Annotated in this window: 45 protein-coding genes and 3 pseudogenes; 21 read left to right on the top strand and 27 right to left on the bottom strand. The window is 66.8% G+C overall.

From position 1 onward, the window contains the following. Nucleotides 1-317 precede the first annotated feature (317 nt). Both DID99_RS32135 and DID99_RS38065 read left to right on the top strand, forming a co-directional pair. Entirely contained in the window at nt 318-1,385 is a 1,068-nt protein-coding gene (locus DID99_RS32135) for a porin (protein ID WP_124572018.1), read from the top strand. Nucleotides 1,386-1,525: 140 nt separating this feature from the next. Then, nucleotides 1,526-1,654 carry a hypothetical protein gene (locus DID99_RS38065; RefSeq protein WP_260427357.1) on the top strand — a complete coding sequence of 43 codons (129 nt, stop codon included), beginning with the start codon at nt 1,526-1,528 and terminating at the stop codon, nt 1,652-1,654. A gap of 98 nt (nt 1,655-1,752) precedes the next feature. Here DID99_RS38065 and DID99_RS32130 read toward each other — a convergent pair whose 3' ends face one another. The 4 genes from DID99_RS32130 to DID99_RS32115 form a co-directional block, all read right to left on the bottom strand. Further along, complete coding sequence (locus DID99_RS32130) at nt 1,753-2,577, bottom strand: alpha/beta fold hydrolase (protein WP_124489385.1); 825 nt, start codon at nt 2,575-2,577, stop codon at nt 1,753-1,755. Between the two features lie 320 nt (nt 2,578-2,897). After that, nucleotides 2,898-4,250: a TRAP transporter large permease gene (locus tag DID99_RS32125; protein WP_124523853.1), complete on the bottom strand. Its 1,353-nt coding sequence runs from the start codon at nt 4,248-4,250 to the stop codon at nt 2,898-2,900. A 4-nt stretch (nt 4,251-4,254) separates the two neighbouring features. Further along, nucleotides 4,255-4,833 (bottom strand): TRAP transporter small permease, encoded by a 579-nt coding sequence (locus DID99_RS32120; protein WP_124524223.1) that lies wholly within the window; start codon nt 4,831-4,833, stop codon nt 4,255-4,257. Next, a complete protein-coding gene (locus DID99_RS32115; RefSeq protein WP_124523850.1) occupies nt 4,830-5,816 on the bottom strand; it encodes a TRAP transporter substrate-binding protein in 987 nt (328 codons plus the stop codon). The genes DID99_RS32120 and DID99_RS32115 overlap by 4 nt, the downstream gene beginning before the upstream one ends. A gap of 557 nt (nt 5,817-6,373) precedes the next feature. Between DID99_RS32115 and DID99_RS32110 the strand changes: the two genes are divergently transcribed. Further along, on the top strand, nt 6,374-6,568 hold the full coding sequence (locus DID99_RS32110) for a hypothetical protein (RefSeq protein WP_124646701.1): 195 nt from the start codon (nt 6,374-6,376) through the stop codon (nt 6,566-6,568). Nucleotides 6,569-6,710: 142 nt separating this feature from the next. Here the strand turns inward: DID99_RS32110 and DID99_RS32105 are convergent, their stop codons facing one another. The 3 genes from DID99_RS32105 to DID99_RS32095 all read right to left on the bottom strand — a co-directional run bounded on the left by DID99_RS32105 (nt 6,711) and on the right by DID99_RS32095 (nt 9,189). Continuing rightward, complete coding sequence (locus DID99_RS32105; RefSeq protein WP_044847167.1) at nt 6,711-7,391, bottom strand: GntR family transcriptional regulator; 681 nt, start codon at nt 7,389-7,391, stop codon at nt 6,711-6,713. Nucleotides 7,392-7,633: 242 nt separating this feature from the next. Beyond that, nucleotides 7,634-8,341 (bottom strand): pirin family protein, encoded by a 708-nt coding sequence (locus tag DID99_RS32100; protein WP_124523847.1) that lies wholly within the window; start codon nt 8,339-8,341, stop codon nt 7,634-7,636. An 83-nt stretch (nt 8,342-8,424) separates the two neighbouring features. After that, complete coding sequence (locus tag DID99_RS32095; protein WP_124668334.1) at nt 8,425-9,189, bottom strand: SDR family NAD(P)-dependent oxidoreductase; 765 nt, start codon at nt 9,187-9,189, stop codon at nt 8,425-8,427. Nucleotides 9,190-9,327: 138 nt separating this feature from the next. On the opposite strand from DID99_RS32095, the gene DID99_RS32090 reads away from it, so the two are divergent. The 3 genes from DID99_RS32090 (at nt 9,328) to DID99_RS32080 (ending at nt 11,910) form a co-directional block, all read left to right on the top strand. Beyond that, nucleotides 9,328-10,245 carry a LysR family transcriptional regulator gene (locus tag DID99_RS32090; RefSeq protein ID WP_124523845.1) on the top strand — a complete coding sequence of 306 codons (918 nt, stop codon included), beginning with the start codon at nt 9,328-9,330 and terminating at the stop codon, nt 10,243-10,245. A 214-nt stretch (nt 10,246-10,459) separates the two neighbouring features. Further along, complete coding sequence (locus DID99_RS32085) at nt 10,460-10,864, top strand: nuclear transport factor 2 family protein (RefSeq protein WP_124489392.1); 405 nt, start codon at nt 10,460-10,462, stop codon at nt 10,862-10,864. 122 nt (nt 10,865-10,986) lie between these two features. Further along, nucleotides 10,987-11,910 (top strand): recombination-associated protein RdgC, encoded by a 924-nt coding sequence (locus DID99_RS32080; protein ID WP_124523859.1) that lies wholly within the window; start codon nt 10,987-10,989, stop codon nt 11,908-11,910. Between the two features lie 191 nt (nt 11,911-12,101). Here DID99_RS32080 and DID99_RS32075 read toward each other — a convergent pair whose 3' ends face one another. Further along, nucleotides 12,102-12,503: a hypothetical protein gene (locus DID99_RS32075; RefSeq protein WP_124489393.1), complete on the bottom strand. Its 402-nt coding sequence runs from the start codon at nt 12,501-12,503 to the stop codon at nt 12,102-12,104. Between the two features lie 460 nt (nt 12,504-12,963). On the opposite strand from DID99_RS32075, the gene DID99_RS32065 reads away from it, so the two are divergent. Then, a complete protein-coding gene (locus tag DID99_RS32065) occupies nt 12,964-14,334 on the top strand; it encodes an MFS transporter (RefSeq protein WP_124489394.1) in 1,371 nt (456 codons plus the stop codon). Nucleotides 14,335-14,490: 156 nt separating this feature from the next. Here DID99_RS32065 and DID99_RS32060 read toward each other — a convergent pair whose 3' ends face one another. Then, entirely contained in the window at nt 14,491-17,250 is a 2,760-nt protein-coding gene (locus DID99_RS32060; protein WP_124668331.1) for a UPF0182 family protein, read from the bottom strand. 367 nt (nt 17,251-17,617) lie between these two features. Next, the gene (gene abaF, locus DID99_RS32055; RefSeq protein ID WP_124668330.1) at nt 17,618-18,997 is read right to left on the bottom strand and encodes a fosfomycin efflux MFS transporter AbaF; all 1,380 of its coding nucleotides are present in this window, start codon (nt 18,995-18,997) and stop codon (nt 17,618-17,620) included. A 589-nt stretch (nt 18,998-19,586) separates the two neighbouring features. Between abaF and DID99_RS32050 the strand changes: the two genes are divergently transcribed. Then, nucleotides 19,587-20,528 carry a dihydrodipicolinate synthase family protein gene (locus tag DID99_RS32050; protein ID WP_124523839.1) on the top strand — a complete coding sequence of 314 codons (942 nt, stop codon included), beginning with the start codon at nt 19,587-19,589 and terminating at the stop codon, nt 20,526-20,528. A 125-nt stretch (nt 20,529-20,653) separates the two neighbouring features. Here DID99_RS32050 and DID99_RS32045 read toward each other — a convergent pair whose 3' ends face one another. From DID99_RS32045 to DID99_RS32030, 4 genes are all read right to left on the bottom strand, one after another. Next, a complete protein-coding gene (locus tag DID99_RS32045) occupies nt 20,654-22,027 on the bottom strand; it encodes an MFS transporter (protein WP_124668329.1) in 1,374 nt (457 codons plus the stop codon). Nucleotides 22,028-22,267: 240 nt separating this feature from the next. Continuing rightward, nucleotides 22,268-22,609, bottom strand: coding sequence for an NIPSNAP family protein (locus tag DID99_RS32040; RefSeq protein WP_044847155.1), 342 nt, complete (start codon nt 22,607-22,609; stop codon nt 22,268-22,270). A 14-nt stretch (nt 22,610-22,623) separates the two neighbouring features. Next, the gene (locus tag DID99_RS32035) at nt 22,624-24,438 is read right to left on the bottom strand and encodes an FAD-dependent oxidoreductase (RefSeq protein ID WP_409362716.1); all 1,815 of its coding nucleotides are present in this window, start codon (nt 24,436-24,438) and stop codon (nt 22,624-22,626) included. A gap of 80 nt (nt 24,439-24,518) precedes the next feature. Next, complete coding sequence (locus DID99_RS32030; protein WP_185641049.1) at nt 24,519-25,355, bottom strand: SDR family oxidoreductase; 837 nt, start codon at nt 25,353-25,355, stop codon at nt 24,519-24,521. Nucleotides 25,356-25,538: 183 nt separating this feature from the next. Between DID99_RS32030 and DID99_RS32025 the strand changes: the two genes are divergently transcribed. After that, the gene (locus DID99_RS32025) at nt 25,539-26,438 is read left to right on the top strand and encodes a helix-turn-helix domain-containing protein (protein ID WP_124668327.1); all 900 of its coding nucleotides are present in this window, start codon (nt 25,539-25,541) and stop codon (nt 26,436-26,438) included. 78 nt (nt 26,439-26,516) lie between these two features. On the opposite strand, the gene DID99_RS32020 is transcribed toward DID99_RS32025, so the two are convergent. The 3 genes from DID99_RS32020 to DID99_RS32005 form a co-directional block, all read right to left on the bottom strand. Continuing rightward, nucleotides 26,517-27,689, bottom strand: coding sequence for a 4-hydroxybenzoate 3-monooxygenase (locus tag DID99_RS32020; protein WP_124668326.1), 1,173 nt, complete (start codon nt 27,687-27,689; stop codon nt 26,517-26,519). A gap of 145 nt (nt 27,690-27,834) precedes the next feature. Then, nucleotides 27,835-28,089, bottom strand: a complete 255-nt coding sequence (locus tag DID99_RS32015; protein ID WP_124489403.1) for a hypothetical protein — start codon at nt 28,087-28,089, stop codon at nt 27,835-27,837. 711 nt (nt 28,090-28,800) lie between these two features. Beyond that, the gene (locus DID99_RS32005; protein ID WP_124668325.1) at nt 28,801-29,535 is read right to left on the bottom strand and encodes a TetR/AcrR family transcriptional regulator; all 735 of its coding nucleotides are present in this window, start codon (nt 29,533-29,535) and stop codon (nt 28,801-28,803) included. Between the two features lie 52 nt (nt 29,536-29,587). On the opposite strand from DID99_RS32005, the gene shc reads away from it, so the two are divergent. Beyond that, nucleotides 29,588-31,648 carry a squalene--hopene cyclase gene (gene shc / locus DID99_RS32000; protein ID WP_124668324.1) on the top strand — a complete coding sequence of 687 codons (2,061 nt, stop codon included), beginning with the start codon at nt 29,588-29,590 and terminating at the stop codon, nt 31,646-31,648. Between the two features lie 263 nt (nt 31,649-31,911). On the opposite strand, the gene DID99_RS31995 is transcribed toward shc, so the two are convergent. Both DID99_RS31995 and DID99_RS37465 read right to left on the bottom strand, forming a co-directional pair. After that, nucleotides 31,912-32,307 carry a hypothetical protein gene (locus DID99_RS31995; RefSeq protein ID WP_124668323.1) on the bottom strand — a complete coding sequence of 132 codons (396 nt, stop codon included), beginning with the start codon at nt 32,305-32,307 and terminating at the stop codon, nt 31,912-31,914. A 15-nt stretch (nt 32,308-32,322) separates the two neighbouring features. Further along, nucleotides 32,323-32,493 carry a hypothetical protein gene (locus DID99_RS37465; RefSeq protein ID WP_185643569.1) on the bottom strand — a complete coding sequence of 57 codons (171 nt, stop codon included), beginning with the start codon at nt 32,491-32,493 and terminating at the stop codon, nt 32,323-32,325. Between the two features lie 224 nt (nt 32,494-32,717). Between DID99_RS37465 and DID99_RS31990 the strand changes: the two genes are divergently transcribed. Next, nucleotides 32,718-33,017, top strand: coding sequence for an H-NS family nucleoid-associated regulatory protein (locus tag DID99_RS31990; protein WP_124668333.1), 300 nt, complete (start codon nt 32,718-32,720; stop codon nt 33,015-33,017). A 292-nt stretch (nt 33,018-33,309) separates the two neighbouring features. Here the strand turns inward: DID99_RS31990 and DID99_RS31985 are convergent, their stop codons facing one another. Beyond that, nucleotides 33,310-34,224: a LysR substrate-binding domain-containing protein gene (locus tag DID99_RS31985; protein ID WP_124668322.1), complete on the bottom strand. Its 915-nt coding sequence runs from the start codon at nt 34,222-34,224 to the stop codon at nt 33,310-33,312. A gap of 149 nt (nt 34,225-34,373) precedes the next feature. Here DID99_RS31985 and DID99_RS31980 point away from each other — a divergent pair, with 149 nt between their 5' ends. The 7 genes and pseudogenes from DID99_RS31980 to DID99_RS38055 form a co-directional block, all read left to right on the top strand. Beyond that, complete coding sequence (locus DID99_RS31980) at nt 34,374-35,498, top strand: FAD-binding oxidoreductase (protein ID WP_124668321.1); 1,125 nt, start codon at nt 34,374-34,376, stop codon at nt 35,496-35,498. Further along, nucleotides 35,491-35,790: a (2Fe-2S)-binding protein gene (locus tag DID99_RS31975; RefSeq protein ID WP_124668320.1), complete on the top strand. Its 300-nt coding sequence runs from the start codon at nt 35,491-35,493 to the stop codon at nt 35,788-35,790. The genes DID99_RS31980 and DID99_RS31975 overlap by 8 nt, the downstream gene beginning before the upstream one ends. Next, the gene (locus DID99_RS31970; protein ID WP_124668319.1) at nt 35,787-37,223 is read left to right on the top strand and encodes an NAD(P)/FAD-dependent oxidoreductase; all 1,437 of its coding nucleotides are present in this window, start codon (nt 35,787-35,789) and stop codon (nt 37,221-37,223) included. Before DID99_RS31975 ends, DID99_RS31970 begins: the two co-directional genes overlap by 4 nt. 49 nt (nt 37,224-37,272) lie before the next feature. Continuing rightward, a complete protein-coding gene (locus tag DID99_RS31965; RefSeq protein WP_044847144.1) occupies nt 37,273-38,061 on the top strand; it encodes an ABC transporter substrate-binding protein in 789 nt (262 codons plus the stop codon). Nucleotides 38,062-38,196: 135 nt separating this feature from the next. Beyond that, nucleotides 38,197-39,138, top strand: coding sequence for a LysR family transcriptional regulator (locus tag DID99_RS31960; protein ID WP_124668318.1), 942 nt, complete (start codon nt 38,197-38,199; stop codon nt 39,136-39,138). 112 nt (nt 39,139-39,250) lie between these two features. Beyond that, a pseudogene (locus DID99_RS38060) lies at nt 39,251-39,355 on the top strand (IS5/IS1182 family transposase); the annotation flags it as partial. Continuing rightward, nucleotides 39,349-39,471 (top strand): annotated as a pseudogene (locus tag DID99_RS38055) (IS5/IS1182 family transposase); the annotation flags it as partial. The pseudogenes DID99_RS38060 and DID99_RS38055, both read left to right, overlap by 7 nt. On the opposite strand, the gene DID99_RS31950 reads toward DID99_RS38055, so the two are convergent. Further along, a complete protein-coding gene (locus DID99_RS31950) occupies nt 39,463-40,362 on the bottom strand; it encodes a LysR family transcriptional regulator (RefSeq protein WP_124668332.1) in 900 nt (299 codons plus the stop codon). The pseudogene DID99_RS38055 and the gene DID99_RS31950 overlap by 9 nt on opposite strands. A 91-nt stretch (nt 40,363-40,453) precedes the next feature. Between DID99_RS31950 and DID99_RS31945 the strand changes: the two genes are divergently transcribed. Next, nucleotides 40,454-41,395, top strand: a complete 942-nt coding sequence (locus tag DID99_RS31945; protein WP_124668317.1) for a DMT family transporter — start codon at nt 40,454-40,456, stop codon at nt 41,393-41,395. A 306-nt stretch (nt 41,396-41,701) separates the two neighbouring features. Next, nucleotides 41,702-42,148 (top strand): DUF6196 family protein, encoded by a 447-nt coding sequence (locus tag DID99_RS31940; RefSeq protein WP_124489411.1) that lies wholly within the window; start codon nt 41,702-41,704, stop codon nt 42,146-42,148. Nucleotides 42,149-42,199: 51 nt separating this feature from the next. Here DID99_RS31940 and DID99_RS31935 read toward each other — a convergent pair. Both DID99_RS31935 and DID99_RS31930 read right to left on the bottom strand, forming a co-directional pair. After that, nucleotides 42,200-42,301: pseudogene (locus DID99_RS31935) on the bottom strand (IS5/IS1182 family transposase); the annotation flags it as partial. A gap of 271 nt (nt 42,302-42,572) precedes the next feature. Continuing rightward, a complete protein-coding gene (locus DID99_RS31930) occupies nt 42,573-43,592 on the bottom strand; it encodes an aldo/keto reductase (protein WP_124668316.1) in 1,020 nt (339 codons plus the stop codon). Between the two features lie 101 nt (nt 43,593-43,693). On the opposite strand from DID99_RS31930, the gene DID99_RS31925 reads away from it, so the two are divergent. Further along, nucleotides 43,694-44,602, top strand: a complete 909-nt coding sequence (locus DID99_RS31925; protein WP_124646688.1) for a LysR family transcriptional regulator — start codon at nt 43,694-43,696, stop codon at nt 44,600-44,602. Nucleotides 44,603-44,759: 157 nt separating this feature from the next. Here the strand turns inward: DID99_RS31925 and DID99_RS31920 are convergent, their stop codons facing one another. From DID99_RS31920 to DID99_RS31905, 4 genes are all read right to left on the bottom strand, one after another. Next, complete coding sequence (locus DID99_RS31920) at nt 44,760-46,343, bottom strand: aldehyde dehydrogenase (NADP(+)) (RefSeq protein WP_124668315.1); 1,584 nt, start codon at nt 46,341-46,343, stop codon at nt 44,760-44,762. Between the two features lie 579 nt (nt 46,344-46,922). Continuing rightward, the gene (locus tag DID99_RS31915; RefSeq protein ID WP_124668314.1) at nt 46,923-47,336 is read right to left on the bottom strand and encodes an SRPBCC family protein; all 414 of its coding nucleotides are present in this window, start codon (nt 47,334-47,336) and stop codon (nt 46,923-46,925) included. A gap of 17 nt (nt 47,337-47,353) precedes the next feature. Next, nucleotides 47,354-48,373: an aldo/keto reductase gene (locus DID99_RS31910; protein WP_124668313.1), complete on the bottom strand. Its 1,020-nt coding sequence runs from the start codon at nt 48,371-48,373 to the stop codon at nt 47,354-47,356. A gap of 383 nt (nt 48,374-48,756) precedes the next feature. Beyond that, a complete protein-coding gene (locus DID99_RS31905) occupies nt 48,757-49,203 on the bottom strand; it encodes a DoxX family protein (protein WP_124489415.1) in 447 nt (148 codons plus the stop codon). Nucleotides 49,204-49,347: the final 144 nt, after the last annotated feature.

Below are 49,347 nucleotides of genomic sequence, written 5' to 3'. Positions count from 1 at the left end.
TGCGCTCGCTCGCGAAGGGCGAGGCGATCACGCAGGACACGTCCACGCTCGAGAACCCGGCGATCCTCGAGCAGCTCAACCGGTCTCTCTGAATGACGCGGCCGGCACCGGCCGCACCCGACACTGTCGACACACGCGCGTTCGGGCGCCCATCCCCGCCCTGAACGCGTCGCACGCGGCCGCCACCCGGCCGCGCACGTGCGTCCCGCCGCGCCCCACCCTGCGTGCGCGGCTCATGCGACGGACACCGCCACGCGGGCATCCGCCGCATCCCCTTGTTCGATGCATCGACGTACAACAACACTGGAGACACCTCAATGAAAAGCAGAATCGTGATCGGTTGCGCGGCGCTGGCAGGCACGCTGGCCAGCAGCAGCGGCTTCGCGCAGAGCAGCGTGACGCTGTACGGCAACCTCGACGCCGCGTTGCTGTACACCAGCAAGACACGCGACGCCGCCACCGGCGCGAACGCCGGCCATCAGTTCGCGATGACCGACACCGGCATGACGCCGACGACGTTCGGGATGACCGGCACCGAGGATCTCGGCGGCGGCCTCAAGGCGAAATTCCAGCTCGAGAGCGGCTTCGCCGTCACCAACGGCGCGTTCGCGCATTCGAACGGCAACTTCTTCGGCCGCCAGGCGTGGGTCGGGCTCGACGGCGGGTTCGGCACGGTCAAGGCCGGCGTGCAGTATTCGCCGTTCCTGCTCGCGATCTTCGATTCGGATCCGCGCAGCTTCTCGCACTTCGGCAGCGGGCTGATCAACTACGTCGACAACGTGCTGGTGACGGGCCTGTTCAACCCGAACGCCGTGTCGTACACGAGCCCGACGATCGCCGGCCTCACCGGCAGCGCGATGTTCGCGTTCGGCGGCAAGGCCGGCGACTTCCAGGCCGGCCGCCAGTATTCGGCGAGCCTCAAGTACGAGCACGACGGCTTCATGATCGACGCCGCGTTCTACGACGGCAACGACGGTACCAACCCGACGCCGACGCCGAGCACCGTCGCGTTCGTCGGGCGCACGATCGGCGCCGCCTACCGCTTCGGCCCGGTCACCGCGAAGGCGTCGTTCACGAGCTACAAGGTCGGCGGCTCGTTCAGCAACAACGTGTACGGCGGCGGCCTCGACTATCAGGCGACGCCGGCCGTCGACCTGAACGGCGGCGTCTGGTTCACCAGCGATCGCAACGACACGGCCAATCACTCGCTGCTCGCGGCGATCGGCACGACCTACAGCCTGTCGAAGGCGACCGCGCTGTACGCGCAGGTCGCGATGGTCAACAACCACGGTGCGATGAACACCGGGCTGGGGATCACCAACGCGCTTTACGCGGTCACCGGCACGACCGTCGGCGCGAACCTCGGGATCCGCCACATGTTCTGATGCACGGGCGGTGGAGACTGCATCGAACCACCGCCCCGATGCATTCGCACTCCGAATCGTTTTTCGCCGAAGCCGGCCTGCAGCGATGCATCCGGTTTCGGCGCGACTTCCGTTGCGGGCGGATGCACATGCGGATGCACATGCGAAGCTCCACCCGCCCGTCACCGTGCGTCGCGAGCCGTGCGGAGGCGCAGGACCTGATCCGCCGCGGTGCCGACGCGGGCCGCGTGCGCGACCGCCAGTTCACGCCGGTCGGCGAACGCGCATGACGCGGTAACGTCGCATTGCCGCGGCCACGTCGCAACGCAAGTCGTTGCGTCGTCACGCGATGCCGCGCGGCGCCCGCCGCCGGCATCGCGTGCGGCGTTCAGCCCGCCGCGAGCTGCTGCTCGTCGAACCAGTCGAGCAGCATCCGCGTGACGAACGCGGGGTTCTCCAGGTTCGAGATATGGCCGGCGTCCGGCACCAGCGCATGGCGGCAGCCGATCACGCTCGCCATCTTCACCGTCTCCGACGGCGGGCGCGCCATGTCGCCCGCGCCGCACATCAGCAGCGTGCGTTCGGCATCCAGCCCGGCGAGTGCGGCGAGCGTATCCGGCCGCCCGAAGATCAGCCGGCCGAGCGGGACGATCGATTCCCGCAGCCGGTCGGCCGGCAGGTTCGCGAGCGCCGCGCGAAAGGCGCGCGGCACCGGGTCGGCCAGGTTCACGTCCGGCCGGAAGAACAGCGGCACGATCGCATCGAGCAGCGGCGGCGCGATGCAGCCGGCGGCGGCGATCGCATCGAGCATCCCGAAGTAGCGCAGCCGCGTCGCGTCGGGTTCGGCCTCGAGCGACGCGTCCATCAGCACGAGCGAGCGCACGCGCTGCGGTTCGCGCAACGCGAGCCGCGCGCCCCACATCCCGCCGACGCTCAGCCCCACGACCGCGCACTGCCCGATCTCCAGCGCATCGAGCAACGCGCTCGCGTGCGCGGCGAGATCGTCGAGCGTCTGCGTGCCGGCAGGCAGCGGGCCCGACGCGCCATGTCCCCACAGGTCCGGCACGATCACGCGATACCGGCTCGACAATGCGTCGATCTGCGGCGCCCACATCGCGGCATCCCACAGATAGCTGTGCCCGAACAGCACCGGAAATCCGGTGCCGTGATCCTGGTAATGCAGGGTGCTGCCATGAACGATGTGTGCGGGCATGTCGTCTCCGGATGTCAATGCGGTGGGCGGTGAGCGGCGGCCCGGCAACGGGCGTCGCGATCCGCGGCGTTCTGCGACGAACGCGAAGCGGCGAATCATCGCACAGGTTGCCGCCGTTGCGGGTGACTGCCGCGCGTGCCGCGACGCAGCGCATCGCGCACTTGCGCCGTGCGGCCGGCACGACGCCGATCGCGCGACGCGACCGGCGCCGGTGCGGCCGCCGCGATGGCGCGCCACGCCGCGCGTGAAGCAACCGCCGACGTGACTGCGGCGCCGGACGACCTCGGATCGTCCGGCGCCGCGACGGGCGAAACGCGCGCTCAGAACACCGCGTGCCCGCTGATGAGGCTCGGCAGCCAGGTGGAGAAGAACGGCATGTACGTGACGATGTTGATCGCACTGAAGATCGCGAGGTAATACGGCCACGCCATCTTCGTCGTCTCGCCGATCGACACGTTGCCGATCGCGCAGCCGACGAACTGCACCGAGCCGATCGGCGGGTGCACGAGGCCGAGCGAGCAGTTCAGCAGCAGCATGATCCCGAACTGCACCGGCCCGACGCCGCATGCCATCGCGATCGGCAGGAACAGCGGCGTCGTGATCAGGATGTGCGCGGCCATGTCGACGAACGTGCCGAGGAACACCTGGATGATGTTGATGTACAGCAGCATCAGCCACGGCGCGGCGGTCGACTGCTTGAGCAGCCCTTCGATCGCATCCGGAATCTCCAGGTACGACATCTGGAAGCGCAGCATGTTGGACACGGCGATCAGCAGCAGCACGACGCCCGTCGTGCGCGCCGCATGCGACAGCGCGCGCCGCAGCTTCCCGGCCGTCAGCGTCCGGTAGACGAGCGCGGTCAGCACGAGCGAGTACACGACGGCGATCGCGGCGGCTTCGGTCGCGGTCGCGATCCCCTTCGCGACACACACGAGGATGATCGCGATCACCATCAGGCCCGGCACCGCGCCGACGAAGCTGCGCAGCACCGCATACCAGCCCGGGAACGACGGCAGCGCCGACGAACCGTCCTCGCGGCGCGGATAGCCGTGGCGCACGGCCTGCCAGTATGCGGCCGCGAGCACGAAGCCCATCACCCACAGCACCGGCAGGAGGCCGGAGAACAGCAGGTCGCCGATCGACACGCCGCTCACCGGCTGGCCGTGCAGCATGCCCGTGATCCCCTGCGCGGCGAACGCGTAGATGATCATGTTGGTCGACGTCGGCATCAGCGCGCCGGCGAGCGACGCGTGGGTCGTCACGTTGACCGCGTAAGCCGCGCTGTAGCCTTCGCGCTTCATCAGCGGAATCACCACGCCGCCCATCGCGGAGGTATCGGCCGTCGGCGAACCCGACACGCCGCCGAACAGCGTGCACGCGACGACGTTGGCCATCCCGAGGCCGCCGCGGAAATGGCCGACGGTGGCCTGCGCGAAGCGCAGGATCCGGTCCGCGATGCCGCCGTGCAGCATCAGCTCGCCGGAGAAGATGAAGAACGGCACCGCGAGGAACGAGAACGCGTTCATCCCCGAGATCATCGCCTGCATCGCGGTCGCGATCGGCAGCCCTTCGACCAGGTAGGTCAGCACGCAGGAAATGCCGAGCGCGAACGAGACCGGTACGCCGAGCACGAGGAAAACCAGAAAACTGACGGACAGGATCGCGAGTTCCATGGCGTTATTGTCCCGACGAAGAACGACGAAGCGCGAGCAGGTGCTCGAGCGAGAAGAGGATGATGGCGATCGCCGCGGGAATCGTGATCAGGTAGCGCACGCCTTCGGGCAACCCGATGATCGGAATGCGGTCGCCCATCGTCTCCGCGGCCATGCTGCCGCAGCCGACCATGATCGCGATCGCGAACGCGATCAGGCTCAGGTGCTGGATCGCGATCACCGCGGTGCGCGGGCCCGGCGACAGGCGCCGCACGAGGGAGTCGAGGCCGATGTGGCCGCCGTCGCGCACCTTCATCGCCGCGCCGAACATCGCGATCACGATCACCAGCAGCAGCGCGATCGGCTCGACGAAGTCGGGCGCGTTCTCGAACGCGTAGCGCATCACGACCGCGTAGAACACCAGCACCGTGAGCGCGGCGAGACACAGCGACGCGACCACGGCCAGCGCGCGGAACAACAGGTCGTTCATGCAGCGCAGGCGCGGCGCCGCCGCATGCGGCCGGCACGGCGCCGCACCGTCCGCGGCCGCCGCGTCCGATGCGCCCACGGCCGCCGCGCCGTTCAGGGAAGTGCGACGGGTCACTTGGTGGCCTCGATCTCGTCGACGATCTGCTTCATCTGCGGCGTCTTCTCGTACTTCGCCCACAGCGGCTGCATCGCCTTCACGAATGCCGCGCGGTCGACCTGCGCGGCCGGCAGGATCTTCGCGCCGCCCTTCGTCACCGTCTGCTGCGCCGATGCCTCGCGCGCGGTCCACAGCTTCTGGTAGTACGGCACCGAATCGGATGCTGCCTTCCTGATCGCGGCCTGTTCCTGCGGCGACAGCGTGTCCCAGATCTTCTTCGAGAACACCAGCACTTCCGGCGTCATCGCGTGCTGCGTCTCCGAGTAGTCGGGCGCCACCTCGAAGTGCTTGGTTTCCTCGTACGACGGCAGGTTGTTTTCCGCCGCATCGACGAGGCCCGTCTTCAGGCCCGTGTAGACCTCGGCGAACGGCATCGGCGTCGGCGTGCCGCCCATCGCCTTGATCTCGTCGACCATCAGGTCCGATGGTTGCACGCGCACCTTCAGCCCCTTCATGTCGGCCGGCGTGCGCACCGGGCGCTTCGCGTAGATCGAGCGCGCGCCGCTCTCGTAGAACGTCAGCGCGATCATCCCCTTCGCCGCGAACGCGTCGAGGATCTTCTGGCCGGCCGGGCCGTACATCGCCTTGCGGAAATGGTCGACGTCGCGGAACAGGAACGGGAACGACGGGATCAGCGACTCCGGCACGATCTCGTTGAACGACGCGCCGTTCACGCGCGCCATGTCGATCGCGCCGATCCGCACCTGGTCGACCGTGTCCTTCTCGGAGCCGAGCGCGCTGTTGCCGAACACCTTGATCGAGTCCTTGCCGCCCGTCAGCTTCGACAGCTCGTCGCCCATGTACTTGACCGCCATGTTGGTCGGGAAGCTGTCGCCGTGCACGTCCGCCGAGCGGAACACGCGGGCCTGCGCGGACACCGCGAAGCCGGCCATGAGCGCGACGGCCAGGGCGGTACGGGAGCGGGTGAATCGGTGCTTCATCGTCAGTCTCCTTGATGGTTGTTCGTCGTCTGGCGGCGATCCGGGCGGCTTGCGCATCAGTCGGGGCACGGCCTTCACTGAATCGCAGTCATACGTTGTATGACGTGTGGGAGCGAATGTACGTCGGTTAATCGTTTAACTCACTTGGTGCATACCCTATAGGCGCTTCTGTAGCGGGTTTTCGGCGAGGCGAAGGGAAAAGCCTTCTCAGTTCAGCACGTAGCCGGCGAAACGTTTTCCGGAAATGGGGCTGCATTTGAGCCGGCGCGGTGCCGTGTCGTTTTCCGGAGCCGGATACTCTCTTTCGTTTCTATTTCTACAGTCGTAGGATGACTGACTGCCGTCGGCGATGGCCGGTTCGACGTGGCCGCCGTCGTTGTAATGAGGACGTGACGACGACGATGCCCCGCAGTCATGCGGTGCGTCGCGTCATCGTTGCCGGCGTGCCTGCTCACGCGTGCTGGCGGCACCGCGCGTCGGCCACGGCGCATGCCGTCGCGGCAGGCACGCGCGATGCGCGCTTGCCGCGACATCGGAAACACGCAAGGAGGTGTGCGATGCAGACGACCAGAACGCCGGCGGGACAGCGTCAGGACACGCCGTTGAATCCGGGCGACGAAGGGCCGCCCGATGCGCCGGGCGTCGGCGAGGATCTATGCGGCGTGTGTCGCGGCACCGGGATGGTCGAAGGACAGCCATGCGTGGTGTGCGGCGGGACGGGCAAGGTACTGCAGGGGATCGGCGGCGGCTAGACGGTCAAACGGAAGCGATGCGTGCAGGCCGCCTTCGGCGCCGTGCGGCGCCCGGACGGGCCACGGATCGCATGCGACCGCGCTGCAACGCCGCGATCGACCGGAATCGGGTATCCGCGCGGCGCGCGGCGCGTGAAAGACCTCAACGCCCGAGCCGCCGGTCCCGCAGAAACGCATTCAACTCGCCACCCGCATGCTCGATGTGGCGCTTGAGCAGCGACGCCGCCGCGCGCGCATCGCCCTTGCGGCACAGCGCGACGAGCTCCGCGTGCTCGGATTCGGCCACGTCGCGCGCGGCCTCGGACAGCGACAGCTGCACGCGCGTGTAGCGGTCGGTCTGCTGCAGCAGCGACGCGACGATCGCCGCCGTCTTCGGCTGGTCGGCGCGCGACAGCAGCAGATGATGAAGCTCGGTGTTCAGTTCGCCCCAGCGGCCGGACTGGCTCGCGTGCAGCACCGCGCTGTATTCGTCGAGGATCGCATCGAGCCGCGCGAAATCCTCGGCGGTCAGCTTCGGAATCGACTTTTTCAGCAGCACGGGCTCCAGCAGCGCGCGCAATTCGAACAGTTCGGTGATGTCCTCCGGCGACAGCTCCGACACGATCGCGCCCTTGTGCGGCAGGATCTTCACGAGCCCTTCACTCTCGAGCTGCACGAGCGCTTCGCGCAGCGGGATCCGGCTGATGCCGAGTTCGGTCGCCAGCGCATCCTGGCGAAGCTGGTAGCCGTCGACGTATTCCCCCGTCAGGATGCGGCGGCGCAGTTCATTCGCTGCGGCTTCGGCGCGCGTGGCGTAGACAAGAGCGGGGCGTTTCTCGTTCATGTTGCGGTTCGGACTGGGGATGGCGGTCAGGCAAGCGCCGACGCGGCGCTGGATATTGCATACTTTCTACGATATTAGCAGAGCGGCCTTGCGGGCGAGCGTCGGCGGTCGCCGCCACAGGCGACGTCGGCATCGACGTCCGGTGTTCCCGCAATACGGCACCGGACGCTCACCGGCGCGCTTTCTCGAAGTCGGCACGGCAATGAACCAGGCTGCGGCCGCGCGCTGATCGAGCATGCGCCCTAGCATAAGCGCTCGACGATCATGACGTCCGTGTCGTCCCGCGCCCGCAACATGAGCCACGTTTCATCGCGAACGGCAACGCCATCGCGTCGTGCCAGCCTGATCGGCCCTACGTCCAGCCGGCCATGATCGACAACCAGATAAGCGGAACCGGGCATCGGCAACGCGTGCCGCAACGCAGTGCCTTCACGCAGTGTCGCGATACGCACGCGTGCATCGGCATGAACGGGCAACGCGCCGGCGCGGACATCCTCCGGATCGCCGCTCGCCAGCGTCACGAATCGGCCCTCGCGACATCCGGGCGAACAGACTCGCGTCGCACAGCGCGGTGTACCGGCAGGTGTGCGCGGCCGCAGCCGGATCTGGAAGTGCCGCGCGGGCATATTCTCGTCGTTGCGCTCGGCGTGATGGATCGCCGTGCCGGCACTCGTCACGTGGACGGAATCGGCGACCAGACGCACGCGATTGCCTGCGTCGTCTTCATGCGTGATGGCGCCCGACCGCACCCACGTGACGATCTCGACGTCGCGGTGGGCATGCGGGCCGAGGCCCGAGCGCGGCGCGAATTCGACGTCGCTCCACATGTAGAGCGGACCGAGCGGCGCATCGTCGGCGCGCCCGGATTCGCCGATGCGGAAATGCTGGCGAATGTCGACACGGCCGCGCCGGATTGCGCCAAGCGCAAGAAATGGCCGATGTTCAATCATGACGGAGCCCGGTTCGAGTACGCCGGGCGCGGATCGCGATCGTCGCAGACGGCGTCTTCCGCACCCGCGCGCCGTGGCTGCGCTCAGATCTGCTGCTGGCCGCCATCGACGAACAATTCGATGCCGTTCACGAAGCTCGCGTCGTCCGAGGCCAGGAACAGCGCCGCGCTCGCGATCTCGCCAGGCTCGCCGAGGCGCCCCATCGGGATCTGGGCAGCCAGATAATCGGCGAGACCCTGGCGCTGCGCGGCATCGTCGCCGGCGAGATCGAGCAGGCCAGGCGTGCGGGTCGCGCCCGGGCTGATCGTGTTCACGCGGATGCCGCGTTCCTTGAGATCGAGAATCCAGCTGCGTGCAAAGGCCCGCACCGCTGCCTTCGAAGCCGAATACACGCTGAACGCCGCGGTGCCCGCGCTGCCCGCCGTCGAGCCGGTGAGAATCACCGAGGCACGCTCGGCAAGCAGCGGCAGCGCTTTTTGTACCGTGAACAGCACGCCCTTCACGTTGCGCTCGAAGGTGTCGTCGTAGTGTGCTTCGGTGATGCTGCCAAGCGGCAGCATCGAGCCGCCGCCGGCGTTCACGAACAGCACGTCGAGGCGGCCCTGTTCTTCCTTGATCTGCGCATACAGCGCGTCGAGCTCATCGAGCTTGGTGGAATCCGAACGTACGCCGGTCGCCTTGCCGCCGGCTTCGCGAATGCCCTTCACGGCGGCATCGAGTTCGGCCTGTCGGCGGCCCGTGAGATAGACGTGCGCACCTTCGGCCGCGAAGCGCTGGGCGGTGGCGCGACCGATGCCGCTGGTTGCGCCGGTGACGAGTGCGATCTTGTTGTCGAGTTTGCGTGCCATGGTATTGCTCCTTTCGTTGGGTCGGTGGGGGTTTCGTTGCATCGCGTACTGCGATGTGAGGAGAATATCGACGGCCTCATCTTTTCGAAATAGAATTGATTGCAAACAAACGTTGCAGAAATGAAAAGATGAGGGAAGATGGCTCAACTACCCGATTTCGAGGGGCTCGCGATGTTCGCGAAGGTGGCCGAGCACGGTTCGTTTGCCGCCGCGGCGCGCGCGACCGGCGTGTCGGTCGCGACCGTCTCGCGCGGCGTGGCCCGCCTGGAGGACCGGCTGGGCGCGCGGCTGTTCAATCGCACGTCGCGTCAGCTCTCGCTCACCGAGTTCGGCCGCACGATCAGCGAGAAAGCCGGCGAGATCTATCGCCAGGCCGAGGAGGCGGAAAGCTCGGCACGCGAAATGTCGGTGCGGCCACGCGGGCTGGTACGTCTGGCCGTGCCGATGTCGTACGGCCTGCGCTGGGTCGCGCCGCTGCTGCCGGGCTTCTTTCGCGCGTATCCGGAAGTGTCGATCGACCTGCATCTGTCGGATGCGTCGGTCGATCTGGTCGCCGACGGGTTCGACGCCGCGCTGCGGATCGCCGCGCTTCCGGACTCGTCGCTGGTCGCGCGGCGGCTGTGCGCGGTGACGCAATTCGTGGTGGCGTCGCCGGAATATCTGATGCGTGAAGGACGGCCCGCCCATCCGCGCGAGCTCGCGGATCGTCCCTGTCTCTCGTACGCATACCGCGCGCGTAGCGCCGTATGGCGCTTCACGAACGACGCAGGCGAAGAAGAGCCGGTGATGCCGACGGGCCCGCTGCGCGTGACGAACGCCGATGCGCTGTTGCCCACGCTGCTCGCCGGACTGGCGATTGCCGAACTGCCCGAGTTCATCGCCGGCGATTACCTGGCCGACGGTCGTCTCGAAGCGATCCTGACCGACTGGTCGCTGACGAAGGGCGGCATTTACTTCGTCACGCCCTCGGCGCGCGCGCGGCCCGCGAAAGTCGCGGCGCTGTCGGATTATCTCGCCGAGCACCTTTCCGAGCCGACCTGGCGATGGCCGAAATGATGCGTCGGCACGGTCGATCAGCCGGCGTTTCGTCATTGCATTCATGCAACGATGGTTTTCAAACAATTCCGTTTCGCAAATATTGTCCGGACCGTATTCTCCTTTCCACCGGCTGCACGACATCACGCCGCAAGCCGCCATGCAGCAGATGGCGACTGCGCTGACGACGCGCCTGCAATGAATCGCTTCCATTCACGCTTTTATCGAGCCGATCATGAACAACGCCAAACAACTGCTTTTCGCTTACCTCGAATCGATTCGCGATCCACGCGCGGCTGGCGCACTGTTTGCCGACGACGGTGTGCTGGAACTGCCGTATCTCAAGTCACTGGGTATCGACGCGCGTGCGCAGGGGCCCGGTGCGATCGAAGCCTTCATTGCCTCGCTGCTCGCGAAAGTGCCGGATTTTGCGTTCAGCAATGTGCGGCTGCTGATCGAAACGCCCGAGCAGGTATTCGCCGAATATGAAGTCGAAGCGCTCGTTCCATCGACGGGGAAAATCTATCGCCAGTTGTACGCAGGGCGGCTGGTGGCGCGCGACGGCAAAATCGTGCTGTTGCGCGAAGCACTGGACACGGTGGCTGCAGCACACGCATTCTCGGCGGCGCAACCCGCTTGACGAGATGCCGACGAAAGGCCGCTCGAGCAATCGAAGCGGCCTGCCGATGTTGCATCCCGACCGGCGCTTCTGGCCGGTAGACGTCACCGTCATATAGAATGACGCGCTTTGCCCGCACGCCTATGTGGTTCAAGAATCTTCAGCTTCACCGTCTTCCGGCACCGTGGGCCGTTACCCCCGATCAGATGGAAGCATGGCTGGCGCCCCACGCGTTTCAGCCGGGCACCAGCGTCGAGATGCAGCGCTCGGGATGGGCGTCGCCGCGTGACGACGGCGCGCTCGTGTATTCGATCAACCGGCAGATGCTGCTGACGTTTCGCGCCGAAAAGAAGCTGCTCCCGGCGTCGGTCGTCAATCAGGTGACCAAGGCCCGAGCGCTCGAGGTCGAGGAGCAGCAGGGTTTCAAGGTCGGGCGAAAACAGCTGCGCGAACTCAAGGAGCAGGTGACCGACGAACTGCTGCCGCGCGCGTTCACCATTCGCCGCGATACCCGCGTGTGGATCGATACGGTGAACGGCTGGCTCGTCATCGATGCGGCCGCACAGGCACTTGCCGACGACGTTCGCGGCCTGCTCGTCAAATCGATCGATCAATTGCCGCTCACCGGCGTCCAGGTGGCGCTGTCGCCGGTCGCCGCGATGACGGACTGGCTGCTGTCCGGCGAGGCGCCGGGCGGATTCACCGTGGATCAGGACGCCGAGCTGCGCTCGAGCGGCGAAGGTGGCGCCACGGTGCGATACGTCGGCCACGCGCTGGAGGCGAACGACATGCGCCGGCACATCGAGGCCGGCAAACAATGCATGCGCCTCGCGATGACCTGGAATGACCGGATCTCCTTCGTGCTCACGCCGTCGCTGACGATCAAGCGTGTCACGCCGCTCGACGTGATCAAGGAGGCGTCGGATCCCACCGCGCAGAACGACGACGAACGCTTCGACTCGGATGTCACGCTGATGACGGGTGAATTGGCGCGGATGTTGACCGATCTCGTCGATATCCTGGGTGGCGAGCGGCAAGACTCGGTTCAAATCGCGGCGGCAGCCTGAACCTCGTCGGCTGTCGAGGATCGTCGCCGCGCTACGGCGCTACGGCGCGGCTTCGCGCTGACGCGACCTGTCGGGGAGGACCGTCGCCGCTCTGGCGGCGGGCGGGGTGCGGCTGCGCGCCGACGAAGCGCCGCCGCACCGTGGAGCCTCTTGCCGTTCGGCCCGGCGGGTTCGAAAAGTCAGCGGACGAGCTATCCGAACACCCGGGCCCATACCGCCCGAAGGCGTCGCGCGCGGTCTTCGAACAGATATGAGGCTGCCAGCGTCAAGAGACCTGAAATCGCACCCGTCACGATGTGCTCGACATAGGGGATACGGTAGTGACTCGTGTGCGAGTAGGCGTCGCCCAACGTCGTCAGGACGCCGACGATCACCGCATTGCCGTATCGATGCGCGTAGAGTTTCGCCGCGGGCGTGAAAGTCAGCAATACAGCCAGGAGTCCGGTAAACAGACCGGTATGAAATGCAATCGACCAGTGGGCGAGGCTCATGATGTTGCCCCAGCTCCCCGGCATGCAGGTCATGCACGCACTGGTCGGCTGCCAGAAGCGCTGGATGAACAGTCTGACGCGCTGCTTCCACTCGGTTGACATGACGCACTCCCCTCAATGCCGTCGTCACGGCCGACGCCACCATACGTATCGTTGAAGCAGCTTCCAAATCCTTTGACGAGCCTGCCGCCCTCGTCGCGGACGGGTTGGCTATGCGCCGTGGAGGCCGAGCCATAACCTGGACATTGGGAATACTACTCCACGATTCCACGGCCGCCGTTTCGACCGGCACCGCGCCGGTGCCTTCTCACGAAACCGGGAATCGCTGCGGATCGCGTACTGCAAATACGCGCATCTTCAATGGACGAAAATCACCGAGCCATCGTGCAACCGCGCGTTCATCGACATGCATGCGCGCGCGGGTGGTTGATCCAGCCATATATCAGGACTTCTTATTGAAAGTCTTGATCGCCCTGCAAACCATTCGTGGCCTGCGCTTGCTGAAACCTGTCGCCGGGCGTATGGTTTATTTCTCTATCGCCCTTTTCCGGGAGATACCAAAATGGCTGCCATGCAATCCGCGGCCACGCCCCTCTCCGACGAGGAAGCCCGGCGCCAGTTGCGCCGCGCCGTCATCGCCAGCACGATTGGCACCACGATCGAATGGTATGACTTTTTCCTCTACAGCACGGTCACCGGCCTGGTCTTCGCAAAGCTGTATTTCCCCCAATCCCATCCACTCGTCGGCACGCTTCAGGCGTTCCTGATCTATGCCGTCGGCTTCGTCGCGCGGCCGGTCGGCGCGGCGATCTTCGGCCACTACGGCGATCGCATCGGCCGCAAGGCCACGCTGATCGTGACCCTGTTGCTGATGGGGCTCGCGACGTTCGCCGTGGCCTTCGTTCCGACCTACGCGACGATCGGCATCTGGGGCGCCGTTCTCCTCACGGTGCTGCGCTTCATCCAGGGCGTCGGCGTCGGCGGCGAATGGGGCGGCTCGGTCCTGATGTCGATGGAGTGGGCGCGCACCAATGCGCATCGCGGCTTCGTCGCGTCGTGGCCGCAGTTCGGCGTGCCGGCAGGATTGTTCCTCGCCAACCTCGCCGTGCTGGCCATGAGCTGGTTGTCCGGCAGCAGTTTTCTCACGTGGGGCTGGCGCGTGCCGTTTGTCCTCAGCATCCTGCTGGTCGCGATCGGGCTTTATATCCGCCTGAACATTCTCGAGACGCCGATCTTCGCGAAACTGCTGGCCGAGCGCCGGATCGAGAAGGCGCCGATGCTCGAAGTGCTGCGCAAGCAGCCGAGGGATATCGTGCTGTCGGCGTTCGCGCGGATGGCCGAACAGGCGCCGTTCTATATCTTCACGGCGTTCGTGTTCACTTACGGGATCACGGCGCTGGGCGTCACGCGAGAGCTGCTGCTGACGGCGGTGCTGGTGGCGTCCGTGGTCGAATTCGTCACCATTCCGCTGTTCGGCCACGTGTCGGATCTGATCGGGCGGCGGCGGATGTACATGATCGGTGCGGTTTCCGTCGGTGTATTCGGATTCCTCTACTTCGCGATGGTCGACAGCCGGAATCCGGCGTGGATCTTCGCGGCCATCGTGCTGTCGCTGGTCCCGCATTCGATGATGTACGGACCGCAGGCGGCATTGATCGCCGAATCGTTTACCGGGCGGTTGCGGTATAGCGGTGCGTCGATGGGTTATCAGCTCGCTTCGGTCATTGCGGGCGGCCCGGCACCGCTGATCGCGACCGCGCTGTTCGCCTACTACCATTCGGGGTATGCGATCGCGGTGTACGTGCTGATATGTGCGGTGTTGAGCCTGGTCGCCGCATCGAAGCTCGGCGACTACACGAACAAGGATATTTCGCGGGAATACGACGACGCGCGAAGTCTGGAGGATCATGGCCACGCGCCGCCGCTGACCTGACGGGTTGGCCGGTTCGCCGATGCATGGGACGACGAGCCGGCTGCCGGCCCGCTTTCCGCGCCCGGCCCCGATTCAAGCCAACGTGTGCGCCCGGAACGACACGACAACTGCTTGACCGCGGTCGATCACGCCCACGCCCGCTCAGCCGCGCCTCACTCACTGTTTGTGATCCGCGCGAGCGGCGCCCAGCGCTTCGAGCAACGGTCGAAGCGCATCGAGTTCCGCGCCGAAGCCGGCCCAATCCCCCGCCTTCAGCCGCTCGATCGCACGATCGTAATGGGCCAGCGCGTCGCGGGCGCGCGTATCCGCCGCGCCGCCGGCCGGCGCCGCCACCGGCCCCGGCCTCGTCTCCTTGAAGAGCGCCGCGAGCGCCTCGCTCAGGTTTTCCTCCATCACGACGCGATCGCCATAGGCCGCGATCACCCGTTTCAACTCGGGCAACTGGCCGGACGACGCGCGCAGATAGAGCGGCGACACGTAGAGAATCGAGTGCTCGATCGGAACGACCACGAGATGTCCGCGGATGACGCGCGAGCCCATCTGGTTCCACAGCGAGATCTGCTGCGAGATTTCCGTGCTCTGCTGGATGCGCGCCTCGATCTGGTACGGCCCGTAGATCAGCTTTTCCTTGGGGAACGCGTAGACGATCAGCTTGCCGTACCCGGGCGGATCGCAACGCGCGGCCAGCCACGCGATCATGTTCTCGCGCTGGCTCGGCACCATCGGCAGCATGAGCACGAAGCCGGCCTGCGCATCGCCGGGCAGCCGCATGATCGTGTAGTACGGCGCCATCTGCCGGTTCGCGGCGTCGCCCCCGTCGATATCGCCGAGCGCACGAGGAAACTGCCAGAGGTCCTCGCGGTTATAGAACACTTCCGGTGCATCCATGTGATAAGCGCGGTAGAGGTTCGCCTGGATCAGGAACAGATCCTCGGGGTAGCGGATGTGCCGTTGAAGGTCCTGCGGCATCGCGTCGAGCGGCTTGAACATGCCCGGGAAGATGCGCGCGTAAGTCCGCACCAGCGGATCGGAAGGATCGCTGACGTAGAAGTCGACCGTGCCGTTGTACGCGTCGACCACCACCTTGACCGCGTTGCGAATGTAGTTGGCGCCATCGCCGGTGCCGGGCGGCGCATACGGAAACCACTGGCTGGTCGTATAGGCGTCCTGCATCCAGAACAGGCGTCCATTGCTTGCCACGACATAGGGGTCGTGGTCGAGCGCGAGAAACGGTGCAATCGTGCGGATCCGGTCCCGGATGTTGCGGTGAAAGAGGATCCTGCTCTCGTTCGTGATGTAGTGCGTCAGCAGGATGTTGGGATCGCCGAACTGCCATGCGAACAGGCTGCGCCGCACCGCGCCGCCGATCGCGACACCATCGCGCCCGCTGTACGACGTGTAGACGTTGCTGTCCCCCTTCGGGTAGTCGAATTCGGGCACGCTGCCCTTCACGATCACATAGCCCTGCCCGCCTTCGCCGAAGTAGATGCGCGGTTCGTCGATCGCCGGTCCGCCATCGGTGACGGGCGGAATGTCGCGCAGATAGAGCGACGGCAAGCCTTCCGTGGATTTCTCCGTGACCGGCGACATCACGATGCCGTTGCCGTGGGTGAACAGCAGATGCAGGTTCACCCAGGTTCGGGCGTTCTCCGGCAGCATCGACTGCTCCAGTTCGCGCGCCGACAGCATGACCTGCCGGTAGCCGGAGTCGAGACGGTAGCGATCGATATCCACGGAAAAGAACTTGTAGTAAGTCCTGATCTCCTGCAACTGCGCATAGGTATCCATCAGCGGCTGCACATCCCACAGGCGGATATTGTCGACGGTCGCGCGATTGGCCTGCAGCGACGCGATGTTCAGGCCCTGCTCGGCCGCGAACGGCTTGACCTCGATCTGCGCGAGACCGTAAGCCTGCCTCGTCAACGCGATGTTGTGCTGGATATAGGGCGTCTCGAGTTGCAGTTCGCTCGGCTTGACGTAGAAGCGCTGGAACAGCGCGGGATAGACGATGCCGAGCGCGAACGAAGTGCCGAACACGAGCAGCATCGCGGCGGCCGGCAACCGATAGCCGGGCCGGCGCAGGTTGACCAGCATCGCAACGGCCGACGCAACGGCGAGGCCGACGAGCAGCCACAGCACCGGCAGCATCACGTGGATATCCGTATAACCGGCGCCGACCACGACCCCGTTGTTGTCGTAGAGCAGCAGAAAGCGTTCGAGCCACCAGGACCAGGCTTTCAGCAGGAAGAACAGTGCCAGTAGCGCCGACCCGTGAACCGCGGCGGCTGACGAAAGCCCCTTCGGCGGGCGGAGCATGATGTCGCCACGTAGCCAGTAGACGCCGCCCGCGACGATCGCGCAGCAGACGACCAGTTGCAGCAGCAGGTTCTTCAGCAGGATCCAGACGGGCAGCGCGAACAGATAGAAACCGATGTCCTTGCCGAAGATCGGATCGCGCCCGCCGAACGGCACCCGATGCAGGAAGCGAAGCGCGACATCCCAGCTCGACATCGCACCGGCGGCGATCGCAAGCCCGAGAATGACGGCACCCGCGGCAATGACCGCGCGCCAGGGAATGCGCGACGCGACCTCCCCCGCCAGCGCGCGCAGGACATCCTCCGCACGCGTCGACGAAGCGTCCGCTACCTGCCAGACATCGACGGGCCTGGCATGACGATGCGCGAGCCACCCCGACGCGCCGATCGCGGCCGCCGACACGGCGAACACCGCGGCGAACAGCAGCACCCTCGCGGACAGGATCGTCCAGAAGACGCCGGCATAGCCGATCGACGCGAACCAAAGCCAGTCGACCAGGAGACCGGTGACGCGCCCGACGACGATCAGGCAGGCGACGACGATCGCAGCCGCGATCCCGTAGCGTCTCAGGCGTGGGACGGACGTTGCTTGCGAGCGCATCGAGGCTCCTTTGCCGGGCCGTCATGGGTGGCCGGCCGCGGCCGGACCTGGCGTGCCGCCGATCCGGCAGCGAGCATCGCGGCCGGCCGCATGTCTGAATGCTACGCCCGTTGCCGACGCGTCGCCATCCGACGGCATGCGCGACATCACCGGGAACGAGCGAACGCAGTGCAGTGCGCTACGGCAGATTCGCCCCCCCCCTCGACAAGCACCCGTCGATGGCCGCTGCCGGGCGCAATCAGTGACGACCGTAGTGAACCGAACGCCGGCCGTCTTCCCCGCGCTCCCCGGACATCCTCGATGAAGCACAAAAAAGCCACCCTCGCGGGTGGCTTCCGTGCGTGCAATCAGTCGTCGATCACCCGCCTCACACGTGCGTGCGCCGACTCGCCTCCGCATCGACCTCGCGCAGCGACTTGCCGCGCGTTTCCTTCGCAAGCCCGACGCACACGATCGAGATCAGCGCGGCCGCGACGAGATACAACGCGATCGGCGTCGACGAGTGATAGCGCTCGAGCAGCGACAGCCCGATCAGCGGCGCAAGCGAGCCGGCCATCAGCGGCGCGACCTGGTAGCACAGCGACAGCGCGGTATAGCGCACGTTGGTCGGGAACATCTCGGTCATCAGCGCCGAATACGGCGAGTACGTCATCGATTCGATGAACAGGCCGAGCACGATCGCGGCCATGATGATCCAGTCGTTGCCAGTATCCATCATCGGGAACGCGACGAAGCCCCAGCCGGCGGTCAGCACGGCGCCCGTCAGATACACGGGCTTGCGCCCGACGAGATCCGACATCAGCCCCATCAGCGGGATGAAGAAGAAGTGAATCGCGTTGGCGGCGAACATCAGCTTCAGGATCCGCGTGGTGTCGAAGCCGACGACCAGCTTCAGGTAAGTCAGCGAGAACGTGACGACCATGTAATACAGGATGTTCTCGGCGAACCGCGCGCCGATGCCGATCAGCACCTGCCGCCAGTGATACTTGAGCACGTGGCCCACGCCGAGCTGCTTTTCCTGCTTCTGCGCGCGGCGCGCCTGCGCTTCCTTGAAGATCGGCGCATCGTCGACCTTGCGGCGAATCCAGAAACCGATCAGCACGACCACCGCCGAGAACCAGAACGCCGCGCGCCAGCCCCACGCCAGGAAGTCGGCCTCGGACAGCGAGCTCGACAGCACCAGCAGGATGATCGTCGCGACGAGGTTGCCGGCCGGCACGCCGGCCTGCGGCCAGCTGGCCCAGAAGCCGCGGCGGTTGTCCGGGCTGTGTTCGCTGACCAGCAGGATCGCGCCGCCCCACTCGCCGCCGAACGCGAAGCCCTGGATCAGGCGCAGCGACACCAGCAGCACCGGCGCCCAGTAGCCGATCGCATCGAAGGTCGGCAGACACCCCATCAGGAAGGTCGTGACGCCGACCACGATCAGGCTCACCTGCAGCAGATATTTGCGGCCGAACTTGTCGCCGTAGTAGCCGAACACCAGCCCGCCGATCGGGCGCGCGGCGAATCCCACCGCATACAGCGCGAACGCGGCGAGCAGGCCGTCGATCGGGTTGCCGGTCTTCTTGAAGAAGTGCGTGCCGAACACCAGCGCCGACGCCGTTCCATACAGGAAGAACTCGTACCACTCCGCCACCGAGCCGACCATCGACGCCGCGACGACCCGCTTCAATTCCCGCTTCGACGCCGTGTCCCGCACGGCTGCTGCACTACCAGGCGAGACTGCCTCGCCGACCTGACTTGTCATCTCCGTATCTCCTCTCGTTGTCTTCCATTTCCCTTGGCGGGCCGGGTTCGCGCGTAAGCACGTCGAAAGATTTTATACAATATCCAATACACAATCCACGCAATCTCAAAAAAGGTTTCGGCAGAAATGCGACATGCGGGGCGGCATCTGGCCGTCAGGTTCCGAGCCTGCGAGCGCGATGGTTCTGATCAGAGGAAAGTACAGCAGGACCCGTCTATGGGACGCCGACCGCGGCTCGCGGGCCGACGGACGGGGCGTGGCGTGAATTTTCCGGCGTCGACGGGATCGTCCGTCGCCCCCGCCCAAAGCCGCTGCGGCGCGGTTCGCCACCCTCCCCGCGGCTCCGGCACGACGACCTTCGTCACGCCCTTTTTATTTTATATTGTATAAAATATTCGAACTGGCTAGAATGACTTGCGTCGATGGCTGACTCTCGGGCGAAACCGGAGGCAACGTTTCGGCACCGAGGCAAACAAGAGGCGGCCAGCCGCCGTCCGGATCGCATGCAGCACCGACGAGACGGCGAGCGCGCGTACAGCCCAGGTTGCCAGCAATGGCAGTTGACCCTATCTGAATGTGAGGAAACGAGATGAGCGACAACATTTTTACCGGCACCATTCCGGCCCTGATGACGCCGTGCACCGCTGACCGTCAGCCGGATTTCGACGCGCTGGTGAAGAAGGGCAAGGAACTGATTGCACTCGGCATGCGCGCGGTGGTGTACTGCGGCTCGATGGGCGACTGGCCGCTGCTGACCGAAGCGCAGCGCCAGGAAGGCGTCGCGCGCCTGGTCGAAGCCGGCGTCCCGACGATCGTCGGCACCGGCGCGGTGAACTCGAAGGAAGCCGTGTCGCACGCCGCGCATGCCGCGAAGGTCGGCGCGCACGGCCTGATGGTGATCCCGCGCGTGCTGTCGCGCGGCGCATCGCCGGCGGCCCAGAAGGCGCACTTCGCCGCGATCCTGAACGCCGCGCCGAACCTGCCGGCCGTGATCTACAACAGCCCGTACTACGGCTTCGCGACCCGCGCCGACCTGTTCTTCGAACTGCGTCGCCAGCACCCGAACCTGATCGGCTTCAAGGAATTCGGCGGCGCCGCCGACATGCGCTACGCAGCCGAGAACATCACGTCGCAGGACGACAGCGTCACGCTGATGGCCGGCGTCGACACGCAGGTCTTCCACGGCTTCGTGAACTGCGGCGCCGCAGGCGCGATCACCGGTATCGGCAACGCGCTGCCGCGTGAAGTGCTGCAACTGGTCGACCTGTGCAAGAAGGCCGCGCAAGGCGACGCAGTGGCGCGCGTGCGGGCGAAGGAACTGGAAGCGGCGCTGGCCGTGCTGTCGTCGTTCGACGAAGGCTGCGACCTGGTCCTGTTCTACAAGCACCTGATGGTGCTGAACGGCGACAAGGAATACACGCTGCACTTCAACGAAACCGACGCCCTGAGCGACGCGCAGCGCAACTACGCGGAAGCGCAGTACACGCTGTTCCGCAACTGGTATGCGAACTGGTCGAAGAGCATCGCGTAAGCGCGTTCGCACGAAACCGTTCGATACGCAGCCATGAAACGGCTGCGTGACGAAAACAAAAAGCCACGGAACCCTCCGTGGCTTTTTTCATTCGCGCTGTGCGCTGCAATCGCGCACCTGCCGAATCAGTGCTGCTGCGCGGCCGCCCCGCTCGCGCGCTCCTGTTCCGTGATTTCCGTGCGGCAACGGCCGATCGCGTACACCGCCCCGGCCGCGCAGAGCGCCGGCACCGCAAGCAGGCTGAACACGTCGCCGAAGTGCCAGCCGAGCCCCATCAGCATCGCGCCGGCGAACGCGCCGGCCACGCCGCCGATTCGGCCGATGCCGAGCATCCAGGCCACGCCCGTCGCACGGCAGCGTGTCGGATACAGGCTCGCCGCATAGGCCGACATCGACGTCACCGCGCTCGTCACCACGGTGCCGCACAGGAAGATCAACGTGCCGAGCCACGCGGCATGCCCGATCGTGCGGCTCGCGGCGAGCACCAGCAGCGCCGCCAGCGCATACGCGCACACGATCGTCCGGTTCGGATTGAAGCGGTCCATCAGCCATCCGGCGCCGAGGTTGCCGAGCACGCCGCCGAGCGGGAACAACGACGTCATCAGCGCGCCGCCTTCGGCGCTGAAGCCTGCGTCGCGCAGCAGCGTCGGCATCCAGTTGGTCAGCAGGTAGTAGATCAGCAGCCCCATGAAGTAGGCCGCCCACAGCATCAGCGTGCGCGAACGGAATTGCACGGATACCACCTGCGCGAGCGCGGACGCCCCGCCCGTTTGCGCTCGCGCGCCGGCGGCCACGAACGTGCAGTCGTCGAAGCGCTCGCGCGGTGCGATCCGCGCGAGGATGCGCGCGATGCGCGCATGCGTGCCCGCTCGCACCGCGAGATACTGCGCGGACTCGGGCAGCAGCATCACGAGCGCGACCGCCAGCGCGAGCGGCCCGATGCCGCCCGCGGTCAGCACGCTTTGCCAGCCGAAATGGGGAATCAGCCATGCCGACGTGATGCCGCCCGCCGCGAGCCCGCACGAGAAACCGCAGAACATCGCGTTGACGACCACGCCGCGGATCCGGGCGGGCGCATATTCCGCCATCAGCGTAACGGCGTTCGGCATCGCCGCACCGAGGCCGAGCCCGGTCAGGAAGCGGAATGCGGTCAGCGCTTCGATCGACTGCGCATGCGCGGACACCATGCTCCACGCGCCGAAGCACACAACCGACAGCACGAGCACGGTCTTGCGGCCGAGCCGGTCCGCGCACGGGCCGGCGGCAAGTGCGCCGATGCCGAGCCCGGCCAGCGCCGCGCTCATCACCGGGCCGAGCGCGCTGCGCGCGATGCCCCAGTCGTGCGTCAGCGCGGGCGCGATGAAGCCGATCGCGGCCGTGTCGTAGCCGTCGGCGGCCACGACCAGGAAGCACAGGATCAGGATCAGCCACTGACAGGGGGAAAAGCGCTCGGCGTCGATGAACGACTGCACGTCGAGCGTACGCTGGGGGGTTTTCATCGTATGTCTCCTTCGGTCCGGTCGCACGACGGTGCCGATGCACCGCCCGCGCGCGGACCTGTTCATGGTCATGGTTTCGTCGTGAACCCGGCGCCCTTGCAGACCGGCGATCGCGACGCGGCAGCCCGTGGCGACCAACCGCATCGCGCATGGCCGGCCGATGCCGTCCGCGCCGCCCGTGACGATCGCCCCGCGCGCGGGGTGTCGTCCGTGTCGGGTCCGGGTTTCATCGTCATCGGCTCAGCGCGTCAGGTACGCGAGGCTCGCGAACTCGACGCGCCGGATGATGCGGCTCTCCTGCGCGACGATCAGGTGGCCGGACGCCTGCAGATACGCGGGCCAGTCCGGATCGGCATCGCGCGCGGTGCGCCGCGCGTCGTAGTCGGCGATGCTGTCGTAGCCCCACAGATGGACGACCTGGTTCAACGCGCCGATGTCGCTCATGTAGAAGCCGACGGGCGCGCCGAGATACTTGACCTGGATCGGCATCGCGAGCCGGTCGAAGATCTCGATGAACTCCGCCATGCCGCGCGGGCGGATCGTATAGATGCGATGGTCGATGAAGGATTTAGCGGTAGTCATGGTCGGCTCCGGGGTCAGGCGGTCGCGCGCGCGGCGGCGGGTGGTGTCGGCTCGGCGGCGGATGGTGTCGGCTCGGCAAGATCGAGTCGGTCACGAAGGTCGGTCTGGTCGCCTAGATCGGCCAGCCCCGCGATATGGCGTGCGCTCAGATAGCCGAACGTCATGATCGGCCCGAGCGTGATCCCCGCGCCCGGATAGTTGCCGCCCATGATGCTGGCGCGATCGTTGCCGACCGCGTACAGGCCGGCGATCGGCCGGTCGTCGGCGGCGAGCACCTGGCCGACCACGTTGGTCCGGATGCCGTCGAAGGTGCCGAGGTCACCCATCACGACCTTCAGCGCGTAATACGGCCCGTCGCCGAGCGGCGCCACGCACGGATTCGGACGATGGTCGGCGTCGCCGAGATAACGGTTGAACGACGTCGTGCCGCGGCCGAATTCGGGATCCTCGCCGCGCACGGCATCGCGGTTGTAGCGTCGCACGGTCGCTTCCAGATTCGCCGCATCGAGGCCGGCGCGCTGCGCGAGTTCGGCCAGCGTGCGCCCCTGCACGAGATAGCCGTCGCGCAGCAGCGGCCCGAGCGGCACGGGTGCGGGTTTCGCGAAGCCGAGCCCGTATTTGCGGATCGTCGCGTGATCGCACACGAGCCACATCGCCGTCTCGGTCTCGCCCTGACATGCTGCGATCATCGCGGCGCCGACGTCGTGATACGAATTCGATTCGTTCGTGAAACGCGTGCCGCGGCGGGTCACGCCGATGACGCCGGGCTTGTAGCGATCGAGCAGATGCGGAAACACACCGAAGCGGCCGTCGCCGAGCGGCACGCGCGAGACGGGCATCCATGCGGCCGGTTGCGGATAGCGGATCTCGACGCGGCCGCCCGCGCGCTCGGCGAGCGTCGCGCCGTCGCCTGTGTTGCCGGCCGGCACCGGCGATACATGCTCGCCGCCGCGCGCAACGTGCGGATAAGCACGCGCGATGCGCGCGACGTCGTGCGAGAAGCCGCCGCTCGCGAGCACGACTGCGCGGCGTGCGGTGATGCGATACGTCGCGCCGTCGGCCCCGACCGTTGCGCCGGCGATGCGTGCGCCGTCCGCGGCGAGTTCGCGTGCGGGCGTGTTCGTCAGGATCGGAATGCCGAGATCCAGCGCGGACTTCGCGAGGCGCGCGGCGAGCGCGTTGCCGCTCGTGATCTGCACGCCGCGCCGGTACAGCGCGAGATCCTTCAGATGCGCGGCAAGCCGCTTCGTCACGTACCACGCCGACCGAAGCGAGCGCGTCGCGTTGAAGAAGTGCTTCAGGTCCGCGTTCGACGAATTGAACATCATCCCGATGAACGTGATCGTCTTCAGCGGCGGACGCAGGCGCTCGAGATCGCGCCCGAGCCCGCGCGCATCGTACGGCGCGGCGACGACCGAGCGGCCGATGTCGACGCCGCCGGGCATGTCCGGGTGATAGTCGGGATACAGCGTCGGCACGAATTTCACGTCCGTCTCGCGCTCGAAGAAGTCGAGCATGCGCGGGCCGTGCTCGAGAAACGCGTCGATCGCCGCATCGTCGTAGAACGCGCCCGTCTCGCCGCGCAGATACGTGCGGGCCGCTTCGCGCGTATCCTGCACGTCGTTTGCGCGCGCATGGCGATTGCCGGGAATCCACAGCACGCCGCCGGAAAATGCGGTCGTGCCGCCGAAGCACGCTTCCTTCTCGACGACGATCACGTCGAGCCCCGCCTTGCGCGCGGTAATGGCGGTGGACAGGCCGCCCGCTCCCGAGCCGATCACGAGCAGATCGCACGTGACGTGCTTCGAACGCTGCTGGTCGTTCATCATGTCTTCCTCCATCTCTTGAATAAATGTGCGTCGCCGAGCTCGTGCTGCGCGCCGTGCGTGCAGCGCGGCAAGGCCGCGAATCAGCGTGCGCCGGCACCGGCCTCGTAGCCGGGCCGCGGCACGAGATCCATCAGCATCGCGTCGAGGCCGCCGTCGACCACCAGTTCCGCGCCATTCACGTATGCCGCACGCGGGCTCGCGAGGAACGCGACGACGTTCGCGATGTCGTCGGGCCGGCCGATGCGGCGGTTCGCGGTCATCGCGCTGCGGCGCGCCTCGATGTCGCCGCTCGCATAGAACGACTCGGACAGCGGCGTGCGGATCATTCCCGGGCACACGGTATTGCTGCGGATGCCGCGCGGCCCCCACTCCGCCGCCAGTTGCCGCGCGAGCATCGCGACCGCCGCCTTGCTCGCGCTGTAGGCGCCGCTGTACGTCTGCGGGTGGCGCGCCGCGATCGACGCGACATGCACCAGCGCACCCGAGCCGCGCGCGAGCATCGCGCGCCCGAACGCTTGCGAACACAACATGTAGCCGGTGAGATTGACCTGCAGCATCGCGTTCCATGCGTCGAGGTCGATGGTCTCGATGCCGCCGGCACGCAACAGGCCGGCGTTGTTCACGAGCACGTCGGCGGGACCGAGGTCGCGCTCCACGCGTTCGGCGGCCTGGGTCACGCTGGCGGCGTCGCCGATATCGCAGCCGATCGCGACGACGTTGCCGCCGGCCGCGCGCAGCCGCTCGGCGATCGCGATGGTGCCGTCCGCGTCGCGGTCGAGCAGCGCGACCCGCGCGCCGGCCGCCACGAACGTTTCGACGATCGACGCGCCGATGCCGCCCGCGGCCCCCGTCACGACGCACACCTGCCCGTCGAGACGAAGCCAGTCCTGCTGTTTATTGTTCGCTTGCGATATCATTAGGTATCCTCTTGAAATGAGCTTGAGAGATCCGGCTCGATCCGGCACACGCTACCCGAACGTCGCGCGCTGCGTCAGTGGCAAGCGCTACGTCGATGGGAAAAGTATAGAAGCGCGCATCGCGCGAAAATTGGACAAACGCCGCAAGCAACAGGACAATTTGTACACAGGAGGCCGCGCGGCATGAGGAGAATCCCTAACTACGATCTGTATGGCGAATCGGCGCGTCCGCCCTGGTACGACGCGTTCAACTTCGAATGGATACCGGAGCGCAGCCAGCCGAACGACTGGCATATCGCCGCGCACCGTCACGATGCGCTATTGCAGATTTTGTACATCCGCGGCGGGCAGGGGCATGTCGTGATCGAGAGCGGGAAGCACACGTTCGCGCCGCCGTGCCTCGTGGTGCTGCCCGCGCAGACGGTCCATGCGTTCGAGTTCTCGCCGCAGATCGACGGCCTCGTGATCACGGTCGTGCAGCGCGCGCTCGAAACGCTGGTCAAGACCGCCGCGCCGGGCGCGCTGTCGATCCTGCAACGCGCGGCGGTGATTCCGGTCAAGGAGCCGGACGCGAGCGCGTCGATGCTGATGCCGCTGTTCGCATTGCTCGAACAGGAATTCCGCAGTACCTCACGCGGGCGCGGCGCGGCCGGGATGGCGTTGCTGGTGGCGTTGATCGTGCATGTCGCGCGCCTGAGCGATCTCGCGGCCGCGCCGTCGCATGCCGGCACCGATCGGCGCGCCACGTTGCTGCGGCGGTTTCGCGAACTGATCGACACGCATTTTCGCGAGCATCGGCCGGTGGAATTCTATGCGGACCGGCTCGGTCTGACGGCCGCGCAGCTTGCGCGCGTGTGCCGGGAGGAGTTGGGCATCTCGACGACGGCGGTCGTCAACGCGCATCTGATTCGCGAAGCGCAGCGCGACCTGGTTTATTCGAATCTGAGCGTGAAGCAGATCGCGCACGAGATGGGGTTTGCGGACAGCGCATACTTCAGCCGCTATTTCCGCAAGCAGACCGGCCTGACGCCGGGCGAGTTCAGGGAAGCGGCCCATCGCGACCTGATGCCGGGCCGCTCGTAAACGGGCGCGGTGCGGGCGATGCGCGCGGTTGCGGCTCCCGAAAGCCGCGACCGCAACAGCCCGCTCGATCGCCGCGCGTCAGACCGCGACCGCGCCGACGTAATTTTCGGCCATCGCCATCGCCGCCGGGCGCGACGTCGTCACGTGCTCGAGTTCGGCCACCTGCAAACGCTGCTCGAACGGCGACGCGTCGTCGAGACGATGCATCATGCGCGTCATCCAGTACGAGAAGTGTTCGGCGCGCCAGATCCGGCGCAGCGCGGTTTCGCTGTACGCGTCGAGCAGGTCGGTGCGCGCTTCGTCGTAGAACGCCTGCAGCGCGGACGTCAGGATGCGCACGTCCGACACCGCGAGGTTGAGGCCCTTCGCGCCGGTCGGCGGCACGATGTGCGCGGCGTCGCCGGCGAGGAACAGGCGGCCGTGCTGCATCGTGGTCGACACGAAGCTGCGCATGCCGACGATGTTCTTCTGGAAAATCCGCCCTTCCACGACCTGCCGGCCATCGGCGGAGTCGACGCGCGCGTGCATCTCGGCCCAGATGCGATCGTCGGACCATTGGTCGACCGAATCCTTCGGGTCGCACTGGAAATACATGCGCTGCACGTTCGGCGAGCGCGTGCTGACGAGCGCGAAGCCGCGTTCGTGGCGCGCATAGATCAGCTCGTCCGACGACGGCGGCGCCTCCACGAGAATGCCGAACCAGCCGAACGGAAACACGCGCTCGTAGTCCTGCCGCAAGGCGGCGGGGATCATCGTGCGCGACACGCCCTGCGAGCCGTCGCAGCCGATCACGAAGTCGCAGTCGAGCGTCTGTTCGACGCCGTCGTGCACGAAGCGGATCGACGGCGCATCGGTCTCGATGCCGGCAATCGTCGTCCCGGACACGTTGAAGTACAGCGCGCCGCCGGCCGCCACGCGCGCGGCCACGAGATCCTTCAGCACCTCGTGCTGCGCATAGACGGTGATCGCCTTGCCGGTCAGTTCGGTCAAATCGATGCGGCGGCGCTTGCCTTCGAATGCCAGTTCGAACCCGTGATGCAGCGCGCCTTCCGCCTTCATCCGGTCGCCGACGCCCGATTCGGTCAGCACGTCCATCGTGCCCTGTTCGAGCACGCCGGCGCGGATGGTGAATTCGATCTGTTCGCGGCTGCGCGACTCGAGCACGACCGACTCGATACCGCGCAGATGAAGGAGATGGGAAAGCAGCAGGCCCGCGGGCCCGGCGCCGATGATGCCGACTTGCGTACGCATGAATGTCTCCGGTTGGGATTGATTTTGCGCAAGTGTGGCGGCGACGCGTGCTATCCCGCAACGCGATATCCGGAATATGGACTATCTCGATAATGGATACAGGCGGGCGGGCGCGGCACGTCCCGGGCCGCGCGTGTCCATCCGTTCAGGGCTTCGCCGGCGCCGGCCGCGACTCCATCCCGTCGATCCTCGCGAGCAGCGCATTGCCGAGCTTCGTCAGATGGCGCGGCATGCCGGGGATCGCCAGCAGCGCCTCGATCCGCTCGCGCCAGTAACTCGGGTGACTCACGCGCATCGCAACCGGCATCACCGCCGCGCCGGTATCGGTATCGCTTTCCAGCAGCGCGACCATTCTCTCGATATGAGAGAGCTCGCGCTCCACATAGTCTCTCGTCAGCATGTGCTTGCCACTCCCCGAAACAGAGCACCCGGCCTGTCTTCATCGGCGCGTCGCCGCATGGTCCTTTTGCTCGACGCGTCGTCCTCGTTTCGCTTCACGGTACGCGCGTCGTATGTCAGAAAAACACCCGGCAGCACGACGATTTTCTTCATATCGTCGGATCGATGTCGTACCGCACGCGTCACGTCCACGGCCCCTCTCTTCGTTGCCGATCGTAGACACTCCGCCTCACGATGGCATCCCCAAAATTGAGGATGCCTGCAGAAGTCGACCGCACCGCATCCGTGCGACACGCCGGCATGCCAGATCCGGCGAACGCGATGCGGCAACACGCGCAACGTAGCGCGTGCGGCAAACGGGGAACGGGGACGCGAGGATTTGCGCTGCCGACGAGTCGATCGCGGCGCTCTGCACGGCCGCCGTCGATCCCGAACAGTCGGACGTCGCGCTCGAGGCCCTCATGGCGCTCGCCGACGCGCGAGCGGCGAACTGCTTCGTGCGCGACGCGCGCACCGGCACCGGCGTCCGCTCTCGCTCATCCGCGCGGAACCGGCCGTCGCGACCGGTATAGCCGGCGGCCTGGCGCCGGCCGAGCACGCGGCATGCAACGGCGTACAGATTCGCACCGTGCTCAGCCAGAGCAAGGCGGTCTTCGCGAAGACGGGCGTGCGGCGTATGCCGATCTCGTCGCGCTGTCCGGCGACCGAATACTCAGCGGCGCCGGCCGCGCTCACCCTTGATCTTGCCGGTGCCCGCCGGCTCGGCCGCGGTCATCCGGTCGAGTTGCCGGACGATCTCCGCGCGCAGTTCCGCCGAAATCTCCACGCTGTCGAGCAGCTCCGAGATCCACAGCCCGTCGGCCGCGAGCCGGCAGATCATCAGCGTCGCCGCCCGTTCGAGCGGCACCGGGTCCGGCCGCGTCCACTCGCGCATCGGCACCGACCAGCGCGCACGCGTCTCCTGCTCGGTGATCATCGACGCGACCAGCACGCGCAGCACGTCGGTGCTCGCGGCCGGCTGCGCGGTGTCGAGCACCGCATGCAGATATGCGCGCGCCGCCGCGCCGTCGCCGTGCGAATCGGCCGCGCGGCGTGCGGCCATCTGCGTCGCGAAGCGCTCGGTCGCCTGCCCGAACAGCGCGTCGAGCAAGCCCTGCTTGTTCGCGAAGTGATACTGCAGCGCACCTTTCGTCACGCCTGCACGCTCGGCGACCGCGTCGAGCGTCAACGCGGCCACGCCGTGATGGGTCGCGATTTCCGACGCGGCTTCCAGCAGTTGCGCGCGCACCTGTTCCGGCGCCTTTTTACGCCGCACGCCGGCGACGGGCGTGGAATCAGGCGCAGAACCGGGCACAGCCGGTGCGCCGGACGCCTGCGGGGCGGCCGATTCGGCCGTGTCGACGGGCGCGGGGATGTCGTGCAAAGCGGGTTCGGGGCGTTTCTTCATGGCGGCGATGTTAGCACCCGCGGTCTCGATATAAACATTCCGGCTGGATGGTATGATCCGCCGCATGAATAAACCCGCCCCCTCCTCCTGGTCCGCGCTCGACACCGCGATCGCCCGCGGCCGCGACGCGCTGATGCGTCTTCAGCAGCCCGACGGCAGCTGGTGTTTCGAACTCGAATCCGACGCGACGATCACCGCGGAATACATCCTGATGATGCATTTCATGGACAAGATCGACGACGCGCGTCAGGAGCAGATGGCGCGCTACCTGCGCGCGATCCAGCGGCTCGACACGCATGGCGGGTGGGATCTGTACGTCGACGGCGATCCGGACGTGTCGTGCAGCGTGAAGGCGTACTTCGCGCTGAAGGCCGCCGGTGACAGCGAGCAGGCGCCGCACATGGTCCGCGCGCGCGACGCGATCCTGAAGCTCGGCGGCGCGGCACGCGCGAACGTGTTCACGCGCATCCTGCTCGCGACCTTCGGCCAGGTGCCGTGGCGCGCGGCGCCGTTCATGCCGGTCGAATTCGTGCTGTTCCCGAAGTGGGTGCCGATCTCGATGTACAAGGTCGCGTACTGGGCACGTACGACGATGGTGCCGCTGCTCGTGCTGTGCTCGCTGAAGGCGCGTGCGCGCAACCCGCGCAACATCGCGATCCCCGAGCTGTTCGTCACGCCGCCCGACCAGGAACGCCAATACTTTCCGCCCGCGCGCGGGATGCGCCGCGCGTTCCTCGCGCTCGATCGCGTGGTGCGTCACGTGGAGCCGCTGCTGCCGAAACGCCTGCGGCAACGTGCGATCCGGCATGCGGAAGCGTGGTGCGCGGAGCGCATGAACGGCGAGGACGGGCTCGGCGGGATCTTTCCGCCGATCGTGTACAGCTACCAGATGATGGACGTGCTCGGCTACCCGGACGATCATCCGCTGCGCCGCGACTGCGAGAACGCGCTCGAAAAGCTGCTGGTCACGCGGCCCGACGGCAGCGTGTACTGCCAGCCGTGCCTGTCGCCGGTATGGGACACCGCGTGGAGCACGATGGCGCTCGAGCAGGCGCGTGGCGTGGCCGCGCCCGACGCCGGCGAGCCGGCAGGCTCACTGAATGAACTCGACGCACGCATCGCCCGCGCATACGACTGGCTCGCCGAGCGCCAGGTGAACGACCTGCGCGGCGACTGGATCGAGAACGCGCCCGCCGACACGCAACCGGGCGGCTGGGCGTTCCAGTATGCGAACCCGTACTACCCCGACATCGACGACACCGCGGTCGTCACCGCGATGCTCGACCGCCGTGGCCGCACGCACCGCAACGCGGATGGCTCGCACCCGTATGCGGCGCGCGTCGCACGCGCACTCGACTGGATGCGCGGGCTGCAATCGCGCAACGGCGGCTTCGCGGCGTTCGACGCCGACTGCGACCGCATGTACCTGAACGCGATCCCGTTCGCCGATCACGGCGCGCTGCTCGATCCGCCGACCGAGGATGTATCGGGCCGCGTGCTGCTGTGCTTCGGTGTCACGAAGCGCGCGGCCGACCGCGCGTCGCTCGCGCGCGCGATCGACTACGTGAAGCGCACGCAGCAGCCCGACGGCAGCTGGTGGGGCCGCTGGGGCACGAACTACATCTACGGCACGTGGAGCGTGCTGGCCGGGCTCGCGCTCGCGGGCGAAGACCCCGCGCAGCCGTACATCGCCCGCGCGCTGGCCTGGCTGCGCGCGCGTCAGCACGCGGACGGCGGCTGGGGCGAGACGAACGACAGCTACATCGACCCGGCGCTCGCCGGCACCAATGCGGGCGAAAGCACGTCGAACTTCACCGCGTGGGCGCTGCTCGCGCAGATGGCGTTCGGCGACTGCGAATCCGACTCGGTGAAACGCGGCATCGCGTATCTGCAATCGGTGCAGCAGGACGACGGCTTCTGGTGGCACCGCTCGCACAATGCGCCGGGCTTTCCGCGCATCTTCTACCTGAAGTATCACGGCTATACCGCGTACTTCCCGCTGTGGGCGCTCGCGCGCTATCGGCGTCTGGCCGGCGCTGCGCTGGCGGGTACGTCTTCGTCCAGCGGGGCCGGCGTGTCGGCCTCCCGCACTACGGATACCGCGCTCGCCTGAGCGTGTGCGTGTGCATTAGCATGAGCGCAAGCACGAGTCCGAACTCGAGCGGCAACGCGTACGATCTTCCCGCCCGCGCGCGGGAGGTGCCGCGCGTTCCTCAAGCTCGATCGCGTGACACGCGGAGTGCATGAATGGCGAGGACGGGCTCGGCGGGAGCTTTCCGCCGATCGCGTCCTGCTACCTGATGTAGGGTATGCCCGCCCTCTCGGACGATCATCGGCCGCAACGTGGCTGCGAAAACGCACGGGAAAAGCGGTTGATCACGCGGTCTGACAGCGAGGTAATCGATCGCCGGCGGAAGATAAGATCCTCGTACGGAGCGTTTTCGCCGCACCCTGCCTTAAACGCTTCGACTCGATCCGGAATTCCAGAGCAAATCTCGCAATTTCGTCAATCACCGTTGTGGACGCTGTCTGGTCTACGATTTCAGGCTGCTGCGCTGCCGCCATACGCTGAATAACCGCAAGCCTCGCCTCATCTGAAAGGATGTCGCAAATTTGCGCTCGTCTGTTTTCTTCCCAACCCGGCGTCGTGGTCACCACAAGAACCTTGAGCGCGAAATCCGGGCCCCGTTCGTAAAGCAATTTCGCCAAACGGAGCACGAAAACCCGTCGTTCGAGTAAGCGCGGCCGCCCCGCCGCCTTTGGCGAAGTCATAGACCGGGCGTCTCTTTACATCAGCTTTCGTTTCGCGACGCCATTGCCTGCTTTCCGTTGCAATTCGGTCACCATGTTGTAGCCTTCCGGTTCTGCTCTGCTTTTGGCGACACGCATGATCGACGTGCTTAACAGTCTTGCCGATAGAGCGAATCGCTCGCCGGACACGATGGCAAACGGATTCATCGCCGATTTCCAGTCGCAGGCAGTGCAATCGGCAGCGAAACTCACATCATATGAAAATAGAATTCGATAGCCGGACATTTCTTCGCGCCGAAGGCAAGGGAGATCCACGGCACAACAGGACGAATTCGATTTGCTTTAAACTTGGCGAATTAGGCATAGCCAATCATTATCATTTTGGCAAAAAGCCGCATATCATGTTTGCAGTACAACCCGCGGAGGAAAGCATGGCTACATACAAGGAACTGAAGGCTCAAATGGACGCGCTGGCGGAGAAAGCGGAAACCGCCCGTCTCACCGAGCTCCAGGCTGTAATCGAAGACATCCGTACCAAGGTCGCGGAGTACGGAATTACCGAAAAAGACATCTTCGGTGTTCGTCGGGATCGAGCGACGGCAAAAAAGCCGGCGACCGTGAATGCGAAGTATCGCGATCCCAAGACTGGCGCAACCTGGTCGGGCCGTGGCCGCGCGCCCGCATGGATCAAGGATGCCAAGAACCGGAATCGATTCCTGATTCAGGAATGAACCATTCCGGATAACGCCGCGGCTCGATCAGCGGCAACACGCTCATCGAGCGCCGATCATGTGCTTCGGCAATGCACGTCATCGCGTCGATGAAGCCGCTCGCAAGGAGCGCTAAAGCGAGCGTAGTGGCACCCTACGCTCGCTTGTGTGCTCGCCCGAGCAACCGCAACACGCCGCTACGTGTGGGCAAACACCTGCCTGCATTGCGATACGGGCCGAGCATGATCGACGGGCAACGGCCAATCGGTGCGGCGCAATCGCGATCCGCTCCTCCGCTCCCCCGCTCTCCCGCTCATGCGTCGCGCCGATCCCGCATCCGCGCAAACGCCTCCCGCAGATCCGCGCAGAACGCGTCGCCGATCATCGACAGCGGCTGCGACGCGGACGTCACCAGGTAAAAGTGATCGGGCACGGCCGGCTCGAACGGTTTGACGGCCACGCGATGGCCCGCATACGCGGCCGTGACCGGATCGATCAGCGCGACGCCCGCACCATTCGCGACGAACGCGATGATCGTCTGCGACAACTGCGCCTCGATCGACAGCACGCGCGACACGCCGGCCTCGACGAACACGCGGTCGATCGCGCTGCGCGCCTCGAAGCTCGGCGGAAACGAGATGAACGATTCGTCGCGCAGGTCGGCCGGCTGCACCACGCGCTTGCGCGCGAGCCGGTGCCCGCGCGGCACGATGCAGCACATCGCGCTTTCCGCGAGCCGCTCGCCGCGCACCGCCGGATGCGGCACCGGCTCGGCGATCAGCCCGACGTCGCATTGCCCCGACGCAACCTTGTCGACGACCGTCGACGCGCTGTGCGCAAGCAGCGTGATGTCGACACCCGGATGCGCACCCGCGAAGCGGGTGACGAGTTCCGGCAGCAGGTCGAGTGCGACCGCCGGCGAGCCGGCCACGCGCAGCGTGCCGCGCCGCATCGCGCGGATCTGCTCGGCGGCCTGCGCGACGCGATCGAGCCCGACGAATGCGCGCTCGACTTCCTCGTACAGCACGCGCGCCTGCGCGGTCGGCGTGAAGCGCCCCTGCTGGCGCTCGAACAGCACGAAGCCCACGCGATCCTCGAGGTCGGCGATCAGCCTGCTCACGGCCGGCTGCGAGATATGCAGATCGCGCGCCGCGCGCGTGACGGTGTGACGCTGCATCACCGCGCGGAATGCTTCGATCTGACGAATCCTGAGTGAAGGCGTGGTCATAACACTGGATTATGGATCGTTGATCAAGCTGTATTGGACAGTCTATTTTGCCTGCCCGAACATCGGTTCAGCAACGTCATACACGCAAGGAATCGCGCCACCATGCCCCATAACACGCACACATCAACCCGATGCCGCCGGAGCCGCACATGACCGTGCGCGGCTTCGACGTCGTCGTGACCGGCGGCGGCCTCGTCGGCATGGCGCTCGCGTGGGGCATCGCGCGCGTCGGCAAGCGCGTCGCCGTGTGCGACGGCGACGACATCGCGTTTCGCGCGGCACGCGGCAACTTCGGGCTGGTGTGGGTGCAGGGCAAGGGCGGACGCTGCCTGCCCTACGCGCGCTGGTCGTGCGAATCGTCCGCGCGCTGGGGCGCGTTCGCCGCGCAACTGCGGCGCGAGACCGGCGTGGACTGCGGGTTCGAACGCCCGGGCGGCATCGAACTGTTCGAGCAGGACGCCGAGCTGGCCAGCGCGACCGATCTGCTCGCGTCGCTGCATCGCCAGGATGCGGCGCTGTCGTACGAAGTGCTCGATCCGGCCGCGCTGCGCAAGCGGATTCCCGCCGCGTCGCCGGCGCTGGCCGGCGCGCTGTGGTCGCCGAACGACGGTCATGCGAATCCGCTCTACACGCTGCGCGCGATGCTGCAGGCGTTCGTGCAGTGCGGCGGCGTCTATCTGCCGCGCAACGCGGTCGACGAGATTCGTCCGCGTGCCGGACACTTCGAGATCGACACGCGCGAAGGCCGCCTCGAGGCCGGGCGCGTCGTGCTCGCGGCCGGCCTCGACAACGCGCGGCTCGCGCCGATGGTCGGCCTGCACGCGCCGATCTCGCCGCTGCGCGGCCAGATCATGGTCACCGAGCGGCTTGCACCGTTTCTCGACTATCCGACGCTGGTCGTCCGGCAAACGCCGGAAGGCTCGGTGCTGCTCGGCGACTCGGCGGAAGACGTCGGCTTCGACGACGGCCAGACGCGTCCCGCGATGGTCGATATCGCGCGCCGCGCCCGCGCCGCGTTCCCGGCGCTCGCGCAGGCGCGCGTCGTGCGCGCGTGGGGCGCGCTGCGCATCATGACGCCCGACGGCCTGCCCGTCTACGAAGCGTCGGCCACGCATCCCGGCGCGTTCGTCGCGCTCTGCCACAGCGGCGTGACGCTCGCGGCCGCGCATGCCGATCTCGTCGCGCCGTGGATCGCGGGCGAAGCCGCGCCCGCCGACCTGTCCGCCTTCAACACCGCGCGCTTCGCCGCGCCCACGAATACCCGGCATGTTTGATTCCATCGTCCCCGCCGCCGCGACGCGCGAACGCGTGCGCATCCACATCGACGGCGCGCCGCACGACGTGCCCGCCCATTACAGCGTCGCGGCCGCGCTGCTCGCCGCCGGCACCCTCGCCTGCCGCGCGAGCGCCGTGAGCGGCGCGCCGCGCGGCCCGTTCTGCATGATGGGCGTGTGCTTCGACTGCCTCGTCGAAGTCGACGGCGTGCCGAACGTGCAAGGCTGCATGACGCCCGTGCACGACGGCATGCAGGTGCGAGCGATGCACGGCAAGGCGAGGCTCGCATGACGCGCCGCCAGTGTGACCTGCTGATCGTCGGCGCCGGGCCGGCCGGCATGGCGGCGGCCGCGGCCGCGCGCACGGCCGGGCTGTCGGTCGTCGTCGCCGACGAGGGCGGCGCGCCCGGCGGCCAGATCTATCGCAACGTCGCCGACGTGCCCGCGGATCTCGCGCGCTGGCTCGGCAAGGATTACGCGGCCGGCCGGCCGCTCGTCGACGGCCTGCTCGCGAGCGGCGCGCAGTATCTGCCGCGCAGCACGGTGTGGCAGGTCGCGTTCGAACCGGAGCCGGTCGCGATGCTCACGCAGAGCGGTCCATCCGGCGGCACGCTCGACATCGGCGCACGCGCGGTGCTGATCGCCACCGGCGCGCAGGAGCGCCCGTGGCCGGTGCGCGGCTGGACGCTGCCGGGCGTGATGGGCGTCGGCGCCGCGCAGACCTTGCTGAAATCGGCGGGGCTCGCGCCGTCGGCCGACACCGTGCTCGCGGGCAGCGGCCCGCTGCTGTGGCTGTTCGCCGCGCAGTTGCTGAATGCGGGCCGGCGCGTGCGCGCGCTGGTCGACACGACGCCGCGCGATGCGTGGCGCCGCGCGCTCCCGCATGCGCTGCCGGCGCTGCACGGCGCCGATTATCTGCTCAAGGGCTGGCGCATGCTGCGCGCGGTGAGTAACGCAGGCATTCCCGTCTATCGCGGCGCAACCGATATCGGTATCGACGGCGACGGCCACGCGGAACGCATCCGCTTTCGCGACGCGGACGGCATCGTGCAATCGCTCGATACGTCGCTCGTGCTGCTGCATCAAGGCGTGATTCCGTCGACGCAACTCGCCCGCTCGCTCGGCTGCGCGCATGAATGGGACGAACACGCGGCGTGCTGGCGGCCGACCTGCGATGCACGCGGCCGCAGCAGCGTCGCGCAGGTATGGATCGCCGGCGACGGTGCGGGCATCGGCGGCGCGCAAGCCGCGGCTCGCGCGGGCGAAGTGTCGGCGCTCGACATCGCGGCCGCGCTCGGCGCACTCGATCGTCGCCGGCAAGCCGAACGCGAGCGCCCGGCGCTGCGGGCGTGGCGCCGCCATCTCGCGGTGCGCCCGCTGCTCGACGCGTTGTACACGCCGCCGGCCGCGCAGCGCCGCCCCGACGGCGACACGATCGTCTGCCGCTGCGAGGAGGTCACGGCCGGCGAGATCCGCGCGCTCGCGGCGCTCGGCTGCCAGGGGCCGAACCAGATGAAGGCATTCACGCGCTGCGGGATGGGCCCGTGCCAGGGACGCTGGTGCGGCACGACGGTCGGCGAACTGATTGCCGACGTGCAGCAGCGCGGCGTCGGCGATGTGGGCCATTACCGGATCCGCGCGCCGATCAAACCGGTCACCGTCGGCGAGATGGCCGACACCCTCGAACTGTCGAACGATTTCCGGCGCGGCGAATTCCCGAGCTGAAGCGCGGCCCGCGCACACCCACGCTTGCCCACACGAACGGAGCCTGACCATGAAGAACAAGACGCGCATCACGATCCTGCTGTCCGCGGCGGCGATGGCCTTCGCGACACTCGCCTCGGCGAAGGAATGGACGACGATCCGCATCGGCGTCGACCCGACCTACCCGCCGTTCGAATCGACCGCGACCGACGGCAGCGTGCAGGGCTTCGACATCGATCTCGGCAACGCACTGTGCGCGAAGCTCAACGCGAAATGCGTGTGGGTGTCGAGCAGCTTCGACGGGCTGATTCCCGGGCTGCAGGCGCGCAAGTTCGACGTGATCCTGTCGTCGATGGCCGCGACCGAACAGCGCCGCCAGCAGATCGACTTCACCGATCGCCTGTACCGCAACCAGACGCGCCTGATCGCGCGCACCGGCTCCGGGCTGCTGCCCGACGCCGCGAAGCTCGCCGGCAAGCGGGTCGCGGTCGAACAGGGGACGATCCAGGAAACCTACGCGCGCGAAAAATGGGCGGCGGCGAAGGTCGAGGTGGTGCCGTATCCGAGCTACGACCAGGCCTATGCGGATCTCGTGACCGGCCGCGTGGACGGCGTGCTGATGGATGCGGTGCAGGGCCAGCTCGGCTTCCTGGCGACGCCGCGCGGCAAGGGCTTCTCGTTCGCGGGCGGGGTCGTGTTCGACCCGAAGATCATGGGCAACGGCGATGCGGCCGGCGTGCGCAAGGCCGATGCGGACCTGCGCGACGCACTGAATCGCGCGATCGCGCAGATCCGCGGCGACGGCACGTACAACCGGATCCAGTCGAAATACTTCGACTTCGACATGTACGGGAATTGACGACGGACATCACGGGCCGCGACGCGTGCGGGGCCGCTTCACCGCACGCGCGCTGACCAGTTCTGCATTAGCGATCCTCAAGATCGTTTTCGGCCCGGCAGGGCTATAATCGCCGCTTTCGGTTTGGTCGTCGCCATGAAACCGCTGGCCGTTCCCTCTCTCGCGAACATCGCGTCGCGCCTTCGCCTGAAGCAGCTCAAGCTGCTGATCGCGCTCGAAAACCACGGCTCGCTGCACAAGGCCGCCGAAGAAATCGCGATCTCGCAGCCCGGCGCGACCAAGGTGCTGCGCGAGATCGAGGACATCCTCGGCATGCCGCTGTTCGAGCGGCAACCGAAAGGCCTCGTCGCGAACGACCTCGGCCGCTGCGTCACGCGCTATGCGCGCCTCATCTACAGCGACCTCGAACACCTGCATACCGAAGTGCTCGCGATCACGCAGGGGCATGGCGGCCATCTGGCCGTCGGCGTGATCATGGGCGCGGTGCCGCTGCTCACGCGCGCGCTGACCGACCTGCGCCGCCGCCAGCCGCACCTGTCGGTCGAGATCGTCGAAGGCACCAGCGCGAGCCTGCTCGCCCTGATCGACGACGGCCGCATCGATCTCGCGATCTGCCGCAACGACAACAACCGGCGCCCGGAAGCCTACGACTCTATCCCGCTGCAGTCCGAACCGCTCGCGGTCGTGACCGCGCGCACGCATGCGCTGGCCGAACGCGACGCGCTGACGCTGCGCGATCTCGCCGACGCGAAATGGGTCGCGTATCCGGTCAACACGCCGATGCGGCTCGCGCTCGAACGTGCGCTCGCGGATGCCGGCATCGAGGTGCCGAGTTATCCGATCGAGACGGCGTCGACGTTCGCGACGCTGACGCTGCTGCAGGCGAACCCGGAACTGGTCGCGGTGATTCCGCGCGAAGTCGCCGAGTTCGGCGAACGCTTCGGCCTCGTCGCGTGCCTGCCGGTCGCGATCCCCGCGCTCGACGAGCCGTTCGGCGTGGTGGCCCGCACCTTCGCGCACCTGACACCCGGTGCGCGCATGCTCGTCGAGACGCTACAGCAGCCGCTGCCTACTTGATCGGCGAGAACGCGGCCGGACGCCGCCGCGATGTCGCGGTAGAGCGTCGGACACGCGGAGCGGTTGAAGTCGATCACGAACGCAGCAGCGCCGCGTTCGCGATGCCGTTGGGTTCGTGCCGCAGTCCGGCATTTCCTGGAAGATGCTTCCGCAGGAAACGGGCTGCGGCTCGGGCATGAGCTGCTGGCGCAGACCGCGCGACTGGCAACAGCCTGGCTGCACAACTTCGGGCGACTGCACATCCGGTTCGAGCGCCTCGCGGCGATCCACGAAGCGTTCATGAAGATCGCCGCTTGCATCATCTGCCGGCGACGGCTTCCAAACTCATTGTGTGAGCGCTTCCTGGAGCGTTGCGGCATCGCGCAACTCGCGAAGGAGAAAGCGCTGCAGGGCCTGTACCGCCGACATGCGATCGCTGCCATCCGCATGGCTGAACAAGCCGAATTCCGCCGATGGCGGGTGCGGCAATCCGGTGGCAGCCGGATCGAGCACGCGCATCGAATCGCGCCGGACGTTCCATTCGAGCAGGACCGTGACCCCCAGCCCTGCCTCGACTGCGGATTGAATGGCGGCCAGGCTCGTGCTCGTGCAGATGACTTTCCATGCGACCCGAGCATCGCGCAATGACGCATACAGCCTGTCTTGCCACGGGCACGCACCGCCGAATGCGACGAACGGCAATGGACCGTGGCGGACATCTCCGTCATACGCAAGGCCAGCCGCCCAGAACAGCGGATGCTGCCACCGCACGAGCGGTTCCGCATGGATGAACGTCGGGTCGATGATCGCGAAATCGAGCGAGCCATTCATGAAATCCTGCGACAGCGCCTTGCTCGAATCGACGACGATCTCCACGGCGACATTCGGGAACGACGCGCCAAAATCACGCAGCGTGTGCGGCAGATGGCCAACAGCGATGTCCTCGAGGAGGCCGAGCCGGACCGTCCCTGAGATCTCACCTGCATTCAGCGCAGCGCGCGCCGCGATACCGATGTCGAGCATGCGCTGCGCGTAAGGCAGCAACACGCTGCCCGCCGCTGTCGGCTTGATGCCGCGTGGCGAACGTTCGAGCAGGCGCTGCCCGACCGATTCTTCCAGCCGGCGCAATGCCATGCTGACGGCGGCCTGCGTGCGATGCAGCGCCTGCGCCGCCTCGCTCACGCTACCGGTTTCGACCACGATCAGAAAGGTGCGCAACAAGCCGCTGTCGAGATCCCGAGCCATAAATATTCTTGAAGCGCCCATAAAAAATTCGAGCTTATACCAAACGAACATGCGTGGTTAACATCGCCGCATCGCCATCATGGAGCACTGCATGAACGAAGAAACCGGAAGCATCCGGGCCGGCCGGCACACGACCGCTTCCACACCGGTTGCGCGCGACGCGTTCACGGCGAATGCGGCGTTTGGCGCGTCGCGGACACGACGCTTCCAAGCGGCTCTGGCGCCCGGGCTCGCCATGGTGTCGATGTGCAGCGTCCAGCTCGGCGCTGCGCTGTCGCGGCCCGCGATGATCGAGTACGGAACCTTCAGCACGACCTGGCTGCGCCTGTGCTTCGCCGCCTTCGCGCTGGCCGTGATCGTGCGCCCGCCCGTCCGGCGCTATTCCCGGCAGCGCTGGATCGCCGCCATCGCGCTCGGCTGCGCGATGGCCTGCATGACACTGTGCTTCTTCGAGGCGGTCAAGCGCGTGCCACTCGGGCTCGCGGTCGCGATCAATTTCTTGGGGCCGCTGTGCGTCGCGACCATCGGCGTACGCAAGATCCGGATGCTTGCGTGGCCCGCGCTCGCCCTGGCAGGAATCGTGCTGCTCGCGCGCCAGGACGACATGTGGATCGTGCCCGTTGCGGCGCTCGTATTCCCGCTCGGCTCGGCGCTCGGATGGGCCGCCTACATCCTGATGATGAAGCGCGTGGGGTCGCTGTTCGATGGTCTGCAAGGCCTGTCCACGTCGCTGATCGTCGCGGCGCTCGTGACCGCGCCATTCGGCCTCGCGGAAAGCGGCGGGCATTTTCCGGCCGGACAATTGATCGACGCTGCCGGTCTCGCCGTGCTCGTCCCGCTCTTGCCTTATGTTCTGGAGATGATTGCGTTACGGCGCATGACGGCGTCGACGTTTGGCATCCTGATGAGCGTCGAGCCTGCGATTGCCTCGGCAATCGGGTTTGCGGTACTCGGGCAGCCCATGACCCTGCTGCAAAGTATCGGCACGTTGTTTGTCATCGGTGCCAGCGCAGGCGCCGTGATGCAGCAGTAGCCGGCTCCACAAGGCTTGGCTGGCATGCGCTTCGTCGCCTCGCCATCGAAGTCGGAATGACAGGGCAGGCGCTGGCCGCGATCGACGATTCGAGTGCAGGGTGATGTTGAGCGACCTGTCTGTCCGCCAAACGCCTGCTCCGGGCAGCTCCAGGGTCTGTTTACATTTGTGCGGGTTGTCGGGTTATCCGGTCCGCTCGGTTCGGGCGACTATTCGCCGGTGATTGCGTCACATGCTGGTAGGATGAAGTTCGTTTCTGCTTGCATTGATGATCTGACCTGTAACCGCCTCATTCTCGGAGTAGACATGGTTGATATTTCACGTGAGACCGTCGAACAAACTGAGCGTCGCCTTCGACGCGTAATCACCGAGGCACGCCTACGGATTTACTCCGGCACGTACACGTTCATTGAATTTCCGCTGGATCAATTCCCAAGCGCTGTGCGGGCCGACGCACTTGCCTTGGTGCGAGACGACAACGTGTGGAGTCAGCTTGTGCCGAGTGACGGTTCACACCAGGAACAGTTCGGCATCTTTCGATTCCACTTCCCGGCAGGGGCAGACAATAGTGGCTTCGTTGGCTGGCTGGCTACCCATCTCAAGAATCGATTTGGCACCGGCGTATTTGTGACGTGCGGACAAAATCATGCGGATGGCGGTATCTTCGATTACTGGGGCGTACCCGAGACGCTGTCAGACGAGGTGATCGAGGAAGTCAAGCGGCTTGTTCAGGGGCAGAGCGATCATCGATAAAGCTCATCCGATACAGCACGCGGCTATAGCGACGCTTGGTTTTCTGTTCGAGCGAAGCGGGATGACGGCCTTCGCACGCGGAGAGTGGATACTCTCCACAAAGGCGTTCGAGTCGTAGCCTTTGTCAGCGATGACCGCAACGGCACGCAAGTGCTAAACCGGTCATTCGCGCACGAAATATCGCAGCAGTTGGATCAGTGACGGCAATGCGCCATCGAGTATCGGTTTTGCCGTGGTCTCGTCGTCAGCGAAACAACGAAGTGGTGAGCGGAGCGTGCGGCAGGTTGGCAGCCCCATCCGTTCATTTTGTTAGAGATTCTAATTGAACGGCCAAGCGCGCGCCCGAACGGCGCGCCGCACCGCACCGTCCCGACGATGCCCGCTTGCGCGGGCATTTTTTATCGACTCGCGTCGACCGGCACGATCAGCGATCGATCGGCAGCGGCGCGTTCGCGGCGACGAGCCCCTGCTCGCGCATCTCGCGCCAGAAGTCGGCCGGAATCGTCGCGTTCAGCGCGTCGACATCTTCCGCGATGCGCGCCGGACGGCTCGCACCGGGAATCACCGACGCGACCGCGGGATGCGCGAGCACGAACTGCAGCGCGGCCGCCTTGACCGGCACGTCGTAGCGTGCGGCGATCGCCTTGATGCGTTCGACCTTCGCGACGATTTCCGGCGAAGCCTTCTGGTATTCGAAGTGCGCGCCGCCGACCAGCACGCCCGAACTGTACGGGCCGCCGACGACGATCCCGACGCCTCGCGCGGCTGCCGCCGGCATCACCCGCTGCAGCGCGCGCTCGTGATCGAGCAACGTATAGCGGCCGGCCAGCAGCATGCCGTCCGGCTGCGGTTCGTCGAGATCGAGCACGAGCTCGATCGGCTCGACGCGGTTCACGCCGAGCCCCCACGCGCCGATCACGCCTTCTTCACGCAGCTTGCCCAGCACGCGGAACGCGCCCTTGCGCGCGACTTCGAACTGCGCGAGCCATTCGTCGCCGTAGATGTCCTGCGCGATGTCGTGCACCCACACGATGTCGAGCCGATCGGTACGCAGGCGCTTCAGGCTGCCCTCGATCGAGCGCAGCGTCGCGTCGACCGTGTAGTCGCTGACGAGCCGGTTCGCGCGGCCATGCGCGAAGATTCCGGTCTTCTCGCCGTAGTCGCGCGCGCTCGCGCCTTCCATTTCGTCGAGCACGACGCGGCCTACCTTCGTGCTGATCACGTAGTCGTCGCGCCCATGGCCGGCGAGCACGTCGCCCAGACGCGACTCGGCCAGCCCTGCGCCGTACGACGGCGCGGTGTCGAAGTAGCGGATCCCGCGCGCCCACGCGGCTTCGACGGTCGCGGCGGCTTCGTCGTCGGGGATGTCGCGGAACATGTTGCCGAGCGGGGCGGCGCCGAAACCGAGCGTGTTGTCGGCCGGCAGCGTGGCTTTGAGACGCATGCATTTCTCCACAGGTCACGGAAAAGTGCGTCCAGTCTAGGTTGCATGGTTATGTCTGTCCAAGACATAATTCATCAAACTTGAGTCCCTTTAGGTCTTATATGCTCGACATCCGTCAGCTTCAATATTTCATCGCGGTCGCGGAGGAAGAACACGTCGGCCGCGCCGCCGAACGGCTGCACATTTCGCAGTCGCCGCTCAGCCGCCAGATCGCGCAGCTCGAGGAAAAGCTCGGGCTGACGCTGTTCGAACGCAGCCAGCAGCGCATTCGTCTGACGCGCGACGGCCGCACGTTCCTCAGCGAGACGCAGGCGTTCCTGCGCCATGCGCACCGGCTGGAATCGCTCGCGCGCCGGCTCGGCCGCGGCGACGAAGGCGGGCTCTGCATCGGCTACCTGGAAACGGCCACGCACTCGGGCGTGCTGCCGCGCGCGCTGAAGACGTTGCGCGCGGACCGCCCGGCCGTCCACATCGCGCTGTACAACTACACGTCCGCCGCGCAGCTCGAAGGCCTGCGCGAGCGCAGTCTCGACATCGCGCTCGTGACCGAGCCGCCCGCGCCCGACGATCCGGAACTCGAATCGATGCGCGTGCTGAACGATCCGATGCTGCTCGCGCTGCCCGAAGGCCATCCGCTCGCGAAGAAGAAGACGCTTGTGGCCGACGATCTCGCGACGCAGCCGTGGATCGGGGTCACGCAGCAGGAAAGCGCGCCGCGTCACGGCGCGTTCGTCGCCGCGTGCGCGAAGGCCGGTTTCTCGCCGGATATTTCCGTCGAGGCGAGCGAGCCGCTCGCGGCGCTCGGGCTCGTCGCCGCCGGGCTCGGCGTGACGATGATCCAGCAGAGCCTGCGTCACCAGGTGCCGGAAGGCGTCGTGCTGCGCGAGCTGCCGTGGTTCAGCTATCGCACGCCGCTGTGGGCCGCGTGGCACAAGGTCAACCTGCGGCCGCTGGTCGGCGTGTTTCGCGAGATTCTGACCGGCGAGGATGTGGTCGCGACGGTCGAGTGACGTGACGGGGGGGGGGCGCGATCGCCGGCAAAGGCAGGGAATCTATCGTGCCGTCCGCATCCCCGCACACGAATCCGGCTGAAATCGATCGCGCCGGCAGCGGTCCGCATGCGATTGCATGCGCGATACCTGATGCCGGCTTCCCCCCGCTCGCGTGTCAGTTCGCGAGCGTGACCTTCCCGTCCATCAGCCGGTTGATCGCCAGCGGGTTCGAGGTCTTCAGCGCATCGGGCAGCAGCGCCTCCGGCATGTCCTGATAGCAGACCGGCCGCAGGAAACGACGGATCGCGAGACTGCCGACCGACGTCGTACGCCCGTCCGCGGTGGCCGGATACGGGCCGCCGTGCACCATCGCATGCGCGACTTCCACGCCGGTGCCGAAACCGTTGACGAGCACGCGGCCCGCGCGCCGCTCCAGCGCCGGCAGGAACGTGCGCGCGGCGGCGTAGTCGGCTTCGTCGATATGGAGCGCCGTCGTCAGCTGCCCTTCCAGCGACTCGATCAGATCGCGCATCGTGTCGAGGTCCGGACAGCGGACGATCAGCGACGCCGCGCCGAACATCTCCTCATGCAGCGCCTTCGACTCGCGGAACGCGTCCGCGCTCGTCGAGAACAGCGCGCCCTGCCCCTGGTTCGCGCCGGCCGGCGCATGCGCGCGCGCGACGGTGCGCACCTGCGGATGCTGCGCGAGCGCGGCCACCGAACGCTCGAAGGCCTGATGAATGCCGGGCGTGAGCATCGTCGCCGCCGCGGCCTGGGCGAGCCGCTCCGCCGCCGCGGCGGTAAAGCGCTCGAGTGCCGGCCCGTCCACGGCAAGGATTAACCCCGGATTCGTGCAGAACTGCCCGGCGCCGAGCGTCAGCGACTGCACGAACTGCTGCGCGATCGCGTCGCCGCGCGCGTCGAGTGCGTTCGGGAACAGCAGCACCGGATTGATGCTGCTCATTTCCGCGTACACGGGGATCGGCTCGGGCCGCGCGTTCGCAAGTGCGATCAGCGCGGTGCCGGCATGGCGCGAACCGGTGAAGCCGACCGCCTTGATGCGCCGATCGCGCACGAGCCCCTTGCCGATCTCGAGGCCGGTGTCGAACAGTAGCGAGAACGTGCCTTCCGGCATCCCGCACGTCTTCACCGCCCGCTGCACGGCGATCCCGACCAGTTCCGACGTGCCCGGATGCGCCGGGTGCGCCTTCACGATCACCGGGCAGCCGGCCGCGAGCGCGGACGCCGTATCGCCGCCCGCGACCGAGAATGCCAGCGGGAAATTGCTCGCGCCGAACACCGCGACCGGCCCGAGGCCGATATGACGCAGGCGCAGGTCGGGACGCGGCGCCGGTTGGCGTGCCGGCTGCGCCGGATCGATGCGCGCGTCGAGGTAGTCGCCCGCACGCACCACGTCGGCGAACATCCGCAGCTGGCCGACCGTTCGGCCGCGCTCGCCTTCGACGCGGGCGCGCGGCAGGCCCGTTTCCGCGACGCAGCGCTCGACCAGTTCGTCGCCGAGCGCGAGGATGTTCGCCGCGATCGTCTCGAGGAACGTCGCGCGCGCTTCGGGTTGCGTTTCGCGATACGTGTCGAACGCGGCCCAGGCGAGCGCGCATGCTTCATCGAGATCGACGCTGCTCGCGCCGCCGAAGGCCGGCGCCATGCGTTCGCCGCTGGATGCGTTGACCGCGTATGTGTCGCCGTTCGTGCCGCGCCGTGCGCGCGAGCCGATCAGCAGGTTGCCTGCGAGTGTCATGTTCGTTTCCTCTGTAGATGGATCGGGGGCGAACGCCGTGCGATCACGGGCTCGCATAGGTGTTGTGTGTTGTTTGTCGTGCCGGCGCGCGTGTCGCGTCGCCGTGAGTGGGCCGGGCGGTTCGAATCCGTGCAGCGGGGCGCTCGATGCCGGGCTCGGGTGCCGCCGCGTGCGCCGGCGGCGCACCGACTGACGCGCACGTCCGAAATGCGCCGGAAAGCCGCGCAATGGGCCAGCATACGGAGTCCGCCCCCGCGCGACAATTGACAGGATGTGATACCGGTATAACCGCGCGTTATCGGTCGTTGCCCCGCCACCGCATGCGGGCAGGTTCCGCGTCCATCGCATGCCGCCGCGGCGGCCGGACGACGAACGGTGCGACCGCAACGCCGACGACGGCTCGGCACGTTCATACGACGATTGACGATGCACGCGCGGCGGCGCCGGTGCCGCGCGTCGTCACGGATGAAAACCCGCCACGACACACGGCGTCGGCGGGTGCCGACACGACCGGCACCCGTTCACCGCGCGCGACATCGTCACACCGTCACGCGATCGCGCCGCTACGCCACGACACCGTCACGCCGCGAACCGCTTCGCCAGTTCGGCGAGACCGTCTTCGTAGATACCGCGGAAGAGGCGGATCGCTTCGTCGTCGGTCGCGCCATCCGGCGTGAACGTGCCCGACCACTCGACCGTCGCCGCGTTCGCGCCGTTCTCGCGCACGCGCAGCGTGGAGCGATAGTTCACGACCGGGAACGGCGCTTCGAGGATCGCGTACGTGTAGCTGCGTGCCGCGTCGTCGAAGGCGACCAGCCGCTCGACGATCGCGTCGCCGTCCGGGTTCGCGAGGCTGCGCACGCGACCGCCCTCGCTCAGCTCGCTCGCCGGGATGTACGACAGCCAGTCGGGCAGCGACCCGAAGCCGCCGATCAGTGTCCAGACCGTGTCGGCCGAAGCCGTGATCTCGATGCTTGCATTGGCCTGTGCCATGTCATCACCTTTCAGGATCAACGATCGGTCGGCAGCGGCGCATTGGCCGCAATCAGACCTTGTTCACGCATTTCGCGCCAGAAGTCGGCAGGAATCACCACGTTCAGCGCAGCCTGGTCTTCCGCGATCCGCTCCGGACGGCTCGCGCCCGGAATCACCGCGACGGTGGCCGGATGCGACATCGAGAACTGCAGCGCGGCGGCCTTGATCGGCACGTCGTAGCGTGCGGCGATCGCCTTGATGCGCTCGACCTTCGCGAGGATTTCCGGCGAAGCCTTCTGGTATTCGAAGTGCGTGCCGCCCGCGAGTACGCCCGAGCTGTACGGGCCGCCGACGACGATCCCGACGTTCTGCGCGGCAGCCGTCGGCATCACGCGTTGCAGCGCGCGCTCGTGATCGAGCAGCGTGTAGCGGCCGGCGAGCAGCATGCCGTCCGGTTGCGGTTCGGCGAGGTCGAGCACCAGTTCGATCGGCTCGACGCGGTTCACGCCGAGGCCCCACGCCTTGATCACGCCTTCTTCACGCAGCTTGCTCAGCACGCGGAATGCGCCCTTGCGCGCGACTTCGAACTGCGCGAGCCATTCATCGCCGTAGAAGTCCTGCGCGATGTCGTGCACCCAGACGATGTCGAGGCGGTCGGTGCGCAGACGCTTCAGGCTGTCCTCGATCGAACGCAGCGTCGCATCGGCCGTGTAGTCGTTGACGATGCGGTTCGGCCGGCCGTGTTCGAACAGGCCGCCCTTCTCGCCGAGATCGCGCGCCGACACGTCCTCGACTTCGTCAAGGATCACGCGGCCGACCTTGGTGCTCAGTACGTATTCGTCACGCGGGTGGTTCGCCAGCGCATCGCCGAGGCGGATTTCCGCGAGGCCGGCGCCGTAGAACGGGGCCGAATCGAAATAGCGGATGCCGTGTTGCCATGCCGCTTCGACGGTGGCCGCCGCTTCCGCGTCCGGGATGTTGCGGAACATGTTGCCGAGCGGGGCAGTACCGAAACCAAGGATCTTGTTACCGGGCAGCGTGTCTTCGAGACTCATCATTTTCTCCAGGGGTGAGGGAAAGCGAGTTCAGTCTAGGCAGACGGGTTAAGTCTGTCCAAGACGGAATTCGACACAGTTGAGTCCCTGGAGGTCTAAAACGTGGTCTGAAGGGGTGGGCGGATATCGCGTCCGGAGGGTCCGTTCGCGCGGCGGCCCCGCCCGACAAGGCTGGCGACGGAATCGGCCGCCGATTCGTGATTTCAGATCAAAAGTGATTTCGCCGGTGAGCACGATGGGCAACGCCACGCGTGCCCCCAATTGCCGCACGCCTGCAACGCGTCGCGCAAAGGAAGCCCCGTTGCGCCTCTTTCAAAGGCGCAACGGGGAAAAGCCGCCTGGTGATCGAATCTGCGTTCCGTCGCAATGCGCGGCTCATGCCCTCAGGCGCGACCGTCCCCTTGCGTATCCCGGGCATCGCCCAGCATCGTGACGAGGACGAGCGCTGCAATGAGGCCCAAGTGCTCGAAGAAACCGTTGAGCGCCATGAAGCGCGCTGCGCCCGTCTGGTTCCAGAAGTCGTTCGCCACCAGCATCGCGACGACGGTCAGCACGCCGAGACTGCCGGCGCCGAGCCACGTGAAGCGGCGAAACACCACGCACAGCGAACCGCCGATCTCGACGACAATCGCCAGTGCAGCCCATAGCGCAGGCGGATGCAGGCCGAAATGCGCCTGCTCCGCAACCGCGCCGTCGAAGTCGAGCGCCTTCGCGACGCCGCCGATCAGAAAGGCGGAAACGAGTGCAAGCCGGACCAGCGCGCCGACCCACGGCTGCGCGAGCAGGACACGGATCCACGCGGGGCTGTACCGGCCGATCGTCGTCGACATGTCAGACCGCCCAGCACGAACAGCCGAACGCGCCCCAGAAGCCCTTCGCGTCCGAGGTCGGCAGCGTGCTGCCCCACGCACTCGCGTGCGCATGCTGGTGCACGTTGCATGCATTCGCGCAGCCACACATCGCGGCGGCCGCTG

Source organism: Burkholderia sp. Bp8986 (genome assembly GCF_003854225.1).
In the GTDB taxonomy this organism is placed as follows: Bacteria; Pseudomonadota; Gammaproteobacteria; order Burkholderiales; family Burkholderiaceae; genus Burkholderia.
This window is presented reverse-complemented; position numbering and strand designations above follow the sequence as displayed.

Bases quoted from the DNA above. Each gene is read 5' to 3' on its own strand.
- DID99_RS32135 (WP_124572018.1), top strand. From the start codon at position 318: ATGAAAAGCAGAATCGTGATCGGTTGCGCGGCGCTGGCAGGCACGCTG.
- DID99_RS38065 (WP_260427357.1), top strand. From the start codon at position 1,526: ATGCGAAGCTCCACCCGCCCGTCACCGTGCGTCGCGAGCCGTGCGGAG.
- DID99_RS32130 (WP_124489385.1), bottom strand. From the start codon at position 2,577: ATGCCCGCACACATCGTTCATGGCAGCACCCTGCATTACCAGGATCAC.
- DID99_RS32125 (WP_124523853.1), bottom strand. From the start codon at position 4,250: ATGGAACTCGCGATCCTGTCCGTCAGTTTTCTGGTTTTCCTCGTGCTC.
- DID99_RS32115 (WP_124523850.1), bottom strand. From the start codon at position 5,816: ATGAAGCACCGATTCACCCGCTCCCGTACCGCCCTGGCCGTCGCGCTC.
- DID99_RS32110 (WP_124646701.1), top strand. From the start codon at position 6,374: ATGCAGACGACCAGAACGCCGGCGGGACAGCGTCAGGACACGCCGTTG.
- DID99_RS32105 (WP_044847167.1), bottom strand. From the start codon at position 7,391: ATGAACGAGAAACGCCCCGCTCTTGTCTACGCCACGCGCGCCGAAGCC.
- DID99_RS32100 (WP_124523847.1), bottom strand. From the start codon at position 8,341: ATGATTGAACATCGGCCATTTCTTGCGCTTGGCGCAATCCGGCGCGGC.
- DID99_RS32095 (WP_124668334.1), bottom strand. From the start codon at position 9,189: ATGGCACGCAAACTCGACAACAAGATCGCACTCGTCACCGGCGCAACC.
- DID99_RS32090 (WP_124523845.1), top strand. From the start codon at position 9,328: ATGGCTCAACTACCCGATTTCGAGGGGCTCGCGATGTTCGCGAAGGTG.
- DID99_RS32085 (WP_124489392.1), top strand. From the start codon at position 10,460: ATGAACAACGCCAAACAACTGCTTTTCGCTTACCTCGAATCGATTCGC.
- DID99_RS32080 (WP_124523859.1), top strand. From the start codon at position 10,987: ATGTGGTTCAAGAATCTTCAGCTTCACCGTCTTCCGGCACCGTGGGCC.
- DID99_RS32075 (WP_124489393.1), bottom strand. From the start codon at position 12,503: ATGTCAACCGAGTGGAAGCAGCGCGTCAGACTGTTCATCCAGCGCTTC.
- DID99_RS32065 (WP_124489394.1), top strand. From the start codon at position 12,964: ATGGCTGCCATGCAATCCGCGGCCACGCCCCTCTCCGACGAGGAAGCC.
- DID99_RS32060 (WP_124668331.1), bottom strand. From the start codon at position 17,250: ATGCGCTCGCAAGCAACGTCCGTCCCACGCCTGAGACGCTACGGGATC.
- abaF (WP_124668330.1), bottom strand. From the start codon at position 18,997: ATGACAAGTCAGGTCGGCGAGGCAGTCTCGCCTGGTAGTGCAGCAGCC.
- DID99_RS32050 (WP_124523839.1), top strand. From the start codon at position 19,587: ATGAGCGACAACATTTTTACCGGCACCATTCCGGCCCTGATGACGCCG.
- DID99_RS32045 (WP_124668329.1), bottom strand. From the start codon at position 22,027: ATGAAAACCCCCCAGCGTACGCTCGACGTGCAGTCGTTCATCGACGCC.
- DID99_RS32040 (WP_044847155.1), bottom strand. From the start codon at position 22,609: ATGACTACCGCTAAATCCTTCATCGACCATCGCATCTATACGATCCGC.
- DID99_RS32035 (WP_409362716.1), bottom strand. From the start codon at position 24,438: ATGATGAACGACCAGCAGCGTTCGAAGCACGTCACGTGCGATCTGCTC.
- DID99_RS32030 (WP_185641049.1), bottom strand. From the start codon at position 25,355: ATGATATCGCAAGCGAACAATAAACAGCAGGACTGGCTTCGTCTCGAC.
- DID99_RS32025 (WP_124668327.1), top strand. From the start codon at position 25,539: ATGAGGAGAATCCCTAACTACGATCTGTATGGCGAATCGGCGCGTCCG.
- DID99_RS32020 (WP_124668326.1), bottom strand. From the start codon at position 27,689: ATGCGTACGCAAGTCGGCATCATCGGCGCCGGGCCCGCGGGCCTGCTG.
- DID99_RS32015 (WP_124489403.1), bottom strand. From the start codon at position 28,089: ATGCTGACGAGAGACTATGTGGAGCGCGAGCTCTCTCATATCGAGAGA.
- DID99_RS32005 (WP_124668325.1), bottom strand. From the start codon at position 29,535: ATGAAGAAACGCCCCGAACCCGCTTTGCACGACATCCCCGCGCCCGTC.
- shc (WP_124668324.1), top strand. From the start codon at position 29,588: ATGATCCGCCGCATGAATAAACCCGCCCCCTCCTCCTGGTCCGCGCTC.
- DID99_RS31995 (WP_124668323.1), bottom strand. From the start codon at position 32,307: ATGACTTCGCCAAAGGCGGCGGGGCGGCCGCGCTTACTCGAACGACGG.
- DID99_RS37465 (WP_185643569.1), bottom strand. From the start codon at position 32,493: ATGAATCCGTTTGCCATCGTGTCCGGCGAGCGATTCGCTCTATCGGCA.
- DID99_RS31990 (WP_124668333.1), top strand. From the start codon at position 32,718: ATGGCTACATACAAGGAACTGAAGGCTCAAATGGACGCGCTGGCGGAG.
- DID99_RS31985 (WP_124668322.1), bottom strand. From the start codon at position 34,224: ATGACCACGCCTTCACTCAGGATTCGTCAGATCGAAGCATTCCGCGCG.
- DID99_RS31980 (WP_124668321.1), top strand. From the start codon at position 34,374: ATGACCGTGCGCGGCTTCGACGTCGTCGTGACCGGCGGCGGCCTCGTC.
- DID99_RS31975 (WP_124668320.1), top strand. From the start codon at position 35,491: ATGTTTGATTCCATCGTCCCCGCCGCCGCGACGCGCGAACGCGTGCGC.
- DID99_RS31970 (WP_124668319.1), top strand. From the start codon at position 35,787: ATGACGCGCCGCCAGTGTGACCTGCTGATCGTCGGCGCCGGGCCGGCC.
- DID99_RS31965 (WP_044847144.1), top strand. From the start codon at position 37,273: ATGAAGAACAAGACGCGCATCACGATCCTGCTGTCCGCGGCGGCGATG.
- DID99_RS31960 (WP_124668318.1), top strand. From the start codon at position 38,197: ATGAAACCGCTGGCCGTTCCCTCTCTCGCGAACATCGCGTCGCGCCTT.
- DID99_RS31950 (WP_124668332.1), bottom strand. From the start codon at position 40,362: ATGGCTCGGGATCTCGACAGCGGCTTGTTGCGCACCTTTCTGATCGTG.
- DID99_RS31945 (WP_124668317.1), top strand. From the start codon at position 40,454: ATGAACGAAGAAACCGGAAGCATCCGGGCCGGCCGGCACACGACCGCT.
- DID99_RS31940 (WP_124489411.1), top strand. From the start codon at position 41,702: ATGGTTGATATTTCACGTGAGACCGTCGAACAAACTGAGCGTCGCCTT.
- DID99_RS31930 (WP_124668316.1), bottom strand. From the start codon at position 43,592: ATGCGTCTCAAAGCCACGCTGCCGGCCGACAACACGCTCGGTTTCGGC.
- DID99_RS31925 (WP_124646688.1), top strand. From the start codon at position 43,694: ATGCTCGACATCCGTCAGCTTCAATATTTCATCGCGGTCGCGGAGGAA.
- DID99_RS31920 (WP_124668315.1), bottom strand. From the start codon at position 46,343: ATGACACTCGCAGGCAACCTGCTGATCGGCTCGCGCGCACGGCGCGGC.
- DID99_RS31915 (WP_124668314.1), bottom strand. From the start codon at position 47,336: ATGGCACAGGCCAATGCAAGCATCGAGATCACGGCTTCGGCCGACACG.
- DID99_RS31910 (WP_124668313.1), bottom strand. From the start codon at position 48,373: ATGAGTCTCGAAGACACGCTGCCCGGTAACAAGATCCTTGGTTTCGGT.
- DID99_RS31905 (WP_124489415.1), bottom strand. From the start codon at position 49,203: ATGTCGACGACGATCGGCCGGTACAGCCCCGCGTGGATCCGTGTCCTG.